Origin of the sequence: Micromonospora sp. NPDC047738 (assembly GCF_040642675.1) — a bacterium.
In the GTDB taxonomy this organism is placed as follows: Bacteria; Actinomycetota; Actinomycetes; order Mycobacteriales; family Micromonosporaceae; genus Micromonospora.
Genome location: NZ_JBEYSO010000001.1, coordinates 512,170 through 566,837, shown reverse-complemented (window position 1 = coordinate 566,837; position 54,668 = coordinate 512,170). Strand labels below are relative to the sequence as shown.

The 54,668-nt window shown below is 72.7% G+C and carries 56 protein-coding genes, 4 tRNA genes and 1 pseudogene (2 of these 61 only partly in view); 29 read left to right on the top strand and 32 right to left on the bottom strand.

Going from position 1 to position 54,668, the window contains the following annotated elements:
- On the bottom strand, positions 1-185 hold the beginning of the coding sequence (gene hutU / locus ABZ783_RS02640; RefSeq protein WP_357434005.1) for a urocanate hydratase. It extends 1,471 nt beyond the left edge of the window; 185 of the gene's 1,656 nt are visible here — the first part of the coding sequence; the start codon lies at positions 183-185; its stop codon lies beyond the left edge, outside the window.
- 12 nt (positions 186-197) lie between these two features.
- A complete protein-coding gene (locus ABZ783_RS02635) occupies positions 198-1,043 on the bottom strand; it encodes a MurR/RpiR family transcriptional regulator (protein ID WP_357434003.1) in 846 nt (281 codons plus the stop codon).
- A 254-nt stretch (positions 1,044-1,297) separates the two neighbouring features.
- On the opposite strand from ABZ783_RS02635, the gene ABZ783_RS02630 reads away from it, so the two are divergent.
- The 5 genes from ABZ783_RS02630 (at position 1,298) to ABZ783_RS02610 (ending at position 9,386) form a co-directional block, all read left to right on the top strand.
- Positions 1,298-3,169 carry a trypsin-like peptidase domain-containing protein gene (locus ABZ783_RS02630; RefSeq protein WP_357434001.1) on the top strand — a complete coding sequence of 624 codons (1,872 nt, stop codon included), beginning with the start codon at positions 1,298-1,300 and terminating at the stop codon, positions 3,167-3,169.
- Positions 3,166-4,995, top strand: coding sequence for a hypothetical protein (locus ABZ783_RS02625; RefSeq protein WP_357433999.1), 1,830 nt, complete (start codon positions 3,166-3,168; stop codon positions 4,993-4,995). Before ABZ783_RS02630 ends, ABZ783_RS02625 begins: the two co-directional genes overlap by 4 nt.
- Positions 4,996-5,232: 237 nt before the next feature.
- The gene (locus tag ABZ783_RS02620) at positions 5,233-6,150 is read left to right on the top strand and encodes a glycosyltransferase (RefSeq protein WP_357433997.1); all 918 of its coding nucleotides are present in this window, start codon (positions 5,233-5,235) and stop codon (positions 6,148-6,150) included.
- 501 nt (positions 6,151-6,651) lie between these two features.
- Positions 6,652-7,653: an endo-1,4-beta-xylanase gene (locus tag ABZ783_RS02615; RefSeq protein WP_357433995.1), complete on the top strand. Its 1,002-nt coding sequence runs from the start codon at positions 6,652-6,654 to the stop codon at positions 7,651-7,653.
- Positions 7,654-7,961: 308 nt separating this feature from the next.
- A complete protein-coding gene (locus ABZ783_RS02610) occupies positions 7,962-9,386 on the top strand; it encodes a sugar transferase (RefSeq protein WP_357433993.1) in 1,425 nt (474 codons plus the stop codon).
- A gap of 71 nt (positions 9,387-9,457) precedes the next feature.
- Here ABZ783_RS02610 and ABZ783_RS02605 read toward each other — a convergent pair whose 3' ends face one another.
- Complete coding sequence (locus tag ABZ783_RS02605) at positions 9,458-10,531, bottom strand: LCP family protein (protein ID WP_357433991.1); 1,074 nt, start codon at positions 10,529-10,531, stop codon at positions 9,458-9,460.
- A 126-nt stretch (positions 10,532-10,657) separates the two neighbouring features.
- On the opposite strand from ABZ783_RS02605, the gene ABZ783_RS02600 reads away from it, so the two are divergent.
- Positions 10,658-11,491 (top strand): class I SAM-dependent methyltransferase, encoded by an 834-nt coding sequence (locus ABZ783_RS02600; RefSeq protein WP_357433989.1) that lies wholly within the window; start codon positions 10,658-10,660, stop codon positions 11,489-11,491.
- A 98-nt stretch (positions 11,492-11,589) separates the two neighbouring features.
- Here the strand turns inward: ABZ783_RS02600 and ABZ783_RS02595 are convergent, their stop codons facing one another.
- From ABZ783_RS02595 to bcp, 4 genes are all read right to left on the bottom strand, one after another.
- Complete coding sequence (locus tag ABZ783_RS02595) at positions 11,590-12,120, bottom strand: GNAT family N-acetyltransferase (RefSeq protein ID WP_357433987.1); 531 nt, start codon at positions 12,118-12,120, stop codon at positions 11,590-11,592.
- A gap of 64 nt (positions 12,121-12,184) precedes the next feature.
- Positions 12,185-12,271: transfer RNA gene (locus ABZ783_RS02590), tRNA-Leu, on the bottom strand.
- Positions 12,257-13,093 carry a hypothetical protein gene (locus ABZ783_RS02585; protein ID WP_357433985.1) on the bottom strand — a complete coding sequence of 279 codons (837 nt, stop codon included), beginning with the start codon at positions 13,091-13,093 and terminating at the stop codon, positions 12,257-12,259. Before ABZ783_RS02585 ends, ABZ783_RS02590 begins: the two co-directional genes overlap by 15 nt.
- Positions 13,094-13,193: 100 nt before the next feature.
- Positions 13,194-13,664, bottom strand: a complete 471-nt coding sequence (bcp, locus tag ABZ783_RS02580) for a thioredoxin-dependent thiol peroxidase (RefSeq protein WP_357433983.1) — start codon at positions 13,662-13,664, stop codon at positions 13,194-13,196.
- Positions 13,665-13,823: 159 nt separating this feature from the next.
- Here bcp and ABZ783_RS02575 point away from each other — a divergent pair, with 159 nt between their 5' ends.
- The 4 genes from ABZ783_RS02575 to ABZ783_RS02560 are packed head-to-tail and all read left to right on the top strand — an operon-like array spanning position 13,824 to position 16,591.
- Complete coding sequence (locus ABZ783_RS02575) at positions 13,824-14,543, top strand: energy-coupling factor ABC transporter permease (protein WP_357433981.1); 720 nt, start codon at positions 13,824-13,826, stop codon at positions 14,541-14,543.
- Positions 14,540-15,037, top strand: a complete 498-nt coding sequence (locus ABZ783_RS02570) for a PDGLE domain-containing protein (protein WP_357433979.1) — start codon at positions 14,540-14,542, stop codon at positions 15,035-15,037. Before ABZ783_RS02575 ends, ABZ783_RS02570 begins: the two co-directional genes overlap by 4 nt.
- Before the next feature lie 13 nt (positions 15,038-15,050).
- Positions 15,051-15,821, top strand: a complete 771-nt coding sequence (gene cbiQ / locus ABZ783_RS02565) for a cobalt ECF transporter T component CbiQ (protein ID WP_357433977.1) — start codon at positions 15,051-15,053, stop codon at positions 15,819-15,821.
- The gene (locus ABZ783_RS02560; RefSeq protein ID WP_357433975.1) at positions 15,818-16,591 is read left to right on the top strand and encodes an ABC transporter ATP-binding protein; all 774 of its coding nucleotides are present in this window, start codon (positions 15,818-15,820) and stop codon (positions 16,589-16,591) included. Before cbiQ ends, ABZ783_RS02560 begins: the two co-directional genes overlap by 4 nt.
- Positions 16,592-16,597: 6 nt before the next feature.
- On the opposite strand, the gene ABZ783_RS02555 is transcribed toward ABZ783_RS02560, so the two are convergent.
- The 4 genes from ABZ783_RS02555 to ABZ783_RS02540 are packed head-to-tail and all read right to left on the bottom strand — an operon-like array spanning position 16,598 to position 19,554.
- Complete coding sequence (locus tag ABZ783_RS02555) at positions 16,598-17,704, bottom strand: hypothetical protein (protein ID WP_357433973.1); 1,107 nt, start codon at positions 17,702-17,704, stop codon at positions 16,598-16,600.
- Positions 17,701-18,417, bottom strand: coding sequence for a thioredoxin domain-containing protein (locus ABZ783_RS02550; RefSeq protein WP_357433971.1), 717 nt, complete (start codon positions 18,415-18,417; stop codon positions 17,701-17,703). Before ABZ783_RS02550 ends, ABZ783_RS02555 begins: the two co-directional genes overlap by 4 nt.
- Positions 18,410-18,934, bottom strand: coding sequence for a MauE/DoxX family redox-associated membrane protein (locus ABZ783_RS02545; protein WP_357433969.1), 525 nt, complete (start codon positions 18,932-18,934; stop codon positions 18,410-18,412). Before ABZ783_RS02545 ends, ABZ783_RS02550 begins: the two co-directional genes overlap by 8 nt.
- 32 nt (positions 18,935-18,966) lie before the next feature.
- Complete coding sequence (locus ABZ783_RS02540) at positions 18,967-19,554, bottom strand: sigma-70 family RNA polymerase sigma factor (protein ID WP_357433967.1); 588 nt, start codon at positions 19,552-19,554, stop codon at positions 18,967-18,969.
- Positions 19,555-19,677: 123 nt separating this feature from the next.
- Here ABZ783_RS02540 and ABZ783_RS02535 point away from each other — a divergent pair, with 123 nt between their 5' ends.
- From ABZ783_RS02535 to ABZ783_RS02520, 4 genes and pseudogenes are all read left to right on the top strand, one after another.
- On the top strand, positions 19,678-20,307 hold the full coding sequence (locus ABZ783_RS02535) for a zf-HC2 domain-containing protein (protein ID WP_357433965.1): 630 nt from the start codon (positions 19,678-19,680) through the stop codon (positions 20,305-20,307).
- 44 nt (positions 20,308-20,351) lie between these two features.
- Positions 20,352-22,067: a copper resistance protein CopC gene (locus tag ABZ783_RS02530; RefSeq protein ID WP_357433963.1), complete on the top strand. Its 1,716-nt coding sequence runs from the start codon at positions 20,352-20,354 to the stop codon at positions 22,065-22,067.
- Positions 22,068-22,082: 15 nt separating this feature from the next.
- Complete coding sequence (locus tag ABZ783_RS02525) at positions 22,083-22,820, top strand: YcnI family protein (RefSeq protein WP_357433962.1); 738 nt, start codon at positions 22,083-22,085, stop codon at positions 22,818-22,820.
- Between the two features lie 672 nt (positions 22,821-23,492).
- Positions 23,493-23,708 (top strand): annotated as a pseudogene (locus ABZ783_RS02520) (hypothetical protein); the annotation flags it as partial.
- A 498-nt stretch (positions 23,709-24,206) separates the two neighbouring features.
- Here ABZ783_RS02520 and ABZ783_RS02515 read toward each other — a convergent pair.
- Positions 24,207-25,466 (bottom strand): glycosyltransferase 87 family protein, encoded by a 1,260-nt coding sequence (locus ABZ783_RS02515; RefSeq protein WP_357433960.1) that lies wholly within the window; start codon positions 25,464-25,466, stop codon positions 24,207-24,209.
- 74 nt (positions 25,467-25,540) lie between these two features.
- Between ABZ783_RS02515 and orn the strand changes: the two genes are divergently transcribed.
- The gene (orn, locus tag ABZ783_RS02510; protein WP_357433958.1) at positions 25,541-26,131 is read left to right on the top strand and encodes an oligoribonuclease; all 591 of its coding nucleotides are present in this window, start codon (positions 25,541-25,543) and stop codon (positions 26,129-26,131) included.
- A 102-nt stretch (positions 26,132-26,233) separates the two neighbouring features.
- Positions 26,234-26,309: transfer RNA gene (locus tag ABZ783_RS02505), tRNA-His, on the top strand.
- A gap of 100 nt (positions 26,310-26,409) precedes the next feature.
- Here ABZ783_RS02505 and ABZ783_RS02500 read toward each other — a convergent pair.
- Positions 26,410-27,708, bottom strand: coding sequence for an Ig-like domain-containing protein (locus tag ABZ783_RS02500; RefSeq protein ID WP_357433956.1), 1,299 nt, complete (start codon positions 27,706-27,708; stop codon positions 26,410-26,412).
- Between the two features lie 219 nt (positions 27,709-27,927).
- Positions 27,928-29,193 (bottom strand): Ig-like domain-containing protein, encoded by a 1,266-nt coding sequence (locus ABZ783_RS02495; protein WP_357433954.1) that lies wholly within the window; start codon positions 29,191-29,193, stop codon positions 27,928-27,930.
- A 188-nt stretch (positions 29,194-29,381) separates the two neighbouring features.
- Between ABZ783_RS02495 and ABZ783_RS02490 the strand changes: the two genes are divergently transcribed.
- Positions 29,382-29,457: transfer RNA gene (locus ABZ783_RS02490), tRNA-Lys, on the top strand.
- Between the two features lie 74 nt (positions 29,458-29,531).
- Here ABZ783_RS02490 and ABZ783_RS02485 read toward each other — a convergent pair.
- Complete coding sequence (locus ABZ783_RS02485; protein WP_357433952.1) at positions 29,532-31,115, bottom strand: multicopper oxidase family protein; 1,584 nt, start codon at positions 31,113-31,115, stop codon at positions 29,532-29,534.
- Between the two features lie 181 nt (positions 31,116-31,296).
- Between ABZ783_RS02485 and ABZ783_RS02480 the strand changes: the two genes are divergently transcribed.
- The 3 genes from ABZ783_RS02480 to ABZ783_RS02470 all read left to right on the top strand — a co-directional run bounded on the left by ABZ783_RS02480 (position 31,297) and on the right by ABZ783_RS02470 (position 33,533).
- A tRNA-Lys gene (locus tag ABZ783_RS02480) sits at positions 31,297-31,372 on the top strand.
- Positions 31,373-31,641: 269 nt separating this feature from the next.
- Positions 31,642-32,703, top strand: a complete 1,062-nt coding sequence (locus ABZ783_RS02475) for a discoidin domain-containing protein (protein ID WP_357433950.1) — start codon at positions 31,642-31,644, stop codon at positions 32,701-32,703.
- 101 nt (positions 32,704-32,804) lie between these two features.
- Positions 32,805-33,533 carry a Clp protease N-terminal domain-containing protein gene (locus ABZ783_RS02470; RefSeq protein ID WP_357433948.1) on the top strand — a complete coding sequence of 243 codons (729 nt, stop codon included), beginning with the start codon at positions 32,805-32,807 and terminating at the stop codon, positions 33,531-33,533.
- Between the two features lie 163 nt (positions 33,534-33,696).
- On the opposite strand, the gene ABZ783_RS02465 is transcribed toward ABZ783_RS02470, so the two are convergent.
- The 4 genes from ABZ783_RS02465 to ABZ783_RS02450 form a co-directional block, all read right to left on the bottom strand.
- Positions 33,697-34,215 (bottom strand): hypothetical protein, encoded by a 519-nt coding sequence (locus ABZ783_RS02465; RefSeq protein WP_357433946.1) that lies wholly within the window; start codon positions 34,213-34,215, stop codon positions 33,697-33,699.
- Between the two features lie 122 nt (positions 34,216-34,337).
- On the bottom strand, positions 34,338-34,526 hold the full coding sequence (locus ABZ783_RS02460) for a DNA repair protein (protein ID WP_073832407.1): 189 nt from the start codon (positions 34,524-34,526) through the stop codon (positions 34,338-34,340).
- Positions 34,527-34,590: 64 nt separating this feature from the next.
- On the bottom strand, positions 34,591-35,619 hold the full coding sequence (locus tag ABZ783_RS02455) for a HAMP domain-containing sensor histidine kinase (RefSeq protein WP_357433944.1): 1,029 nt from the start codon (positions 35,617-35,619) through the stop codon (positions 34,591-34,593).
- Positions 35,612-36,307 carry a response regulator transcription factor gene (locus ABZ783_RS02450; protein ID WP_357433942.1) on the bottom strand — a complete coding sequence of 232 codons (696 nt, stop codon included), beginning with the start codon at positions 36,305-36,307 and terminating at the stop codon, positions 35,612-35,614. Before ABZ783_RS02450 ends, ABZ783_RS02455 begins: the two co-directional genes overlap by 8 nt.
- 130 nt (positions 36,308-36,437) lie before the next feature.
- Between ABZ783_RS02450 and ABZ783_RS02445 the strand changes: the two genes are divergently transcribed.
- Positions 36,438-37,103, top strand: coding sequence for a GNAT family N-acetyltransferase (locus tag ABZ783_RS02445; protein WP_357433940.1), 666 nt, complete (start codon positions 36,438-36,440; stop codon positions 37,101-37,103).
- A gap of 200 nt (positions 37,104-37,303) precedes the next feature.
- Here ABZ783_RS02445 and ABZ783_RS02440 read toward each other — a convergent pair whose 3' ends face one another.
- The 4 genes from ABZ783_RS02440 to ABZ783_RS02425 all read right to left on the bottom strand — a co-directional run bounded on the left by ABZ783_RS02440 (position 37,304) and on the right by ABZ783_RS02425 (position 40,909).
- Positions 37,304-38,011, bottom strand: a complete 708-nt coding sequence (locus ABZ783_RS02440) for a TetR family transcriptional regulator (protein WP_357433939.1) — start codon at positions 38,009-38,011, stop codon at positions 37,304-37,306.
- A complete protein-coding gene (locus tag ABZ783_RS02435) occupies positions 37,944-38,441 on the bottom strand; it encodes a DCC1-like thiol-disulfide oxidoreductase family protein (RefSeq protein ID WP_357433937.1) in 498 nt (165 codons plus the stop codon). Before ABZ783_RS02435 ends, ABZ783_RS02440 begins: the two co-directional genes overlap by 68 nt.
- Positions 38,438-38,941 carry a hypothetical protein gene (locus tag ABZ783_RS02430; protein ID WP_357433935.1) on the bottom strand — a complete coding sequence of 168 codons (504 nt, stop codon included), beginning with the start codon at positions 38,939-38,941 and terminating at the stop codon, positions 38,438-38,440. Before ABZ783_RS02430 ends, ABZ783_RS02435 begins: the two co-directional genes overlap by 4 nt.
- Positions 38,942-39,457: 516 nt before the next feature.
- Complete coding sequence (locus tag ABZ783_RS02425) at positions 39,458-40,909, bottom strand: glycoside hydrolase family 3 N-terminal domain-containing protein (protein WP_357433933.1); 1,452 nt, start codon at positions 40,907-40,909, stop codon at positions 39,458-39,460.
- 124 nt (positions 40,910-41,033) lie between these two features.
- On the opposite strand from ABZ783_RS02425, the gene ABZ783_RS02420 reads away from it, so the two are divergent.
- On the top strand, positions 41,034-42,209 hold the full coding sequence (locus ABZ783_RS02420) for an ROK family transcriptional regulator (RefSeq protein ID WP_357433931.1): 1,176 nt from the start codon (positions 41,034-41,036) through the stop codon (positions 42,207-42,209).
- Between the two features lie 114 nt (positions 42,210-42,323).
- Here the strand turns inward: ABZ783_RS02420 and ABZ783_RS02415 are convergent, their stop codons facing one another.
- Positions 42,324-43,334 carry an ABC transporter permease subunit gene (locus tag ABZ783_RS02415; RefSeq protein ID WP_357433929.1) on the bottom strand — a complete coding sequence of 337 codons (1,011 nt, stop codon included), beginning with the start codon at positions 43,332-43,334 and terminating at the stop codon, positions 42,324-42,326.
- Positions 43,331-44,350, bottom strand: coding sequence for an ATP-binding cassette domain-containing protein (locus tag ABZ783_RS02410; protein WP_357433927.1), 1,020 nt, complete (start codon positions 44,348-44,350; stop codon positions 43,331-43,333). Before ABZ783_RS02410 ends, ABZ783_RS02415 begins: the two co-directional genes overlap by 4 nt.
- Before the next feature lie 132 nt (positions 44,351-44,482).
- On the opposite strand from ABZ783_RS02410, the gene ABZ783_RS02405 reads away from it, so the two are divergent.
- Both ABZ783_RS02405 and ABZ783_RS02400 read left to right on the top strand, forming a co-directional pair.
- Positions 44,483-45,277 (top strand): ABC transporter ATP-binding protein, encoded by a 795-nt coding sequence (locus tag ABZ783_RS02405; protein WP_357433925.1) that lies wholly within the window; start codon positions 44,483-44,485, stop codon positions 45,275-45,277.
- 17 nt (positions 45,278-45,294) lie between these two features.
- Entirely contained in the window at positions 45,295-46,194 is a 900-nt protein-coding gene (locus ABZ783_RS02400) for a ribokinase (RefSeq protein ID WP_357433923.1), read from the top strand.
- 4 nt (positions 46,195-46,198) lie between these two features.
- On the opposite strand, the gene ftrA is transcribed toward ABZ783_RS02400, so the two are convergent.
- Entirely contained in the window at positions 46,199-47,167 is a 969-nt protein-coding gene (ftrA, locus tag ABZ783_RS02395; protein ID WP_357433921.1) for a transcriptional regulator FtrA, read from the bottom strand.
- A gap of 71 nt (positions 47,168-47,238) precedes the next feature.
- Between ftrA and ABZ783_RS02390 the strand changes: the two genes are divergently transcribed.
- Positions 47,239-47,691: a rhodanese-like domain-containing protein gene (locus ABZ783_RS02390; RefSeq protein WP_357433919.1), complete on the top strand. Its 453-nt coding sequence runs from the start codon at positions 47,239-47,241 to the stop codon at positions 47,689-47,691.
- Positions 47,692-47,729: 38 nt separating this feature from the next.
- Here the strand turns inward: ABZ783_RS02390 and ABZ783_RS02385 are convergent, their stop codons facing one another.
- Both ABZ783_RS02385 and ABZ783_RS02380 read right to left on the bottom strand, forming a co-directional pair.
- On the bottom strand, positions 47,730-48,476 hold the full coding sequence (locus ABZ783_RS02385) for a hypothetical protein (RefSeq protein ID WP_357433917.1): 747 nt from the start codon (positions 48,474-48,476) through the stop codon (positions 47,730-47,732).
- Between the two features lie 46 nt (positions 48,477-48,522).
- A complete protein-coding gene (locus ABZ783_RS02380; RefSeq protein WP_357433916.1) occupies positions 48,523-49,005 on the bottom strand; it encodes a DUF6232 family protein in 483 nt (160 codons plus the stop codon).
- A gap of 271 nt (positions 49,006-49,276) precedes the next feature.
- On the opposite strand from ABZ783_RS02380, the gene ABZ783_RS02375 reads away from it, so the two are divergent.
- Positions 49,277-49,714: a nuclear transport factor 2 family protein gene (locus ABZ783_RS02375; protein ID WP_357433913.1), complete on the top strand. Its 438-nt coding sequence runs from the start codon at positions 49,277-49,279 to the stop codon at positions 49,712-49,714.
- Here ABZ783_RS02375 and ABZ783_RS02370 read toward each other — a convergent pair.
- The gene (locus ABZ783_RS02370; protein WP_357433911.1) at positions 49,660-50,178 is read right to left on the bottom strand and encodes a DUF6232 family protein; all 519 of its coding nucleotides are present in this window, start codon (positions 50,176-50,178) and stop codon (positions 49,660-49,662) included. The two genes, ABZ783_RS02375 and ABZ783_RS02370, sit on opposite strands and share 55 nt — an antisense overlap.
- Positions 50,179-50,276: 98 nt before the next feature.
- On the opposite strand from ABZ783_RS02370, the gene ABZ783_RS02365 reads away from it, so the two are divergent.
- Together ABZ783_RS02365 and ABZ783_RS02360 are read left to right on the top strand one after the other, a co-directional pair.
- Positions 50,277-51,050 carry an enoyl-CoA hydratase-related protein gene (locus tag ABZ783_RS02365; protein ID WP_357433909.1) on the top strand — a complete coding sequence of 258 codons (774 nt, stop codon included), beginning with the start codon at positions 50,277-50,279 and terminating at the stop codon, positions 51,048-51,050.
- 113 nt (positions 51,051-51,163) lie between these two features.
- Positions 51,164-52,786: an acetolactate synthase gene (locus ABZ783_RS02360; protein ID WP_357433907.1), complete on the top strand. Its 1,623-nt coding sequence runs from the start codon at positions 51,164-51,166 to the stop codon at positions 52,784-52,786.
- Positions 52,787-52,865: 79 nt separating this feature from the next.
- Here the strand turns inward: ABZ783_RS02360 and ABZ783_RS02355 are convergent, their stop codons facing one another.
- Genes ABZ783_RS02355 through ABZ783_RS02345 form a run of 3 tightly spaced genes read right to left on the bottom strand, consistent with a single transcriptional unit; the run spans position 52,866 to position 53,984 of the window.
- Positions 52,866-53,273 (bottom strand): PLD nuclease N-terminal domain-containing protein, encoded by a 408-nt coding sequence (locus tag ABZ783_RS02355; RefSeq protein WP_357433905.1) that lies wholly within the window; start codon positions 53,271-53,273, stop codon positions 52,866-52,868.
- A gap of 28 nt (positions 53,274-53,301) precedes the next feature.
- The gene (locus ABZ783_RS02350) at positions 53,302-53,601 is read right to left on the bottom strand and encodes a DUF202 domain-containing protein (RefSeq protein ID WP_357433903.1); all 300 of its coding nucleotides are present in this window, start codon (positions 53,599-53,601) and stop codon (positions 53,302-53,304) included.
- Positions 53,598-53,984, bottom strand: coding sequence for a DUF202 domain-containing protein (locus ABZ783_RS02345; protein WP_357433901.1), 387 nt, complete (start codon positions 53,982-53,984; stop codon positions 53,598-53,600). Before ABZ783_RS02345 ends, ABZ783_RS02350 begins: the two co-directional genes overlap by 4 nt.
- A gap of 41 nt (positions 53,985-54,025) precedes the next feature.
- On the opposite strand from ABZ783_RS02345, the gene ABZ783_RS02340 reads away from it, so the two are divergent.
- On the top strand, positions 54,026-54,668 hold the 5' portion of the coding sequence (locus ABZ783_RS02340) for a GNAT family N-acetyltransferase (RefSeq protein WP_357433899.1). The gene runs 155 nt beyond the window's last position; only the first 643 of its 798 coding nucleotides appear in the window; it begins with the start codon at positions 54,026-54,028; the stop codon falls past the right edge of the window.

Here is a 54,668-nt window from a genome sequence, read left to right as displayed (position 1 = left end):
ACCAGGGCGTGGTACGACGGCCAGTCCCGCGCGGCCTTGCCGGTCCCGCCGTAGACCACCAGGTCCTCGGGGCGCTCGGCAACGTCCGGGTCGAGGTTGTTCATCAGCATCCGCAGCGCGGCCTCCTGCGGCCACCCCTTCGCGGTGCGTGCGGTGCCGCGGGCGGCGCGGACGGGCTGGTGCATTTCCTACTCCTCTCAGCCGAGGAACAACTGACGGCGGGCGGCGGACGACTCGAACGCCTCGAGTCGGGCCTGGGTCTCGGCCGGGGCGGCGTCGCAGATCGCCTGGAGCACCACCATGGCCAGGGTCATCGGCGCGGTGTGCAGGTCGAAGACCAGGTCGGTGCCGACGGCGGCGGGGAGCACCACCTCGGCGTGGTCGGTGGCCGGACTCACCGGGGAGTCGGTGATCGCCACGACGGTCAGCCCGGCGTCCCGGGCCTCGCGCAGCGCGTCCAGGGTCTCCCGGGGGTAGCGGGGCAGCACGAACGCGAGCAGCGCGGTCGCCCCGGCGGCGGCGGCCTGTTCGAGCCGGTCGGCGAGGAGGCTGCCACCGTCGTCGAGGACCCGCACGTCCGGGTGCACCTTCGCGGCGAAGTACGCGAAGTACGCGGCCAGCGGCGCGGCGGCACGCAGCCCGAGCACCGGCAGCGGCCGGCTGGCCGCGAGCAGCTTCCCCACTTCGGCGATCCGGCCGGCGTCGGCGAGCTGGGTGGCGAGCCGGTCGAGGTTGCCCAGCTCGGCGCGGACCGCCCGCTGGAGGGCGTTGCCGGCGTCGGCCGGGTCGGCGGCGCCGGTGGTCAGCTCCCGCAGCCGGCGGCGCAGCGCGGGGTAGCCGTCGTGCCCGAGCGCCATGGCGAACCGGGTCACCGACGGCTGGCTGACCCCGGCCAGCTCGGCGACCTCCGCCGCGGACAGGTACGCCGCCGCGCCCGCGTGCTGCACCAGGCAGTGCGCGATTCGGCGCTGGGTGGGGGTGAGCCGTACGCCGTGGAACAGGTCGAGCAGGCGGTCGGTGGGTGCCGCACCGCTTTCATTCATGGCGCGACTCTATGCATAAAAACTTTCAGAAGCAACGGCGGCCCCACCCTACGGCTGTCTCCGACCTGCCTGACCCGGGTGTCCATGGAGGACCGAAGCCTCCTTCCTGACCGCAGTGTCACGCTCCGGCCACTCTCCGGCGCAGTGTGGCAGTCGCGCCGCGTTGGCCTGCTGTCGAACGGGTGACCGGCGGACGGAATGGTCGGCGGCTTCTCTGTACTATCCGCACGGCGGGGTGAACAGAGGAGTGGGCAATGCAGTCGGTCGGGCCGTACAGGTTCACCGAGGCGCTGGGCGTCTGTCAGGTCGGCACGGCGTGGTGGGCCGTCGACGGGCAGGATCGGCTGGTGACGTTGGCCCTGCTCGAGGGCGCGGCGGCGACCGATCAGCCCTGGCGGGAGGCCTTCGCCAACGCGGCGAACGCCATGGCGCAGGCGCCGGGCGGTCAGCGGTACGTCAAAGCGGACCTCGCCGCGGCCCAGCCCTGGGTGGCGTACCCGGCCCAGGAGGGGATGGGTGCGCAGCGCCTGTTCCAGTCCCTCGGCATGGAGTTGCACTCCGCCGAGTCGCGATCCGACGTCCTGATCCCGGCCACCGGCACGGTCGCCACGCCCCCGCGGCCGGTGTCCGGCGCCCCGGTGTCCGGCGCTCCCGCCCCGGTCTCCGGCCCGCCGCAGCTGCCGTGGGCGATGCACGCCACCGTTCCGCAGCAGCCGCAGCCCGAACCGCAGGCCGTGCCGACTTCGCCCGCCCCGCCCGGACCGGCCCCCGCCCACCCGGCGCCGGCCGATCCGTTCGCCGTGTCGCCGCCCCGCATCCAGCCTTCGACCGCCGCGGCGGCTCGACGCGGCGCCGTTACCTGGCTCGCGGTCGCTGCCCTGCTGCTCGCGATGGTCGCGGCGGTCGGTGGGGTCGGGGTCGGGATCTCCGGTGGTGAGGACCGGACGGCCCCGGCGTTGGTCGAGAACTTTCCGGCCGAGTCCCCGGCCGAACCCGGATTGCGTCCGTGGGCGCAGTTCCCGCCGTCCAGCCCGCAGGAGCGGGCGCTCGCCGTCGCCGGGCCGTCGCTGGTCTTCATCGAGGCGATCTTCACCGGCCTCCTGCGCGATCGGGACACCAACGCGCCGCTGAGCGCCACTCCGCTGTTCGTCAACCGCCGCTGCACCGGTTTCGTGGTGAACGCGGACGGCCACGCCCTCACCAGCAGTTCGTGTGTGCAGCCTGGGGAGGAGACCGTGCGGCGAAGCGCGCTCGACGCCCTGGCGAGGACGATGGTCCGCGAGGGCAAGCTCGCCGCGGGGCAGATGGCCAGCTACATCACCACCAACCTGGAGAAGACTGTTTTCACCGGCACCGGGCCGGGCACCGCGGCCAGCGCCAGGATCTACGCCCAGCTGAACGAGGCCAAGGGAAACACCAAGGCTGAACCGGCCGTCCCCGTCCAAGTGGTCAAGGGACAGGCCGTCGACAGCGGCAACCTCGCGCTTGTCAAACTCGCCAAGGGCAGTCTGCCGACGGTGGAACTCGTGCCGACGGCGGCCGCGACGGAGAGCGGGACGCTGCTGGTGGTCGCCTTCGCCACCAGCGACACCGACCTCCGCGCTGCCACGTACCGTCCGCAGGCCAAGGTGGTGAAGGTCGCCGGCACCAGCCGGCGAGGCGCCCTGACGATGCAGCGGATGGGTGACGACCTCGGCGCCACCTCGCAGGGGGGTGTGGCAATCGACCCGTCCGGACGCGTCGTGGGCATGATCGACCAGGATCTGGCCAGCCCCGATCGGGCGAACCGGTTGGTGCTGCCGGCATCGGCGTTCGACGGGTTGCTGACCGAGGGCGGCGTGCGACCCGCCCTCGGAGAGCCGGACCGGCTCTACCGTACTGCTCTCGACGCCTACTTCACCGGCCGCTTCGGCGCTGCGGCTGACGACCTCGCCAGGGTCGTCCAACAGGCGCCGGACAACAGACTGGCCGACGGGTACCGGCAGAACGCTGCCATCCGGCAGCAGTTGGAGGGGGACCCGGCCGGCGTGCCGGCTTGGGCTCGGTGGCTGCTCGCCGGTGCCGGGACCGCGCTGCTGGTCGTGCTCGTGCTGCTCGTCGCGGCGCTGCTCCGGCGGCGTGCGTGAGCACCGCCACCTCGTCGACCGGCCGCCGTCGTCCCGTCGAGTCGCCGCGCCCGCTGTCGCACCTGCTCTCCACCGCGATCGTGCTGGTCGTCGGGATCCTGCTGGTGCACGTGCTCTTCGAGACATGGGCCGAGGTCCTGAGCGGGCCCACCGACGACGAGGCCCGCGCCCTCGACAGCGCGCCTCGATGGCCCGATCAGCTCCAGACCTTGCTCTACCTGGGGCTGGCCGCGCTCAGCGTGGTCAAGGTGGTGGTTGACCGGCTGTGGGACCGGTTCCGGACCGCCGCCGACCTGGCGCTGCTCGTGCTCGGCCTGGTCATGGTCCTCGCCGGGCTGGTCAACGACTCCTCGCCGAGCCTGATGAGCGAGGCACTCTTCGTCTACTTCCGGGGCGTTCTGGTCTTCTACGCCCTGCGGGCGGCCGACCTACGACCCGCCGTGGTCCGCAGACTGCTGCTGGTGGTGGCCGCAGTGGTCGGGTTGAACGTCTTGCTTGCGCTGGTGCAGACGGTGGTCGGCCCGCCGGCCTACCGCGCGTTGGGGTGGGTGGATCTCACCTCGGCCGACCAGAGCCGGGCCCACGGCCTGCAATCGCACCCGGACCACCTCGCGCATCTGCTCGGCCTCACCATGCTGGGCTTCATGGCCTGGGCAGCGGTGCAGCAGCGGGTCCGCCGCGCCTGGTGGGCGGTGGCCGCGATGATCGCCCTGGCCCTGTCGGCCACCCAGTCCGTGGCCTCGCTGCTCGGCGTCCTGGTGGCCGGGGTGCTGATCGCCGTCCTGGTGCGGGTCAGCGCCCGCCGGGTGCTCGCCGTCTGCCTCGTCGTAGTGCTCTGCACCGTGGTGCAGGTCGCGCTCCGGCCCGACGAGTGGGCGCGGCACCTGGGCAACCCCTTCACGGGCCACCAACAGCCGGCTGGCAGCGAAGAGCGGCCGACCACACCGACGTCACCCGATCCCGCGGTCTCCCCGGCACCCGCCTCCCGGCCGTCCGCGGCGTCCCCGCTCCCGTCGAAAACCGGCGCTCCCGCGGTCGCCGCCGGCACGCCGTCCTCGGCCTCATCGCCCACCACTGTGCGCGAGATCCAGGTGCGCCACCTTGAGCCGGCCGCCGACATCCTGCCCCGGCAGCCGCTGCTCGGCTTCGGTATCGGCCAGTTCGGCGGGGTCGTCGCCGAGAAGAACGATCCCGACTGGCACAAGAACCCGAAGTTCGGGCCGGACGGCTTCGACGGGTACGGCGCGCAGTCGGTCCAGATCGAATCGTTCTGGCTGCACCTGGTCATGGAGGCCGGCGCCTTCGGGCTGATCGCGTTCCTCGTCTGGCTCTTCTTCATCGTGCAGCCACTCGTGCACGCGACGCGAGGGGGCCGGCGGGGCTCGCGGCAGTCGCCGCCGGCGGCGGCCCTGCTGTGGGGCATCGGAGCGATGCTCTTCGCCGGGCTCGTGGCGTTCCGCTCGCCAGCCTTCGAGGATCCCATTTTCCCGGCCCTGCTGTGGACCGTTCTCGGCCTCGCGTGGTGGACGTGCCGCCGGTCGCGGGAGGAACAGGCCTCGCTCTACAACGCGCCCACCGCGATGTTGCCGGTCGTTCGCGACCCGTCGGATGTCCGAGAAATCGACACCCGGATCCTGGATACCGACGAAATCCTCGCGCTCGCCCGGCGGATCCGCGCCCAGCGGGGTGCCGACGGCGGCGCGCCGGACGTCGGGGACCTGGACACGGAGTTCCTCACCGCTGACGAGATCCTGGCTTTCGCCCGGCAGATCCGGCGCAGTGGCGGCGCCGCCCCCCGGGACGGCAGTGGCCAGACACGCACGTAGAACGGCCCTTTCGGATGGTATTCGGATCAGCCTTCCGCTGCTTAAACTCCGTGATGTCGCACGATTGCAGTTGGCTGGCCGGGCGGCACATCGGTGTGACCACCGATCACCGGGTTGGATCACGTCGAGACGACAAACGCACACGGGGGTGGCGGAGAGTATGAAGGCAGTAGACGAGGCGCTGTCCCGGGGCGCCAAGGGGGTGCTGGGCCCGGTCGCGGTGGGTGCCGAGCGTCCATGATGGCGTCCCCGCCCACTATCCCGACGGAGCCGCCCAACAAGATCCTGGAGCCTGCTCCGTCGTACGGGCCCCGACCTCCGGGCATTCCGGCGCCGATCGCCGCCGACGCCGCCAGCCCGGCAAATCCCGCTCCACCGAGCATCTCGGTCTGCATCGCGGTGCGCAACCGACCGGCTCTGCTGGTGAAGTCGGTGCGCAGCATCCTCGACAACGGGTTTGACGACTTCGAGGTGGTCATCGTCGACGACGGCTCCGCCGTGCCGGTCCAGGAAGGGCTGGCGGAGGCGGGCCTTCTCGCCGACGACCGCATCCGGCTGGTGCGGCAGCCCCCGTCGGGCATCAGCGCCGCCCGCAACACCGCGCTGAAGGTTGCCCGGGGTCGCTACATCACCGTCCTCGACTCCGACGACGAACTCGCGCCGGATGGTCTGCACCGGATTCACGAGTTCCTCAGCCGGACGGGTGCGCAGTGGATCTACACCGACTACGAGGAACTCGTCGGCACCGCGGGCCGGATCATCCGGTTGCCCGCCTACCCTTCCGCGCGGCGGATGCTCTGGTCCGTCCTGACCCGGCCCCGCCTGCCGTTCAAGCACTCCGGCATGTCGATCGACCGGGAACTGCTCGTTCGTCTCGGCGGGTACGACGAGAACACGCCCATCAAGGTGGACGTCGAGCTGGTGTTGCGGGCGCTGGCGAGTGACGTGCGGCTCGTACATCTCGCGTACCCGGTCGTGCGCTTCCACCGGCACGGCGACAACATCAGCCGCAAGCGGCTCGCCGGCCTCTCGGTGTGGCACCGGCTCATCACCACCTACACGCGGCCCCGGATACCGGGCCTGGCGCTGGCGGTGGTGGCGCTGCGGGGCGTGAGCGAAGTCGGCAAGGCACTGGTCACGTCGTTCGACCGCTGAGGCCGGCCCCGGTGCCCCGGGGTGCCGCCAGCCGGCAGCGCGTCCGGCGCGGCGGCGTATTCTCCGGGCGGCGCACCCTCTGGGGCGGTACGCCGTCGGCGACGCCAGACCGCCGGCCCGCCCGGGCCACGAACGGAGATGCGGGGGCCGTCCGCGATGGGAGAAGCGCCGACGCGGCAAGCCAGCGCGGACGCCGATCCGGGCCCGGCCCTAGGATGGGGTCGCCGACCGGATTAATCCGTCATGCCGTAGTCGCTGCATCACCTGAGGATGGTAATGGCCGAAAGCGCCCATGGCGGTGCCGTGCCCGCCACCGTGCCGAGCGAGACCGCCGGCCCGAAGGCGCGATCATCGGCGACTGCGGTGGCCGGGCCACCGTCACCCGCCGGCCGGGTCCGTCGGGCTCGCCGCTGGATGGCGTTGGCGGCGGTGGTGACGCTCCTGCTCGGTGTCGCGGTGTCCTGTGTCCGAGGCCGTTCCGCCGATACTGACGAGCCGCACGTGAATGCCCCCGCATGGCGAGCGCCCTCGGCCTCGGAGCCCACCCTGCGCGGCCTCGCACTGCCGAACGTCCGGATGGGCACGGCCGTTGACGACCGCCTGCTGGCCGAGGACGAGCGGTACCGCACCACGCTGGCCTCGCAGTTCAACGCGATCACACCCGAGAACGCCATGAAGTGGTCGGTGCTGGAGCCTGCGCGGGACCACTACGACTGGGGCGCCGCCGACCGTCTGGTCGAGTTCGCCGAGGCCAACGGACAGGCCGTGTACGGCCACACGCTGGTGTGGTACGGCAGCCTCCCGTCGTGGATTGACGAGTCGTGGTCGCCGTCCCAGGTGCGCGCGGTGCTGCGCAAGCACGTCACCACCGTGGCATCCCGATACCGGGGCCGGGTCTGGGCCTGGGACGTGGTGAACGAGGTACTGGCCGAGGACGGCTCGTTGCGCGACACCATCTGGCTGCGCAAACTCGGGCCCGGATACATCGCCGACGCGTTCCGCTGGGCGCGCGAGGCCGACCCGGACGCCCGACTGTTTATCAACGAGTACGGCACTGAGGGCCGGACCAAGAAGTCGGACGCCCTGTGGCGATTGGTCCGTGACCTACGCGCCCAGGGCGTGCCGATCCAGGGAGTGGGCTTCCAGAGCCACCTCCGGGCGGACCAGCCCCCGACCGACATCCTGGGCAACTTGCGCCGCTTCGCCGCCCTCGGCGTGGTGGTGGCTGTCACGGAGCTGGACGTCCGGCTGAAGCTGCCGGCGACTCCGGAGAAGCTGGTCAGCCAGGCGTCGCTGTACCAGCGTGTGCTGGCCGCCTGCCTCGCCGTGCCCACCTGCGAGTCGTTCACCGTCTGGGGCTTCACCGACGCCGGCAGCTGGATCCCGCACCGCTACCAGGGGTACGGCGCCGCCTGTGTGTTCGACATGGGCATGCGGCCGAAGCCGGCTCACGGGGCGCTGGTGGCGGAGCTGCGCGAGCGAGAGTCGGCCTCGCCGGGCTGACCCGCGGCGCTTGCCGGCCGCCAGGTGTCCGGATCGCAGTGATCCGCAGTCGCGCTCGCCCACCGAGTGGGCCGCTCCACCACACACAATCCACCGAACCGCCAATGGTCAGCGAAACTGGCCAGGCATAAGGTGCACGTCGCGATCTGCCGACGGGGGCTGACGTAGGAAGGAAGATCGTGTCCCTGGATACCCGATCGCCCGCACCGTCCGTGCCGTCGAATACGGCGGCGAACCACGGTGCCGGCGTGATAACACCGTCGAACGGCTTTGCCCGGTCGGCCTTTGGGCGCCCGGCCACCCCACGTGTGAGCTGGCACCGGCCGTACGTGCTCTGGCTGCTGCTGCTCGACCTGCTCGCCGCGCTGGCGGCCAGCCGGACCGCGATAGACCTGCTTGAAGAGGCCGACGCCGGCTTCCGGAACCCGGCGGCGCCCGGCGGGGTCGACGGGGTCTTCGTGTTGGTGGCCAACCTCGGTATCCCGGTGGGATGGGTCCTGCTGCTCGCCGCCTGCGGCGCGTACGACCGCCGTGCGCTCGGCATCGGCACCGAGGAACTCAAGCGGGTGGTGCGGGCCGACATCGCGATGGCCGCGACCGTGTCCCTGCTTGCGCTCGGCTTCAAGAAGGACCTGTCCCGGTTGACGGTGCTCCTGGTCGTGCTGGCAGCCTTGGGCTACACGCTGATCGGCCGCTTCGTGGCCCGCACCGTGCTGCATTTCCTGCGCCGACACGGATCGCACGCGTCGCAGAAGATCCTCCTCGTCGGGAAGCTCTCCGACGCGATGGCGCTCTACGACGTGGCGATCCGCAATCCCGCCGCTGGGCTGCACCCGATCGCCATCCATTTGCCGCACCACCCGCGCCCCGGGGAGACGGTGACCGCACCGGTGCCGGTCTACGTCGGCTGGGAACTGGTGCCGCTCGTGCAGGAAATCGGCGCAGACACCATCGCCGTCTGCGGTCCAGCCAGCCTGGAGTCGTACGAGCTGCGCAAGCTGGCCTGGCAGATCGAGGGCACCGGGCTGGACCTCGTGGTGGTGCCTCAGGTCACCGACGTCACCGGCCCGCGCATCCACGTGCGTCCGGTGGAGGGCCTGCCCCTGCTCAACGTGGAGGAGCCGACGCTGTCGGGCCTGTCGCTGGTGGCCAAGGCGACCCTCGACCGGTTCACCGCCCTGGTCGGCCTGATTCTGCTGAGCCCGGTGCTGCTCGGCATCGCGCTGGCCATCAAGCTGACCGACCCGGGGCCGGTGATGTTCCGCCAGACCCGCATCGGGCACAAGGGCAAGGCATTCAAGGTCTGGAAGTTCCGGACCATGTACACCGATGCGGAACAGCGGCTCGAGGCCCTGCAGGACCAGAACGAGAGCGACGGGCTGCTGTTCAAGATGAAGGACGACCCCCGGGTCACGCCGATCGGCCGCCACCTCCGCGCGCTGTCGCTGGACGAGCTACCCCAGCTCATCAACGTGCTGATGGGCCAGATGTCGCTGGTCGGTCCGCGGCCGCTGCCCACCGAGGATGACGACTACCAGGGCGATGTGCGTCGACGCCTGCTCGTGCGGCCCGGCATCACCGGGCTCTGGCAAATCTCCGGCCGGTCGGACCTGACCTGGGACGACGCGGTACGCCTGGACCTGCACTACGTGGACAACTGGTCACTGGCGTACGACCTCGGAATCCTGTGGCGGACCGTGAGCGTGGTCCTGGCTCGGCGCGGCGCCTACTGACGCCAAACGGGGCGGCAGGGTCACCCGACCCTGCCGCCCCGATCACGTCATCGTCCCGCCCACCGGGGCGGTCACTTCCGGGCGTACTGCTTGATCTCCTCCACCGCGTCCCGGCGCACCGCGTCGTAGCAGGCCTTCGCCCGGGCGGTGTCGGCGAGCACCACGCTCTCGGTGCCCTTCCGGCCGGTGCCCTTGGTCGGGCTGGTGAGGAACGACAGGTTGCTGCCCCGCACCCCGCGCATCTGCGTCCCCATGTCGAGCAACGACATGCCCTTGTCCACCGACACCGAACTCGACGTCGCCTTGACGAACGAGTTCAACTTGGCGGGGTTGGTGAGGATGCCACCGGAGGCGGCCTTGTCCAGGATGGCCTTGATGACCTGCTGCTGGTGGCGGATGCGGGCGAAGTCACCGTCCGCGAATTGCTTGCGCTGGCGGGAGTAGTCCAGCGCCGCCTCGCCGTCAAGCTGCTGCGGCCCGGCCTGGAAGGAGCGGTACGGCGGGTGGATCGACTTGAACGACTTCTCCACGTCGACGGTCACACCGCCGAGCGCGTCGATGATCTCCTTGAAGCCGGCGAAGTCGATGATCGCCACGTGGTCGATCCGGACCCCGGTGAACTTCTCCACCGTCTGCACCATCAGCGGCACACCGCCCCACGCGAAAGCGGCGTTGATCTTCGCCTCCCGACCGCCGTGCTGGCCATCCGCCGATCGCGGCACCGACACCCACGTGTCCCGCGGAATGGAGATCAGCTGGGCGCTCGACCGGTCGGCCGGAAGGTGCGCCACGATGATCGAGTCCGTACGCGACCCCTCGGTCTTCTCCGGGTCACGCGAGTCGCTGCCGAGAATCAGCAGGTTCTGGGCCCCCTGGGCGCCGGCCGCCGGCCGCTCCGCCTCGGGCACCCCGGTGAAGGCGTCGACCCGGTCGATGCCGGACTCCACCGACTTCAGGTAGATGCCACCGGCGATCAGGCCGCCACCACCCAAAAGCACCACCACCAGGAAGGTGATGAGCAGGACGCGCCGCCAGCGACGCCGGGGACGCTTCTGCGCGGCAGGCTCCACCTCGGACGGAACCTGGGTCGGGCCGGTTGGATCCACGTACGCCGGCTGATCGGCGTGCTGCTGGCCAGGAAACATGCGGGCGATGCTACTTACTCACGCTCTGCCGCGCGGACCCTCGTCCGACCGGCCACCTGCCGGCCACCCGGTTGGCGACAAAACTTTCCTCGCCAGTCGCCACCCCAACCTGATAAAACCGCACAGGTGGACGCAACGAAGCTCCGTCGGGCCATCGCCCGCACCCGGCTGGCCCCGGTCGCCGCCTTCCCGACCCGCCTGGCCAAGGTCGCCCGGCACGACGGCAAGGTGCTGCGCGCCTCCGCCCGCTGGCTGCTCACCTCTCGCGAGCATCACAACTACACGTACGACCTGACCAGCCTGAGCCAGCACCACCTCGCCTGGTTCGTCAGCGTCGTCTGCGACGTCCCCGTCGGGCAGGTGCGCGGCTGGTTCGCCGAACTCGAAGGCGACGACAAGTTGCGCGGGCACATCGAGACCGCCACCGCCACCGCGTCCCGGCGCGGCCTGGCCGACCGGCAGGTCCGCTACGCCCGCCGGATCGGCTGGTACGCCATCGTCCGCGCCCGCAAACCCGCCCACGTCGTCGAGACCGGCGTGGACAAGGGCCTCGGCAGCTGCGTCCTGGCCGCCGCCCTGCTGCGCAACACCGCCGAAGGGCACCCCGGCCGCCTCACCTCGCTCGACATCAACCCCGAGGCCGGCTACCTCGCTAAAACCACCCCGTGGGCCGACGTGGTCGACCTCGTCATCGGCGACTCCATCGCCTCCATCAACGCACTGGACCGGCCGGTCGACCTCTTCCTGCACGACAGCGACCACAGCCGGGGGCACGAGCAGCGCGAGTTCGCCGCGATCGAGCCGCAACTCGCCCCCGCGGCGATGCTGCTCACCGACAACGCCACGATCACCAACGTCCTCGCCCAGCACGCCGAACGCACCGGTCGCCGGTTCCTCGCATACCGGGAGACCCCGGCCCGGCACTGGTACCCCGGCGACGGGATCGGCGTCGCCTGGTGATGGTCGCGCCTTAACTCTCGGTCAGGCCGCTTGTCCGGGCCGCCAGAGCTCCGGCAGCATCGACCGCCCGGCTGCGGCTGCCGACATTGCCGGAATGGTCAGGCCGCTGCGGTGCCCAGGTCGAGCCACATCAAGACCTCGTCCCGCTCGTCGCCGGGGACGAGGCGCAGCGCGGCGGGGAGCCGGCCCACCTCCCGGTAGCCGAGCCGGCCGTAGAACGCGCCCAGGCCCAGGCCGTCCCGCACCGTCACGTGCAGCGCCGCCAGGCCCAACTCCCGGCCGATCCGCTCGGCCTCGCGCATCAGCGCCGCGCCGTACCCCCGGCCCTGGGTGTCGGGATGGACCATCACCCGCTTGAGCACCCGCCAGTGCGTCTTCAGGTGGAACCGGTTGTCGGAGATGATCAGGATGCCGACGAGACGGTCCCCCGCGTAGCCCACCAGCAGCCGGTCCGGCCCGTCGGCCAGACCCGCGAAGGTCTCCTCGGCGAGGGGCCGGACCTCGGCCGCCGTCACCGGGGCGACGAAGCCGACCGCGCCGCCGGCGTTGGTGACGTCCACCCAGAGCGCGACGATCTGCTCGCGCAGCTCGGGGGTGAGTTCGGGGTCGAGGACGAAGCGCAGGTTCACGCCCGCCATCCTGCGGGAATGGCGCGGCGTGAACCCACCTTCGTGACCTTCACGACACCGCTGCTGGTGCGGGAGAGGGGAGTCGAACCCCCACGTCCTTTCGGACACGGGCTCCTAAGGCCCGCGCGCCTGCCTGTTACGCCACTCCCGCCGACCCGATGAGTCTAGTGCGTCGCGCCGAGACGGTGTGCAGTCCCGCCCGCCGCAGAATGTTCGACACCGTTCCATGGCTGACCACCCAGGTGCCGGCCGACGACGACTTGATGAGGTCGGCCAGCCTCCGCGGGCCGAGATCGGGGTGTGCCAGCGCGTGGCGAACGACGACAGCTTCGAGTGCGAGATCCCGGGTTGCCCGGCGTGCGGGCGCGGCGGCGAGGCCGCCTCGGTCGGCGAGACGTTGTCGGAGCCGGGCGACGTGGTTGCGGTGACAGCCGATTCGCCGCGCGGCCTCGCTCGGACCGAGGATGCCGTCTGCCACTTGCCTGATCAGGTCTTCCACCTGGTCCAGCGGTAACTGCGGACGAACTGCCGGCGTGGGTGCGGCGGTGGGGGACGGGGCCTCTGGCGACGGACCGCCCTTGTTCCGGCCAGCGTAGGTGTCGGTCTGGCTGTGACAGTTCGGACAGAGAATCCGCAGGTTCGGTGGCCGGTTGTCCAGGAAGTCGCCGTTCATGTGGTCCACGTGCAGCGTCAGCGGCCGGCCCCGCCAGCGTGGGCCGACGCCGCAGCCCTCACACTCCTCGGGGACGCCGATGTCCCGCAGCGCCCACTTCAACCGGGTGCCCGGTGTGCGGCGGGAGCCGGCCGGCAGCCGTAGCAGCAACTGGGACGAGGTGGTGCGCCGTGCGCCGCGTTGCCCCTTGTTGTGCACCTGCCCTGTGAAGTGCGACGTGTCGATGCCGAAGCGCTTGAGCTGCCGGCTGATGTGCGCGTGCGACCCGCCGCTCATCCGTACACCGAGCAGCCGCAGCACCTCCGCGATGCTCCGGGCCTGTGCCGCCGCTGCCGCCAGCATCTCCGGGCTGTACTTGTACCGAGGCATGTGCGCACGGTAGCGGCGGCCTACAACAGGTTCAGTCCAGGCCGAGGTCCCGGCGGAGCTTGGCGACGTGCCCGGTGGCCTTGACGTTGTAGAGCGCCCGCTCGATCTTCCCGTCCTCGTCGATGACGAAGGTCGAGCGGATCACCCCGGTCACCGTCTTGCCGTACAACTGCTTCTCGCCGTACGCGCCGTACGCGGTCAGCACGGCCTTGTCGGTGTCGGCGACCAGCGGGAAGGTGATGGCGTCCCGGTCGCGGAACTTCGCCAGCTTCTCGGGCTTGTCCGGCGAGATGCCCACCACCTCGAAGCCGGCGGCCTGGAGCGAGGCGAGCGAGTCGCGGAAGTCGCACGCCTGCTTGGTGCAGCCGGGCGTCATGGCGGCGGGGTACGCGTACAGGATGACCTTGCGGCCACGCAGGTCGGCCAGGGAGAGGCTCCCGCCGCTGTCGGTGGGGAGGGTGAATTCGGGGGCGGGGTCGCCGGGGCTGAGGCGGTCGGTCATGGCGCAGACGATACCGCCGCATGGCCGGACCGGGACGGTGGCGACGCGCGGTGGCGTGATGGTCACCATGGCTTGTTGCAAGGGATTGGCAACAACAGGTCGTCGCAAATAAGCTGCCCGTGTCGGCGTGGATCGTCCCGCCGCGTCGGGGGAGGTCGAGTGGACACACTGGCGATGCACATCTCGAACGGGATCATCGACGGTCCCGTCGCCGCGATCTTCGCCGCGTTCGCGCTCGCCGTGCTCGCCTTCTGCGTGCTGCGCGGGCGCCGCGACCTCGACGACCGGCTGGCCCCCATGGCGGGCCTGGTGGCCGCGTTCATCTTCGCCGTGCAGATGCTCAACTTCCCGATCTTCACCGCCGGCGTCAGTGGCCACCTGCTCGGTGGCGCCCTCGCCGCGCTGCTGGTCGGGCCGTGGGTCGGGGCGCTCTGCGTGGCCGTGGTCCTTGTCGTGCAGGCGCTGGTCTTCGGCGACGGCGGGGTGGCCATGCTCGGCCTCAACATCACCAACATGGCGATCCTCGGCACCGCCGCCGCGTACCTGCTGATCGCGCTGCTGCTGCGGGTGCTGCCGCGCACCACGGCCGGTCTCGGCGTCACCGGCTTCGTCGCCGCGCTGGTCAGCGTGGTGGTCGCCAGCCAGGGCTTCGTCCTGCAGTACTGGCTGGGCGGCACCGCCGACCTGGGCGGCAACCTCGCCGGCCTGGCCGGCACGATGGCCGGCGTCCACCTGCTGATCGGCATCGGCGAGGGCCTGATCACCGCGACCACGGTGGTCACCGTCGCGAAGGTCCGTCCCGATCTGGTGTACGCGCTGCGCGCCCGTAAGCCGGCTGTGCCGGCTCCCGCCGTCCCGGCCGCCGGAGGTGTCCGATGAGCAAGCGTCCCTGGCCCTTCATCCTCGGCGGCCTGCTGGTCGCCCTGCTGCTCGCCGGCGTGGTGAGCAACTACGCCTCGTCGCACCCGGACGGGCTCGACTCGTCGCTGCTGAAGGGGTGCACGGTGAACGCCGAGGACGAGATCACCGGCGGGAGCTGCCCGGCCCAGCAGGCCAAGGACCACGAGTTGGCCGACAGCCCGTTGGCCGACTACGGCGTCCGGGGCGTCGGCAACGGGTTCCTCTCGACCGGCATCTCCGGCGTGATCGGCGTGCTGCTCACCTTCGCCCTGGGCGGCGGCCTGTTCTGGCTGGCCCGCCGCCGGGGCCCGGCCAACGGCGCCCTCACCGATCCGGCCAACGGTGCCCCGACCGGCCCGGCCAACGGCGCCCTCACCGATCCGGCCAACGGCATCCCGACCGATCCGGCCGGTGGCGCCCCGACCGGGTCGGCTGCACGGGACGCCGGCGCGCGCCCCGCCGGCACCCGCTGAGGGACCCGCCGTCATGGGTGCCGGGCACGTGCACGTGCTCTATCGCGAGTCCGCCTCACCGGTGCACCGCCTCGCGCCGGAGGTGAAGATCGCCGCGATGGTGCTCTTCACCGTCGCGGTGGTCGCCACGCCCCGGGAGGCGTACTGGGCTTTCGGCGCCTACGCCCTGCTGGTCGCCGCCGTGGCGGCGTTGGCACGGGTCGGGCCGCGCTGGCTGCTCAGCCGGGCGCTGATCGAGCTGCCGTTCGTGCTCTTCGCCTTCGCGCTGCCGTTCCTCGGCACCGGGGAGCGGGTCGAGGTGGCCGGGCTGAGCCTGTCCGTCGACGGGCTGCACGGCGCGTGGAACATCCTGGCCAAGGGCACGCTCGGCGTACTCGCGTCGCTGCTGCTGGCGGCGACCACGACGACGCGTGACCTGATCGTCGGCCTGGACCGGCTGCGCTGCCCGCAGATCCTCACCCAGATCGCCACGTTCATGCTGCGCTACCTGGACGTGCTGGTGGGCGAGGCCCGGCGGATGCGGGTGGCCCGGGTGTCCCGGGGCGACGATCCGCGGTTCCTCTGGCAGCTCCGCGGTTTCGCCGCCGGGGTGGGCGCGCTCTTCCTGCGCGCCTTCGAACGCGGCGAGCGGGTCTACCTGGCGATGGTCTCCCGTGGCTACACCGGGCGGATGCCGGCGGTGTGGCAGGGCGCGGGCGCGGCCACCGCCGGGCAGTGGGTGGCCGCCGCGACGGTGCCGTTGGCCGCGGCCACCATCGCCGCCGTCGCGGTCGTCCTGAGATGATCGGGCACGTGCAGACACCTCCCTCGCTGGACGTACGCGGCGTCCGGTACGCGTACCCAGACGGCCACGTCGCCCTGCACGGGGTGGATCTGACCGTGCCGCGCGGGGAGCGGGTGGCGCTGCTCGGGCCGAACGGCGCCGGCAAGACCACGCTGGTGCTGCATCTCAACGGCATCCTCACCGCGACGGAGGGGACGGTCAGCGTCGGCGGCCTGACGGTGGGCCGGGACCGGGACACCCTCGCCGAGATCCGCCGCCGGGTGGGCATCGTCTTCCAGGACCCGGACGATCAACTGTTCCTGCCCACCGTCGCCGAGGACGTCGCGTTCGGGCCGGCCAACCTGGGGCTGCGCGGGGCGGAGCTGGCAGCCCGGGTCGACGAGGCCCTGGCCGCCGTGGGGATGAGCGAGCACCGGGACCGGGCGCCGCACCACCTCTCGTTCGGGCAGCGCCGCCGGGTGGCGGTGGCCACCGTGCTCGCCATGCACCCGGAGATCCTGGTCCTCGACGAGCCGTCGTCCAACCTCGACCCGGCCGCCCGGCGGGAGCTGGCGGAGATCCTGCGTGCGCTGCCGGTGACCCTGCTGATGGTCACCCACGACCTGCCGTACGCGGCGGAACTCTGCGACCGTTCGGTGATCCTGGACGCCGGCCGGATCGTCGCCGACGCCCCCACGCCCGAGATCCTCACCGACGACGCCCTGCTGGCGGCCCACCGCCTCGAGCTTCCCTACGGCTTCGACCCCCGCACCGCCGCCCGCCCCGCCTGACCCACCTCACCGGGCCAGCGTTGCGGTGGGGCGTGGGTCGCCCGGTGTGTGCCGCGCGGCGCGGGAGGCGGCGTGCAGGCGCAGGACGCCGGCGGCGACCGCACCCGCCCCGGTGGCCAGGATCACCGTCACCAGCACCCGGGCCAGGCCCGCCGGCCACAGCACCGGCACCACCGAGCGGGACAGCACGGCCAGGTTCGCCACCCCGGCGAAGAGGGCCAGGCAGGCCCCGGCCAGGGCGAGCGCGAAGTCGGCGGCCTCCCGGCGAGCCAGCGCGTATCCGCCGGCGGCGAGCGCGCCGAGCCCGGTGAGCAGCGTCCACACCTGCCCGCTGACCAGCTCGAGCAGCACCCCACCGGCGCCGGCGGCCCCGGCGTCCAGCGCCCGGCCGACGGTGAGCGCCACCGTGGCCAGCCCGCCGGCGGCGAGCAGCGCGCCCGCCGCCCGCAACGAGCGCGTACCGGCCGTCGAGCCGGCGGGGACCAGCCCCGCCGCGCCGATCAGCAGGAAGCCGAGCGTGGCGGCCACCCACCACGGGTAGGCGTCCGGCGGCGGCACCCAGTCCAGCGTGCCGCGTACCTCGATGGGCTGGTCGCCGGTGCGCAGCGGCACCACCCAGGCGCGGACCTGCTGCTCCCGGGCCGGGTCGGCGGTGACCTGCGGCGGCGGCGCCGACTCCAGCCAGAGCGTGCGCTGGTCGTGCCAGCGGGCCGTCGGCCCGGCGGAGATCCGCTGCCAGGTCGGCGTCGCCGCCGGGTCGGCCTGCGGGGGGAGCTGGGTGTCGGCGGCGATGGTCCGGTTCAGGTAGGTGGCGGGGGAGCGGGTGTTCTCATATACCCCGCCCGGCCCGATCCGCAGGTACGGCTCGCCGGAGTAGCCGATCACCTCGACGTCCCGCCCGGTGTGGTTGGTCAGCTCGAGCCGGGCGCCCGCCTCGACCATCCGGGCGGTGAGTCCGGGCGGGGCGGGGCTGAGCTCGATCACCGCGGCCCGGTAGTTGGTGCCGTCGGGGGCGTCCGCCCCGTGCGCGGCGGCCGGGGCGGCGAGGGCGAGGAGTGCGGTGAGAGCGGCGGTGAGCACCACCGCCGCCCGGCGCAGCGGTCGGAGGCTCACTTGCCGGCCGCCGCCACCGCTGCCTTGATCCCCTCGGGGCTCTTGTCCGTGAGCTCCTTGCCGTTGACCTTGATGGTCGGGGTGCCGGTGACGCCCGACTTGCTGGCGTCGTCCGTGACGTGTGCGGTCCACGCCTTGAACGTGCCGTTGTTGACGCACGCGCCGAAGTCGTCCCGGTTCAGCCCGACGCCGGCGCCGATGTCGATCAGCTCGGCGTCGCTCAGCCCGGCGCTGCCCTCCGGCGGCTGCTTGGCGAAGAGCTCGTTGGTGAACTCCTTGAACCTCGAGCCCTTGGCGGCGCAGCCGGCGGCGGCCGAGGCGCGGGTGGAGTACTGGGTGGTGGAGAAGCGGTTCAGGAAGGCCACCGGGTGGAAGATCACCCGCACCTTGTGGTCCCTGACCAACTCGTCGATGGTCGCCCCGTTGACCTGCTGGAACTGCTTGCAGACCGGGCAGAGGTAGTCCTCGTACAGGTCGATGGTGACGGGGCCGTTCCCGTCGAGGATGCCGGTGCCGCCGGCGTTGGCGCCGGGCGGGGCGGTGAAGGTCTTCGACTGCTGGCTGGAGTAGACGGCCCAGCCGATCAGCCCGGCGATCACCAGCACCACCACCGCGGCGATCGACGTGATGATCGTGCGGGTGCGCCGCTTCTCCCGGGCGATCTGCGCGCGGACCACCTGGGCCGCCTTCTTCTGGCCCTTCCGACTACTCATCCTCGCCCTCCTCGGGTGCCGCGCCCGCCAGCCAGCCGTCCACCGAGAACGGAGTGCGGGGCCAGATCAGCAGGAATCCGGCCATGACCAGGAATCCCAGGTCCCGGAGGATCTCCGGGAGGTAGCTCGGGGCCTGCCCGGCGGCGAGTTGGCCGCCGCTGCCGAAGCACCCGCAGTCGATGGCCAGGCCGCGCGCCCAGGCCGAGGCGATGCCGGTGATGAAGACCACCAGCAGCGCCGTGGAGACGCCGGCGACCAGGCGGCTGGCCAGCCCGACGAGCAGGAGTACGCCGAGCGCCAGCTCCACGAAGGGCAGCGCGGCGCCGATCACGGTGGCCACCTCGTACGGCATGACCTGGTACGCGTTGACGGCGCGACCGGAGGCGGCCAGGTCGCCGACCTTGGTGGCGCCGGCGAACAACCAGACGGCGGCCAGCCCGAGCCGGACGGCGATGCCGAGCCAGGGTCGGACGGCGGGCCAGCGGATGGCCCGGGTGCTCGGTGCGGTCACGGTCATTGGTCGCCCCGGATCCGAGAAAAGTTCCGCCATCATCCGGCGAGGGCGTCGCCGACGGCGTCGATCAGCTCGCTGCGGGCCCGGGCGACGCGGGACCTGATGGTGCCCACCGGCACCCCCTCCACGGCGGCGGCCTCGGCGTAGGACAGGCCGAGCAGCTGGGTGAGCACGAACGCGCCGCGCCGTTCGGCGGGCAGCCGGCGGATCAGGTCGGTGGCGCCGAGCTGCCCGGCGGGGTCGGGGTACGGCCGCTCGGTGGCCGCGTGCGCGGCGAGCCGCTCGTCGAGCCGCCGCCGGCGGACCACGGTGCGCAGGTGGTCGGCGCAGGCCCGCCGGGCGATGCCGAGCAGCCAAGTACGCGCGGTGGACCGTCCCTCGAAGGCGGGCAGCGCCCGGAACGCCCGCAGGTACGTCTCCTGGGTCAGGTCGTCGGCACTGTCCGGGTCGACCAGGGCGGCGGCGAAGCGCCACACCTCGGCCTGGGTGGCCCGGACGAAGGCGGCCTGGGCCACCGGATCGCCGTCGCGGGCGGCCAGCGCCCAGTGCGTCGCCGGATCCGGCGCAGCGTCGAGCCCCGCCGCACGGTGGCCGGCGGAGCTGTCGCGCGGGGCGGGGATCACGACTGACGAGGTTACGCGGCGTACCGGGGTCGGGCAGGGTCCTTCGGCCCTTTCCGTGGTCCCGCCCACGTCGGGAACTTTTCCCCTCGGCTCTCCGACTACCCGCTCATGACGTGCGACGACGTGCGCGTGGCGCTCTCGGCCCGGCTGGACGGGGAGGACCCGCAGGCCCCGGCGGCGGCCCTGGAGGCGCACACCGGGTCCTGCCCGGGCTGCCGCTCCTGGCTGGCCCACGCCGAGCGGGTGACCCGGCTCACCCGGTTGCAGGCGGTGGACGTACCCGATCTGACCGCCCCGGTGCTGGCCGCCGTCGCCGCGGACCGGGCGGCGGCGCGGGCCGGTGCCGCGGCCGCCGGGCGGGCCCGGCGCCAGGTGCTCCGGGTGGCCGTGGCGGTGGCCGCGGCGGCGCAGTTCGCCATCGCGCTGCCGATCCTGCTGGCCGGGCTGGGCGTCGACGCGGACCCGCACACCAGCCGGGAGATGGCCTCCTTCGACGCGGCCCTCGCGGTCGGCTTCGCGCTCGCCGCCTGGCGGCCGGAGCGGGCCCGGGCGTTCCTGCCGGTGGCCCTGGTGCTGGCGGTCTGCCTGGCCGGCACCAGCCTGGTGGACATCGCCGCGTCGACCACCGCCGCCGTGCACGAGCTGGGCCACCTGGCCGCCGTGGTGCAGGCCGGCCTGCTCTGGGCGCTGGGCCGGGTCAGCGGCGAGCCGGACCGGCCCCGCTCCACCGCGCTCGCCGCCGGACGCGGATGATCAGGGGTCGCCGATCGCCGGTCGCGTCGGGAAGCATGTTGGTCATGACTGCTGCCGTACGCCGCCGGCCCGTGCCCGCCGCCGACCGCCGCCGGGCCGACCGACGGGCCGCCGCCGACCGCCACTGGGCCGCCCGGCTGGGGACCGTCGCCGGCCTGCTGGTCGTCCTGGTCGCCCTGCTGGTCGCCCCGGCCACCCCGGCCAGCGCCCACGCGGTGCTGGTGAGCACCAGCCCGACCGCCTCCGCCGTGGTGCCCGGCGCGCCGGCCGAGGTGGTGCTGACCTTCAGCGAGGGGGTCCGCAAGGTCCCGGGCAAGATCCGGGTGATCGCCCCCGACGGCTCCCGGGCCGACCGGGGCGAGCCGACGTTCAAGGACACGGTGGTGACCATCCCGGTCGACCCGTCCGGCGCGCGTGGCACCTACCTGGTCAGCTACCGGGTGATCTCCGCCGACAGCCACCCGGTCTCCGGCGCCTTCACCTACTCGGTGGGCGCCCCGTCGACGCCACCGACCGACACCGGTACGGACAGCCGCGCGAATCCGGTGGTGGAGAACGCGGTGAAGGTGGCGAAGTACGTCGGCTACCTGGGTCTGCTGCTGCTGGTCGGCCCGGCCCTGGTGCTGGCCCTGCTCTGGCCGCGCCGGCTGTCCCGACGCGGGCCGGCCCGGCTGGCCTGGTCGGGCCTGGGCCTGCTGGCCGTCGCGACCGTGGCCGAGCTGTGGTTGCAGGTGCCGTACACGGCCGGTGGTGGCCTGTTCGCCGTCACCGGGTCCGGTTTCGGCGACGTGCTGGGCAGCGCGTACGGCACCGCGCACCTGATCCGGCTCGGTCTGCTCGCCGCGGCGGCGTTCCTGCTGCGGCCGCTCTTTGCCGGGCCGGTCGGCCGGACCGACGGGATCATCCTGGCCATCCTCGGCGGGGCGGCGCTGTTCACCTGGCCGCTGGCCGGCCACCCGGCCGCCTCGCCGGTGCCGGCGGTCTCGGTCGTGGTGGACGCGGTGCACCTGGGCAGCATGGCCGTCTGGCTGGGCGGCCTGGTGATGCTCGCGGTCTTCCTGCTGCGCCGGGCCGACGAGCGGGAGCTGGACGCGATCCTGCCGATCTGGTCCCGCTGGGCGGCCCTGGCGGTCGCGGCGCTGCTGCTCGCCGGCACCGTGCAGGGGCTGATCGAGGTGGCCACCCCGCAGGCGCTTTTCGACACCACGTACGGGCAGTTGCTGCTCGCCAAGATCGCTCTGTTCGTGCTGGTGATCGGGGTGGCCGCGTACTCCCGGTCGCTGGTGCGGCGGCGCACCGCGGCGGGCCGGCCCGGTTCGATGCGCCGGGCGGTGGTGGCCGAGCTGGCGATCACCGCGGTGGTGCTCGGCGTCACGGCCAACCTGGTGCAGACCACGCCGGCCCGCACCGAGGCCGCCAACGTGGCCGGTACGCCCACCGGCTACTTCTCCACCACGCTGACCAGCCCGCTCTACTCGCTGCAGGTGGAGCTGGACCCGGCCCAGCGCGGCAACAACTCGATGCACCTGTACGCGTATACCACCGACAACCGACCGCAGCCGGTGCAGGAGTGGAAGGCCACCGCCGCGCTGCCGTCGGCTGGGATCGAGCCGATCGAGATCCCGCTGCTGCCGCTGACCGACAACCACGCCACCGGTGAGATCAACCTGCCGGCGGCGGGGCAGTGGGTGTTCCGATTCACCGTCCGCACGTCCGACATCGACCAGGCCACGGTGACCGCCACCGTGCCGATCAAGTAGGAGAGGCTTCCGCCCATGTTCCGTCTTCGGCGTCCCGCCACCGCGGCCGCGCTCGCCCTCGCCGCCGTCGCCACCGCCGTGCTCGGCCTCGCCGGGCCGGCCTCGGCGCACGTCACGGTCAACCCGAAGGAGGCGACCCAGGGTGGCTACGGCCGCTTCGCCTTCCGGGTGCCGAACGAGAGCGACACGGCCTCGACCACCAAGGTGGAGGTCTTCCTGCCGGAGGACGCACCGGTCGGCTCGGTCTCCACCATGCCGGTGCCGGGGTGGACGGTGCAGGCGGAGAAGCGCAAGGTCGACCCGCCGATCGACGTGCACGGCAGCCAGCTCACCGAGGCGGTGGCCAAGCTGACCTTCACCGCGGCGTCGGGCGGCGGGGTCAAGCCGGGCGAGTTCCAGGAGTTCCCGGTGTCGATGGGGCCGCTGCCGCAGGTCGACCAGATGGTGTTCAAGGTGATCCAGACCTACTCGGACGGCAATGTGTCCCGCTGGATCGAGGTACCGACGCCGGGCAAGGAGGAGCCGGAGCACCCGGCCCCGGTCCTCAAGCTGACCGCCGCGTCGCCGTCCGCCTCGCCGGCGGCGAACGTGGCCGCGAACGCCTCGCCGGCCGCGTCCGGCGGTGACGACGACTCCGACGGGAGCGCCGGCACGGCCCTCGGCGTGGCCGGTCTGGTCGCCGGCCTCGCCGGTCTGGTCCTCGGTGGGCTCGCCTTCCTGCGTACCCGTCGGGAGCCCACGCCGAAGTCCTGACCTGCGCAGGTGCCGCCGGCCCGTCGGATCTTCCGACGGGCCGGCGTGCTTTCTGCGGTCCTTGGGGTGCTTGCCGTGGATATCCGGCGATTGTGCGGTTCGCGTCGGTAAGGTCGGCCGGGTGGTTGGCTACCGAGGGAGAGGACCCGAATGCGGTTCGTGCGAACGATCGCCGGCATGCTGCTGTTGGCTGTGGGAATCCCGGCGCTCCTCGTGGGGGCCGGGCTCTGGACCGCGGCCCGGCACGCGAACCCGGACGGCGGCTTCGGCGCCCGCTTCGAGACGATCCGCACGCCAGGGCAGGCCGTCGTGGTCACCGACGTGGACGACCTGCTCCGCGCCGAGGCGCCCTTCGCCCGAACTGCACAGGCCCGTCTACGGCTGATCGCGCGGACCGACGACGGGCCGGCCTTCCTCGGCCTGGCCCCGGCCGACCAGGTGGCCCGCTGGCTGGCGGCCGCCCCGCACGCCACCGTCAGCCGGGTCGCGCTGGCCCGCGGCCCGCTGCCGGTCCGCCTGGAGCCCGCCGGCCCGGCCACCGCCGGCACCGCCGCCACCGTCCCCGCCGAGCAGGGCTTCTGGGTACGCGAGGGGATCGGCGCGCTGGAGTGGAGCCCCGCCGAGCTGGCCGGCCGGTCGCTGAGCCTGGTGGTGATGCGGCCGGACGCGCGGGCCGACCTCGCCCTGGACCTGCGTGCCGAGCTGCGCGCCGGCTGGTTCCCCGGGATGGCGTGGGCGCTGCTCGCCGGTGGGGTGCTGCTGGTGGTGCTCGCCGTGCTGCTCCTGCTGCGCCCGGTCCGCCCGCGCGAGGTGGTCTTCGTCGTCGAGCCTGACCAGGTCCCGGTGCTCGCCGGACGGCTCGGGGTCAGCTCGCTCAGCGGGCTGGGTACGCCCGACGGGGTGGGGGAGCGGCCGGCCTGGCCGGAGCGGCAGCTGGTCGCCGTCGGCTCGGCGCCCACCGCGCGGTCCCGGGCCGCGATCGGCCCGGTGCCGAGCGGGCGCCCGGAGAACCTGGCGGACCTGCCCGCCGATCCGGCGTGGTCCTGGCCCCCGGCCGCCATGCCGGCGACCCCCCGTCCGGTGGAGGTCCCGCCACGGGCGGCGTCGCCGCTGGACGCCGGGCCGGACGCGCCGGAGCCCGCCGACGGATAGCGCCGGCTTCCTGCGGCGTGGTGTCGCCACCCCCTCGGGCCGGCTGCCTGGGGCGTGGTTTCGGGAAACCTGCCCTGTGTCAGGCCGACAACGGCGGGTGGCCCTCCGCGCTGCCGACGCGGAGGGCCACCGTCACCGGGGGAATCGGTGCTACCTGGGAGAAACTTGAGGTAGTTGTGACCAGATTAGCGCCGAACGCCGCTGGTCGCGATGTCTGTCCATTTGGTGCAAGTTTCAGCTTGCCCCGGTGCGGTCCCGTCCACCCGGCCGCCGGGTTGGCAGCGCCGCCAGCAGCACCAGGCTGAGCAGCACGTACGCGTTGCGCGCGACGAACTCGCCGAAGCTGTCGGTACGCGCCGGCGCAACCCCCCAGTCCAGGAAGGTGACCACCCCGTAGATGATCACGAAGGCGCCGCCGATCGCGACGCTGAGCTGCCAGCGGCGCCGCCGGGCACCCGCCACCGTGCCCCGGTCGGTGTCCAGCGCCGAGTCGACCAGCACCACCACCGCCGGGATGAACCAGTACAGGTGGTGCGTCCAGGTGATCGGGCTGACCAGGCCGCCGACCAGGCCGGTCAGGGTGACCCCGACCAACGCGTCCCCGGCCCGGGCGGCGCGGGCGGCCCGCCACAGCCCGTACCCGGCGACCACGACGACCAGCAGCAGCCAGGGCAGCTGAGCCGGCTTCTCCGGGGCGGTGATCCGGCTGAGCAGGCCGAACAGCGACTGGTTCCCGGTGTAGTCGGTGCGACCCACCCGGTCGGTCGCCCACAGCTCGTGGGTCCAGAACCGCCACGAGTCGCTCGGCGCCACCGCCGCGGCCAGCAGGGTGGCCAGCGCCGCGGTCGCCGAGGCGACCACCGCCGCTCGCCAGCGCCGGGTGGCCAGCAGGTAGAGCACGAAGATGCCGGGAAAGAGCTTGAGCGCCGCCGCCAACCCCACGCCCACCCCGGCCCAGGACCGCCCCCCGGGTACGGCGAAGAGCAGGTCGGCCAGGATCAGCACCACCAGCAGCATGTTGATCTGCCCGAAGGTGAGTGTCTCCCGGGTGCTCTCCACCGCGAACACCAGCAGCACGGCCACCGTGAGGGTGAACAGCCGGGGCAGGTCGTGCCGCTTGATGACCGGGACCACCAGCCAGCGGGTCGTCACCACCACGCCCAGCACGGTCAGCACCGTGAAGATGGTCACGGTGGCGCCGAGCGGTAACAGCGCGAACGGCCGCAGCAGCAGCGCGGCGAACGGGGGGTAGGTGAAGTAGAGCGCCCCCTGCACCCGGTCCGGCTGGACGTAGTCGTAGAGCGGGTGGCCGGCCGCCCACCAGTCCATCGCCCGCATGTAGATCTTCAGGTCGAAGAAGTCGTGGACCGTGCCGGGCAGGTAGAGCGCCGGCAGCACCGCCGCGAGCGCCACCACCGTGACGAGCCGACGGGCCGTACGGCCGCCCGGATCGTCCTCGGTGACGGCGGGTGGTGCGACAGGTTCGGCTGGCACGGGGCAAACCCTACTGGTCCATCTCTGCCATGGTGCCGAGGCGCGGGCGGATCGGTGGCGCGTAGTCTGATCCGGTGGCTGATCTTCTCGTCTGGATCGACTGTGAGATGACCGGGTTGGACCTCGGCCGGGACGCGCTGATCGAGGTCGCCGCGCTCGTCACCGACCCCGACCTGAACGTGCTCGGGGAGGGCGTGGACGTGGTCATCCACGCCGACGACGCGGCGCTGGACGGGATGCCGGAGATCGTCCAGACCATGCACGCCAAGTCCGGGCTCACCGAGGCCGCCCGCCGCTCCACGGTCACCCTCGCCGAGGCCGAGGACATGGTGCTCGACTACATCACCACGTACGTCAAGGACTCCGGCAGCGCGCCGCTGTGCGGCAACTCGATCGCCACCGACCGCGGGTTCATCGCCCGGGACATGCCCCGCCTCGACGCGCACCTGCACTACCGGATGATCGACGTCTCCTCGATCAAGGAGCTCTGCCGGCGCTGGTACCCACGGGTGTACTTCGGCCAGCCGCAGAAGGGGCTGGCCCACCGGGCCCTGGCGGACATCCGGGAGAGCATCCGGGAGCTGGAGTACTACCGGCGGACCATCTTCGTCCCGCTGCCCGGCCCGGACGTGGAGAGCGCCAAGGCGATCGCCGCCCAGCTCTGAGCCTTCGCCCGGCGGCCGGCCGGAACCCGGTGGACGGGGACGGCAGGGGTGTGGCTATTATTAGTCCGCGCCCCGCCCGGGTCGACCGGCGCGGAGAGCATGGTGGCTGTAGCTCAGTTGGCAGAGCACCGGGTTGTGGTCCCGGTTGTCGTGGGTTCAATTCCCATCAGTCACCCCAGCAACTGAGGCCCCCTCTTCCGGGAGGGGGCCTCAGCCGTTTCAGGGCCGAGAAGCGCCGGAGCCCCCTCCGTCGGGAAGGGGCTCCGGGTACGCGTTGGTCAGGCGTTCGGCGTGGCGCTCGGGTCCGCGCTCGGGCTGGTGTCGTCACCGGGCTGCGCCGGCGGCTCGTACGGCAGAGCGCTGCCCTTGACGTACTCGTCCCAGCTCATGTTCCAGTCGGTCCAGCCGTTGCCGTTCTGGAGCTTGCGCTCGGTGCCCTTCACCGTAATCGGATCGCCGATCCGGGTGTTGGCGAAGAGCCAGGCGCCCTCCTTCATCGAGACGTTCACGCAGCCGTGCGAGACGTTGACCCGGCCCTGCACCCCCTCCGACCAGGGCGCGGCGTGGATGAACTCGCCGCCCCAGGTGAGCCGCTGGGCGAAGTCGATGTCGGTGCGGTAGCCCTCCTCCGGGCCCAGCTCCTCGCGGGTGTCGAAGACCGTCTTGCGGAGCTTCTCGATCACCACCATGGTGCCGCTGGACGACGGGGTGGTCTTCTTGCCGAGACTCACCGGGATCGTCCGGATCACCTTGCCGTCCTTGGTGACCGTCATCCGCTTGGTGCGGTTCTCGACGGTCATGACGAACGACGGGCCGATCTTGATGTCGACGGTCAGGTCGGCTCGGCCGTACCAGCCGTCGCCGAGCGGGAGCCCGCCCGCCTGCACCCGGTACGACACCGTGCTGTTGGCCCGCCAGAACGTCTTCGGCCGGTAGCGCACCTCGGTGGGGCTCGCCCAGTGCCAGATGCCCTCCTGGGCCGGCTTCGCGGTGACCGTCATCCGGCGTTGCACGTCGTCCCGGTAGTCCTGCGGGATGGCCCGGCTGAACCTGACGATCAGCGGCATGCCCACGCCGACCACCTGGTTGTCGGCGAGGAAACTGCTGACCCGGACCTGCTTGCCCGGCTTGGCCATGGTGGTGAAGGTGCTGGTCGCCGTCGCCGGCTTGCCGTCGTCGCCGGTCGCGGTCACCGTCGCGGTGTACGTCTCGCCGTACTTCAGGGCACCGGCGGGGAGCCAGCTCTTCCCGTCCTCCGCGAGCGCGCCCTCGACGACCGTGCCGGCGGAGTCCTTGAGCTCGACGGCGGTCTCCTTCGCCTCCTTCGTGGTGAAGGTGATGGCGGTCGAGGCGGGCACGTCCTTGGCGTCGGCCACGGGCTCGCTGATGGTGGCGGCCGCCTTCGGGCCCTCCTCCCCGCCATGCCAGCTCGACGGCTTGTCGCCGCCGCCACCGCCGCCGGTGCAGGCGGAGGTCAGCGCCATCGCGGCGGCGAGCACCGCGGCAGCGAACATCCGGCGCCCCGTGCCGCGCCGGGCGGTGCCGCGCCGGATCAACTCATCCTGGCTAGCTCGCATGGTTCCCCCACAGTCGTCATCCCCGGTCCCATCGTCCTCTACAGACGCGCGGGTACCCATACCCGTTGCCGGAAGTGAACCGAAACACGCCGGGCGCGACGTAACGATTCGGGTATGTTACGGCGCTTCATGAACCGGGCTCGTCTCTGCCTCGGTCCGGCGCGGCCTGACGGCCGCCGGCGGTGGCCCGGCGGGTGCCACCGCGCCGCCGCCGATCATTCAGAAGGCCGGTCCCGCACCCCCGTCGGGCACCGGCAGCGCGCTGCCCGCGACGAACTGCGACCAGTTCATGCTCCACGCCGTCCAGCCGTTGCCCGGCGCCAGCTTCCGCTCGGTGCCCCGGACGGTGATCGGGTCGCCGACCAGGGTCTGGCCGAACAGCCACCGTCCGCTCGCCATCGAGACGTTCACGCAGCCGTGCGACACGTTCCGACGCCCCTGCACGCCCTCGGACCAGGGCGCGGCGTGGATGTACTCGCCGCCCCAGGTGATCCGCTGAGCGAAGTCGATCTTCGTGACGTACCGGTTCTGCGGGTCCGGGTCGTCCCGGGTGTCGAAGACCGTCGACTCCTTCTTCTCCATCACCACCATGGTGCCGCTGGAGGAGGGGGTGCTCTTCTTGCCGAGGCTCACCGGCAGGGTGCGGACCAGGGCGCCGTTCTCGTACACGCTCATCTTCTTGGTCGCGTTGTCGACCTTCATCTCGAAGGCGCGCCCGATCTTCGCGGTCGCGCTCCGGTCGACGTTGCCGTAGCGGCCGTTGCTCAGCGGGATCCCGGCCAGCGCCAGCCGTACGGTGATCGTGGTGCCCGGCTTCCAGTACTCCGGCGCCCGGTAGTACGCCTGCGTGCCGTTGTCGACCCAGTGCCACGCGCCCGGCTGCGGCGGATCGGTCTGCACGAACATCCGCTTCTGCACCGCGGCCCGGTCCTTCTTCGGGATGCCCGGCGAGAACTCGGCGACCACCGGCATCGCCACGCCGTACGTCTTGCCGGTGAACAGGTAGAGCCCGGAGCCGATCATCGACTTCGGCTTGGCCATCGTGGTGAAGGTGCTGGTGCCCTGGTGGGTCTGGCCGTCGGTGCCGGTGCCGGTGACCGTGGCGGTGTACCGGGTGGCGTACTTCAGCGGGGCGGAGGGCACCCAGGAAGAGCCGTCGCGCCGCAGCCGGCCCGCCACGGTGGTGCCGTTCGCCGCGGTGAGCACCACCTCCGACACCTTCCCGCCGCCGGGAACGGTCGCGCTGATCTCGGTGCTGACCGGGCGCTTGTCCGACCCGTCGGTCGGGTTCACCTTCAACGGTGCCGCAGCTGTGCCCGCCGGTTCGCTGGTCGGGCTGCCCGCTATGGCGCCCGGTACGACCTGCTGCTGCCCGTCAGCCCCGGCTGCCGGCTTCTTCTCGTCGCCCCCGCAGCCGGTCAGTGCCAGCGACGCCGTGAGAACCAGAGCGCCCAGCATCGCCCCGGCCCGCCCGAACCTGCCCATCCCCACCTCTGTTCTCGCGTGCCTGGCGCACATCGTGCCGTATCGCTGCCATGGCGTTGGGCCCCTTGCGCCTGCGGGCGGGAGATTTTGTACGGTTCTGCCCGTTAAGCTCGGCCGAAGGGGGGAGCCCGGGATCGGATTGGAACCCGGGTCGGGGGCCGTGCTAATGTTCTCCCCGTTGCCAGCGAGCGCCGCTAGCTCAACTGGCAGAGCAGCGGACTCTTAATCCGCGGGTTCGGGGTTCGAGTCCCTGGCGGCGCACCAGCAAACATCTGGGCATTCATCCTCAACGGATGGGTGCCCAGACGTCATTTCTGGGGACGTGAAGGTTTCGGCCGTCACAACTGCGGGGCGGGCAGGTCACGGCAGGGGGCGGCCTTGACCGGGTCATCGCCCCCGCCGGGAGGCCCCACCCGGAACTGGGCCATCATGTCGTGATCCTCGTGCACCAGGTTGTGGCAGTGGATCATGTACTTGCCCTGGTGCGGCCCGAACCTTGCGATGACCCGTACCGTCTCGTTCTCGCCCACGTACACGGTGTCCTTGGGACCGAGCTCGTAGTCGAACGGCGGCTTGCCGTTGCGATCCAGGATCTTGAAGTCGATCAGATGGACGTGCACCGGGTGGAACCAGCCGCCCGAGGTGTTGACGAACTCCCAGATCTCGGTGTCGTTCAGGCCCGGGTCCGCCCACACGTACTCGTACCCGGAGTCCGCCGCGTCGTGCCAGGTCTTGCCGTTGATCGCCCACTGGCCGTCGGCCCGCACGAACTCGAACCGGCGGGTCCTCAGGTTCGGCGTCTCGACCAGGTCCATCGCCGGCGGCTTCGGGTTGAGCAGGTCCGGGATCGCGTTGCCGCGCAGATCGGTCGCATCGCCGACCACGTCGAAGGCCATCACGTTCCGGGTGCCGTCGTAGTCGACGGCGTTCTGCACCCCGAGGTTCTCCAGGACGATCCGCTCACCAGTGCGGTACGTGGCGAAGTCGATGACGACCTCGTACCGCTCGGCCATGCTCTGCCGGAACGTCGTGGTCCGCTGAGGGAACTGCATCAGGCCGCCGTCCGTGCCGATGATCCAGAACGGGTCACCGGTGCTGAGCCGGAAGGTGTACCCGCGGGACAGCGAGGCGTTCAAGAAACGGAAGCGGTACTTGCGGCGCTCCACCTTCATCACGGGCCAGGGCCTGCCGTTGACCAGGATCACGTCGCCGTAGAGCCCGGAGTGGCCGTGGTCGTCGTAGATCATGTTGCCGCGCTCGTCGAACATCGCGTCCTGGATGATCAGCGGCACGTCGTAGTCGCCGTGCGGGATCGGCAGGCCCTGCTCCAACTCGTCGGTCATGATGTACATCGCCGCGAGGCCCATGTAGGCGTTCTCCGCGGTGTGGTGGAGGCCGTGGTCGTGATACCACAGCGTCCGAGCATCCTGGTGGTTCGGGTAGTGGTAGTCCTTCCACTGGCCCGGCCCGGTGACGTCGTTGGCATATCCGTCGTACTGCGGCAACGAGCCCGAGCCGTGCAGGTGGGTCGACGTCATCACCTGGTAGCCGAGCGTCGGGTGCCGGCCGGGCAGGTTGTTGATCTGGCGGACCACCGCGGGCCGCCCGCGCCGCACCTTTATCGTCGGGCCGGCCGGGACCCCGTTGTAGGCCCAGAGGTCGCTCTTGTACCCGGGCAGGACCTCCGCCTGGGTGGCCTGCTGCTTGATCTCGTAGAAGTCGTAGCCGTCGTCGGTGGCCCGCCAGACCGGCCTCGCCACCGGCGGCGACGCGAACGGAACGGTGAAGGGCGCGGGCAGCCTGCTCCCCGCGATGCGGCTCACGCCGTTGGCCGCCGTGGCGCCGCGTTCGAACGGTAACGTCGCCGCGGCGGTCCCCAGGACGCCGAGCTTGAGCATGTCCCGGCGGCTCAGCATGGCCATGACATCGTCCTTCCCCAGCCTCGGTCGCCTGACCCGCATGCGCCGGCCGGGACCAGCATAGGAACGCCGCAAGGTCGGTTTCCTGGCTTTGCACCCACGGGTGATCCGCCCGTAGCGGGTGCGGGTACTCCCGCCGGTTCCGGTCGGGGGCCGTGTTACCGTTTCTCCCCGTTGCCAGCGAGCGCCGCTAGCTCAACTGGCAGAGCAGCGGACTCTTAATCCGCGGGTTCGGGGTTCGAGTCCCTGGCGGCGCACCAGCAGTAACACAGTCAGGCCCGGACCACGTGGACCGGGCCTGACCGCTTTCCGCTGAGCATCCATCGCGGGGTGAGAGCGGTGGAAACGCATTTCACTATACGATTCCGTCATGCGAGCCTCCGGTCCCATTCTTCGCCGCCGGCTGGTCGCTTCTTTCACCCTGGTTGCCCTGCTCGTCGCGGGTTGTACGGCCAGCAAGGTTCCTGACGACGCCGAGGTGACTGTTTCCGGGCGGCTGACTCGGGCCGACGGTGCACCGGCGGCCGGGGTGAGCGTCGTGCTCTACAAGGAACCGGACGCCGCAGAGGTCGTCGGCGGCATCTTGGCCACGGTCACGAGTCTTGGGCTGCTGTGTCTGGCTCGCGCCGTGGACGTATGCAAGGGCGTCCGCAAGGCGAAGACCGACAGTGCCGGCACATACACGTTCCGGCTCACCGGTCGGGATACCCAGGGCACGTTCAATACCGCGTCGACCATGGGGCTCAGCGCCCAACTTCCTGGCGATACGGCGAGCGGGCCGGCGCTGCATGCCCGATTCAAGATCCAGCGCACCCAGCTCGACGTACCGACGCTTGCCTTCTGGGAGCCGGCGGACCTGGCCGTACGGCCAGACCCCAGAGAGGTCAGCGTGAAGTGGTCCGGCCGTCCAGCCCTGACGGATCGAGCATCCCCGCGGTACAAGGCCACCGCAGTCGCCGACAACGAAGCCAACGACGTGGTGTGGGAGGCCGAGGACGTGCGGCCGGGCGAGGCGTTGGACGCGCGGGCCGTCGGGGATCTGCGGGGCTACCTCTACCTCACTGCCACCGCCCAGGTCAGGGACAACGGCACGACCTTCACCACGCTCCAGGACAGTCAACGCGTCGGGTTGGTCGGGGCTCTCGGGCCACCCCGGTCACGTGACCAGGAGTGCGCGGTCGCCGACCAGCGGGGCCAGCCGAAACCCCTCGTACCGTGTTCCCTGACCGACGGCGCGTACGGACCGTCCTATCGGCACCAGGGGTGCCAGCCAATGAACGGCTCCGAGGTCCCGTCAACCCCTCAGCCGACCAGCCCGGCAAAAGCCTGCCAAGCCAACACCTTCCTGCAGATCGACCTCGGTGCCCGCCGTCCGGTCGCGGCGGTTTTCGCGCATGGCCTGTCCGCTTCCAGCCCGGTCGTGATCGAAACGAGCGACGACGGAAGCGCCTGGTCGCAACGGGCCGAGGCCAGCTGGTCGCGTTTCCTCAAGGTCGCCCTGCCGGCCGGAGTCAACGCCAGATACGTCCGGCTGTCCCAGCAGCGCGGTTATGAGATAGCCGAGCTGAACGAACTTGCGGTGTGGTCGTAACCGCCGTTGACCCGACCGGCTGAAAAGCCGGGGGGCCCGCTGCGCTCCCACCCCGTCAACCAGTGGTTGACGCTGGGCGGGCGTCAACTTATGGTTGACGCATGACGGAGCCCTTGAAGATGACCCATCCCGTACGCCTCGACGACCTGATCGAAGGCATCAAAAAGGCGCACGCCGACGCGCTGGACCAGCTCGCCGACGCCGTGCTGGTGGCCGACCACCTGGGCGACATCGCCGACCACCTGATCGGCCACTTCGTCGACCAGGCCCGGCGCTCGGGCGCCTCCTGGACGGAGATCGGCCGCAGCATGGGGGTCAGCAAGCAGGCCGCCCAGAAGCGGTCCGCGGCGAAGGCCGAGACGGCCGCTGCGCTCGACCCGAACGCCGGGTTCGGCCGCTTCACCACGCGGGCGCGCAACGTGGTGCTGGCCTCGCAGGAGGAGGCGCGTACCGCCGGCAACGCCGAGATCGGTCCGGAACATCTCGCCCTCGGCCTGCTCGCCGAGCCGGACGGGCTCGCCGCCCGGCTGATCGAGGCGCAGGGCGTACCCCAGGAGCGGCTGCGGGAGGTGCTCACCGCGGCTCTGCCGGCCAAGGCCGACCAGCTCCCGGATCTGATTCCCTACGACGCGCGCGGCAAGAAGGTCCTGGAGCTCACCTTCCGGGAGGCGCTGCGGCTCGGCCACAACTACATCGGTACCGAGCACCTCCTGCTCGCTCTCATCGAGGAGGAGGGCGGCGACGGGGTGCTGACCGGCCTGGGGCTGGAGAAAACCACCATGGAGGCAGCGGTCAGCGGCGCCCTCGCCGAGATCGCGCGGCGGCGCTGATCCGCCCGCGGGGGATCCGGCTCCCCCGCCTGGGGGGAGCCCCGGACGATTCCCGGCCGGCAGAGTCGGAGCTGGCACGACGGTGCCCATGGCGGGCACCGACGGCACGGGTACCGCCGGCCGGGTACGCGGCTCGGGGCGCGTACCCGGCGTGGCGGGGCTGTCAGTCGGCGATGGGGAAGCCGTACCGCTCGGCGTGCTCCGGGTCGGCCGGGTCGATCTGGCGGATGCCGGCGTCGGCGAGTCGCTTGTTGACCTCGTCGAGGCGCTCGCGCACCAGCCGGGCCTCTTCCTCGGTGACCCGGCCGCGATGCGGCTTCCCGGCGTGCTCGATGGTGCCGTAGTCGACCTTCTCCGCGCTCCGCCGTGCCTTCGGCGGCTTGACCCGCTCGGCGGTACGCAGGAGCTGCGCCATCGGCACGTCGGTCGCCATCGCGTCGAACTCGCTGGCGGTCAGCACCACCCGGCGCGGCTCGCCGCCGCCGTGCTTGTCGTGGATCTCGACCACCGCCACGTCGAGCGCCGCGTCGTCGATGCTCTCCACCTCGACGGGAGTGGCGTCCAGTTGCACGGGCCCGGCGACCAGGTCAGGGTGCTCCAGCACGACGACCTTGACCACCTCGTCGTCGGCGCGCAGCACCGTGCCACTGAAGTCGGAGACGTGGATCGTCTTCTTGCCCATGCGCGGAGCTTCTCCTGTCGTAGACCGGGATTCGGACCACAAGACGCTACCGCACACATGTGCGAAGATCCCGGGTGGAGCGCCCGGGTGTGTCGCCGCCGCCCCGTCCGGCGGGCCGGACGTCAGCGGCTGTTGAGGCCGTGCCGGGTCGAGGTGCCGGCCGGCAGCGCGTTCAGCTCCGCCCAGGAGAGCTGGCCGGCGCTCCGGGCCTCCCGGTGGGCCGGCTGCGCCGGAAACCCTTCGGCCGGCCCGGCAGCCGGCCAGCTGCGCTCAATTTCCTGCTGGTACCGGTCATTCGGCTGATTCGGCATGACCCTTACCGTCCCAAAGAAATTTGTCCATGTATGGAAATGGATATGACGCAGCGTCGATGCGTCAGGTTCCCGTCGCCGGTAACCGGACGACGAATCGGCAGCCGCCGGCGACGTTCTGTACGTCTACCCGCCCGCCGTGCGCGTCAATCAGACCGTGGACGATGGCCAGCCCCAGCCCGCCCGATCCCTCGACGCCGCCGTTGCCGGCGCTCGGGGTCCGCGCCGGCTCACCCCGGAACGCCACGTCGAACAGGCGGGGCAGGTCCCCCTCGGGGATGCCACCGCAGGTGTCCGTCACGGCCAGCCACGCGATGTCGGAGTCGCGGCCGGCATCCACCCGTACGGTGCCGTCCTCCGGGGTGTAGCGGACCGCGTTGAGCAGCAGGTTGCCCACCACCCGAGCCAGCTCCGGCTCGCTCGCGGCCACCGTCGGCCAGCCCGACTCGGCGGCCACCAGCCGGATCCGCCGGGCGGCGGCCAGCGGCGCGGTGCTGGCCAGGGCGTCCGAGACCACGTCGCCGAGCGGCACCGCGGACAGCGACAGCCGCAGCGCGCCCGCGTTGATCCGGGAGAGCTCGAACAGGTCGTCCACCAGCCGGGTCATCCGGTCGGTCTCCAACCGGATCCGGCGGTGGTATTCGGCCACCGTCCCCGGGTCGTGGACCACCGCGTCCTCCAGCGCCTCGGCCATCGCCCGCAGGCCGGCGAGCGGGGTACGCAGGTCGTGCGAGACCCAGGCGACCAGGTCCCGGCGGCCCTTTTCGATCCGCCGCTCCCGCTCCCGCGCCTGGTCCGCCCAGACCGCGGCGGCGGCCAGCCGGCGGCCGAAGAGCCAGCCGACCGCGAGGCTCACCACCGCGGCGGCCGAGACGGTGATCAGCACCACCTCCAGGTCGTGCGGGGAGAGGAACATCGCCTCGGCGACCACCGCCACCCCGGCCACCACCGCGCTCACCGTGACGGTCAGCAGCACGACGATGTGTCCGATGATCGACCGCCCACGCAACAGCCGCAGGGCGATCGCGCCGACCAGCCCGACGCCGAGCGCCGCGACCAGCGCCACCCCGAAGATCAGCGCCAGGTCACGCATCGCCCGGCTCATAGCGGTAGCCGATGCCCCAGACGGTGACGATCCGGCGCGGGTTCGCCGGGTCCGCCTCGATCTTCTCCCGCAGTCGTCGCACGTGGACCGTCACGGTGGACTGGTCGCCGAAGCTCCAGCCCCACACCCGCTCCAGCAGTTCGGCCCTTCGGAACGCCCGCGCCGGGTGCCGCATCAGGTGCGCCAGCAGGTCGAACTCGCGCAGCGTCAGGGTCAGCTCCCGGCCGTGCAGCCGGGCCACCCGGGGCCCGGTCTCCACCGCCAGGCCGTCGTCGGTCAGCACCTCGGCGGGTACGCCGGGCGGCTCGCCGCCGACCCGGCGCAGCACGGAGCGGACCCGCAGCACCAGTTCCCGGGGGGAGAACGGCTTGCTCAGGTAGTCGTCCGCGCCCAGTTGCAGGCCGAGGATCCGGTCGGCCTCGTCGCCGCGCGCGGTCAACATGACGATGGGTAAGCTGTCCGGCCGCTCGCGCAGCCGTCGGCACACCTCCAGCCCGTCCAGCACCGGCAGCATCAGGTCGAGCACCACCAGCTGGGGCGGGTGCCGGGCCACGGCGGCGAGCGCGGCGGCCCCGTCCCCGACGTGGCTCACCTCGTAGCCCGCGTGCTCCAGGTAGCGGCAGACCACGTCGGCGACCGTCCGGTCGTCGTCGACCACCAGTACCCGCTGCGCCACCGCGTACCTCCCGTCGTGGGGGTCAGCGTATCGACGGACCGGTTAGTGGATCTATTGCGAGTTACTTACGGCCGGGGCGGGCGTACCGTGATCACGACAAGCGTGGCGGCCAGGCGAGGAGGTGTGCCGCGTGCTGGACCGGCGGTTGTTCCTGCACCTGGCGACCTGGCTGGGGCAGTGGCCGGCCGGGCCCGGGCTGCACGTGGTCCGCTCGCACCGCCGGGCCCGGCCGGCCTGGGACGGCCGGCTGCGGCCCGCCCTCGCTGTCGCGTCGCCCGACTGCGCGATCCTCTCGGTGCCACCCGACCGGGTGCCCGCGGTCCGGGCCCTCGGGTCCGCGCGGCCGCTCGACGAGCTGCTGCCCGCCCTGCCGGCGGCGGTCGGGCTGCCGGAGTTCACCACCCACGCCGGCAGGTTCCGGTGGAGCACCGCCCCGGCACCGCTGCCCGACGCCGGCGAGTGGATCCCGCCGACCGCGCCCGGTCTGCCGCCCTGGCTGCGGCTCTTCGACGGGGAGGTGCTGGTGGTACGCGACGCCGACGGGCGGTACCTGGCCGGCGCGGGGATCAAGCGGCACGACACGTACGGGCACGAGCTGGCCGTCGGCACGGTGCCGGGCGCCCGGGGACGAGGGCTGGCCCGGCGGCTGGTCGCGCAGGCGGCCCGGCGGGTGCTCGACGAGGGAGCGGTGCCCACCTATCTGCACAACTTCGACAACCACGCCTCAGCCCGGGTGGCCGAGGCGGCCGGCTTCCCGGACCGGGGCTGGACCTCGTACGGCGTCTTCCCCCGCTGACCACCGGTGGGCGCGGATACGGGTGGGCGCGGACCGTGAATCCCGGGCCGGATCCACGGTCCGCAGCCTCTCCTCCCAGGCCCCGTCACGGGTAACGCTAAGTGTTGGCCTGCTGCCGTAGCAAGGGGTGATCGGCGGTTGGGTGCTGTCCGGTAATGGACTTGACCTGCGGTTTAGTCGGAGCTGGCGGCCTTCGCTGGTCAGTGACGCAGCGTGTGGATGAGGGTGAGCACCTGGCGGGTCACGGGGCGCAGCACCCGGAGCCGGGACAGCCCCACCAGCCGATCGACCAGCGGCACCGCACCGTCGATCAACTGCCGCGTCTTCACCTGCCCCGGCGAGCGGTCGTGCACCCAGTAGAGCACCACGCCCATGTACGCCAGCCAGAGCAGCTCCGGCAGCGCCGGCCGCAGTTCGGCGTCCACCCGGGCGGTGGAGCCCTCCAGCACCTCGCGGAAGAGCGCGATCGACGCCTCCCGTGGCTCGGACGACTCCGACGAGAACGGGCTGAGCGGCGAGGTCGGCTCCGCCGCCGTCTTGAAGAAGGTGGCCGCGAACGAGTGGTACGGCGTCAGCACGTCCACCCCGGCGTGCAGCACCCCGGCCAGCCGGGCGGCGAACTCCCGCTCCCGGGCCAGCGTCGGCGCGGCCGCCGCCCGGTGCTCGTGCTGGGTGCCCGCGTAGAACTCCTGGATCAGGTGTTCCTTCGAGCCGAAGTAGTAGTAGGCGTTGCCCACCGCCACGCCAGCCTCCTGGGCGATCGCCCGCATGGTGGTGCGGGCATAGCCCCGCTCGCGGAACAGCCGCATCGCGGTGTCCAGGATCAGCTGCCGGGTCTGCTCACCCCGGGCCGTCGCCCCGGTGGTCGGGCCATCCGCACCGGTCGTCGACGCAGTCTGCTCGGTCATCGTGGTCACCGTATCCCGGGTCCGGCCAGGGCTGGCGGACCAGTTCGCGTACCGAGGAGGCGGTCGCCACCACCCGCCGCGCCAGCGGCAGCAGGTCGCGGCGGGCCAGCCGGTCCGCGGTCCGGCGGTGGTCGGCCAGCGCCCAGAGGCAGGCGAACCAGGCACCGTCGCCCGCGTACACCGCGCCGGTGTCGGCCACCACGGTCAGGTCCCGCAGGGTCGCGTCGTGGTCCAGCCCGGGGAAGCGCCGCCGGGCCTCCGCCGAGCCGGCCGGCACGAACTCCAGGGGTACGAGCTGAGCGCGCGACGCGAGCCACTGCCGGGCGGCCCGGCACAGCGGGCAGTGCGCGTCGTAGAGGACGGTGAACCAGCGGATCCCACCGGCCCCGTGCCCGGTGGGATCCGCCGGTCCGCCTGGTACGAGCGTCATCGCACCGGTGGCGTCGGGCCGGCCGGTGGCGTGGGCCCGCTGGATGGTGTCGGGCCGGCCTGGGGCGCCAAGCCCGCGGGGTTGACCGGCCGGGCGCCGGGCTGCGCGGGCAGGTAGCCCACCGGGGCGAGCGGTGGGTGGGCGGCGGCCGCCTGCTGGCGGAGCCGACCGCGCCGGTACCGGCCGAGCGCGAACACGTTGAAGAAGTGCAGCGCGCCGAGGACCAGCAGCACCCACCCCACCTTCATGGACAGTTCCTCCAGCGCCTGGCTGGTGGTGCCCACCGCGTCGGCCTCCTTCATCGCCACCGTCACGTAGCCGAGGTTGAGCAGGTAGAAGCCGACCACCAGCAGGCTGTTGACCGCGTCCGCCAGCCGCTTGTCGGCGAAGACGTCCTCCAGGAAGACCAACCCGTTGCGGGACAGCGCCCGGGCCACCCAGACGGTCAGACCAATGCTGACCGCGAGGTAGGCCAGGTACATCCAGACCTTCACGTCCATCTCGTCGCCCTTCTTGAACGCGTTCAAATCGAGGTCGCGCTCAGCGTACGACAGGATTTGAACGTGTTCAAGAGAGGGGCGGCGTCGACGCGAGACCGCGCGGCCGAACCACCGGCCGCGCCGGGGAGGCGGCGGTCGGGAAGGCGCAACCGATCCCGTCGAAGGGCCCCGCCGCGACGCTGCGAAGGGGAGCCGGCGGTCGGCGAAGTCGGAAAGCATGCCGTCGGAGCTGCCTGCCCGGCGCTACGAACTTGATGACGTGAACGGATCGGTCCGGCGGAGGTGGTCCTCGTCGGGCCCTTTCGAGCTGATGGCGTGAACGACTCGGCCCGGGCGACCGGGCTGAATCGTTTGCGCCATCAGCTCTGTAGGGCCGCACAGTCACCAGTCCGTCGCCCACGAACGCTCACCGGGCGGGCGCCCGTGTGGGCAGCGCCCGGCGGGGGCGTCCGACACAACGACGCCGAGCGGAGGGCCCGGCCCGCGCTCGGCGGGCGATCGCCGCGGTGGGGCGGCTCAGCCGGTCAGGCCGAGCACCTCCGCCGCGGCCCGGCCGTTGGCGTGGCTGGCGCCGTACGTGGTGACGAAGGCGCGGGCGCCGGCGGGCCGCCAGGCACCCGGCCAGCCCATCTCCACCACGGTCACCGGGTGCGCGGCAGCCAGCGCCTCGACCAGTTCCCGCGCCCCGGGCAGCCGGTGCAGGTGGCGGCCGACCAGCACGATGGGTCGGTCCCCGGCCCGCCGGCGCAGCTCGTCCGGGTCGGTCTCGCCCGCGACGGCGCGGACCTCCTCGGCCCGGGCCAGGTGCGGCCCGAGCCCCCACGGCACCCGGCCCTCGGCGATGGTCGAGGCGGCGTGCACCTGCACCACCAGCGGCGCGGTCAGGCCGGTGACGTCGCCCTCGACGCGTACCGCGCGCAGGGCGGCGGCGTAGCCGAGGCCGTCCGGGCCGCTGGTCGGCGTGCCGGCCGTCCCGGTCCAGGCGGCCAGTTCGGCGGCACGGCCCGCCGCCTCCTCGACCCGGGCCCGGTCCAGCCGACCGTCGCCGAGCGCGCCGACGATCTCCTCGACCACCAACTCCACCAGGTCGGCGTCCACCTTGGCGCCGATGCAGAGCAGGTCCGCGCCGGCGGCCAGCGCGCGTACGGCGGCCGGACCGACCCCGCCCGCGGCCAGCGCGGCCCCCTTCATCTCCAGCGCGTCGGTGATCACGGCGCCGGTGAAGCCGTACTCGCCGCGCAGCAGGTCGACCAGGACGGCCCGGCTGAACGTGGCCGGACCGTCGTCGGTCAGCGCCGGCACCCGGATGTGCGCGGTCATGACGGCGCGTACCCCGGCGTCGACCACCGCGGCGAAGGGCGGCAGGTCCCGCGCGCGCAGCACCGCCGGGGGCACGTCGACGGTGGGCAGTTCGTAGTGCGAGTCGGCGACGGTCGCGCCGTGGCCGGGGAAGTGCTTGGCGCAGGCGGCGACGCCGGCGGACTGGAGGCCGGCCACTGCGGCGGCCGAGTGGGCGGCCACCCGGAGTGGGTCGGCCCCGAAGGAGCGGGTGCCGATCACCGGGTTCTCGTCGGCGGTGTTCACATCGACCGTCGGCGCCAGGTCGAGGGTGATGCCGAGCGCGGCCAGTTCGGCGCCGATCGCCGCGTACACCTGGCGGGTCAGCGTCACGTCGTCGACCGCGCCGAGCGCCGCGTTGCCCGGGTACGGGCTGCCGGTGGCGTGGGCCAGCCGGGTGACGTCGCCGCCCTCCTCGTCGATCGCGATGATCGCGTCCGGGCGGCCGGCGCGCAGCTCGGCGGTGGTCGCCGCCACCTGGGCCGGGTCGTGGATGTTGGTGCCGAACAGGGTGTGCCCGGCGAGCCCTTCGGCGAGCAGGTCCACCGCCCAGTCGGGCGGGACCGGGCCGGGGTACGCGGCCAGCAACGTGCCCAGCGCCAGCCGACGGAGTCCTGGATCCAGGCCCACGAGTTTCCCCTTTCCCTGCCGGGTCGTCCGACGACTCCGGATCGGAGCGGCCGATACGCTAGCGGACACCCCTCGGCAGGACTTTTTGTGGTTAGCAAACTTTACTGAAAATAGAGGACCTGGCATGAGTGCGACCCGGCTGCCCGGCACCCCCCGCCTGTTGCGGGCGCTCAACGACCGCGCGGCGCTGGAACTGCTCCTCGAACGCGGGCCGCTCACCCGGGCCCGGCTCGGCGAGCTGACCGGGCTCTCCAAGGTGACCGCGTCCCAGCTCGTCGAGCGGCTGGAAGAGCGCGGCCTGGTCACCCGGGTCGGCGAGCAGGCCGGCGGGCGGGGCCCGAACGCCCAGCTCTACGCGGTCCGGCCCGGCAGCGCGTACGTGGTCGGCGTGGACGTCGACGCCGAGCGGGTGGTGGCGGCCTGCGCCGACATCACCGGGGCGGTGATCGGCCGGGTCGAGCAGTCGACGAAGGACACCGACGACCCGGTGGGCGTGGTGCACAACGCGGTGGTCGAGGCGGCGAGCAGCGCCGGCGCGGAGCTGTCGAGCGTACGGCGGATCGTGCTCGGCACCCCCGGCCTGGTGGACCCGGGCACCGGCGACATCACCTTCGCGTTCAACCTGCCGCGCTGGCACCGCGGCCTGCTCGCCGCGCTCCGCGAGGACCTGCACACCCCGGTGGTCTTCGAGAACGACGTCAACCTGGCCGCCGTCGCCGAGGCCCAGTCCGGCGCGGCGCAGGGCGTCTCGGACTTCGTCCTGGTCTGGGTGGGCGCCGGCGTCGGCCTGGCGATCGTGCTCGGTGGCCGGCTGCACCACGGCAGCAGCGGCGCGGCCGGCGAGATCGGCTACCTGCCGGTGCCCGGCGTACCCATTCCGCGGGACGTCTCGAAGCGGGCCAAGCCGGCGTTCCAGCAGCTCGCGGGCGCCGACGCGGTCCGTGCGGTGGCCGCCGAGCAGGGCTTCGCCGCGGAGAGTGCGGCCGACGCGGTGCGTGCCGCCATCGCCGCCGGCACGGCCGGCGGGCCGATGCTGGACGAGTTGGCCCGGCGGCTGGCCCTCGGGGTGGCCAGCACCTGCGTGGTGCTCGACCCGCCGTTGGTGGTGCTCGCCGGCGACGTGGGGCAGGCGGGCGGGGCGGCGCTGGCCGAGCGGGTGCAGCACGAGGTGGCGGCGATCACCCTGGTCCGGCCGCGGGTGGTCACCACCGGGCTCACCGAGGAGCCGATCCTGCGCGGGGCGCTGCGCACCGCGCTCGACGCGGTGCGCGACGAGGTGTTCGGCTCGACGGTCGGTTGACCGTCCGCCCGTCGTCGCCCACGCCGCCATGTGAAGGAATTCTTCACGAGCTGGCGATCGTCTGCAAGGAGTTGCCGGTGCGGCCCCCGTCGCCGCGGGCCGCACCGGCCCGGCTCAGATCAGGTCACGGCGGCGGAACGCGGCGAACGCGGCCCCGACCAGCACCACGGCCAACCCGAGCAGCACCGCCAGCCCGGGCCGCCAGGTCAGGGTGTACAGGCCCTCGCAGAAGCCGGAGATGTCGCCGTGGCAGGCGCTGCGGTCCCAGAACTCGACCTCACCGCTGAGCCAGGCGCCCAGGTAGCTGGAGAGCATCCACTGGTCCGGACGGGCCGCGTCGAGGATCTGCAGCACCAGCCGCGCCCCTAGCTCCCACACCACCAGGTACGCGGCCACCGTGCCGAGCGCCGCGGCGGTGTGCCGGCCCAGCGTCGCGATGGCGAAGCCGACCGCCGCGGCGATCAGCACCAGCGCCATCCCCCGCCCGTGCTGGGCGCCCAGCGACGCCCAGAACGACCCGTCCATCGGGCCGGGGTAACCGACCGTCTGGCCGATCAGCCAGAACACCGTCAGATACGCCGCCGACGCCACTGCGGAGAACACCAGCAGCCCGGCGAGCAGCGTGCCGAGCTTGGCGCCGAGTACCGCCCACCGGCGGGGTCGCCACAGCAGCAGGTTGACCACGCCGCCCGAGTTCAGATCGGCGCCGATGTAGGAGGCCCCGACCAGGAAGCCGAACAGCACCAGGAACGCGATCAGGAAGTAGAGCAGCGGCTTGGCCTCGGTGGCGAAGACGAACACTCCACTGAGGTAGTCCGAGGTGGTCGGCAACCGCTCCATCCGCCCCGGGTCCACCTCGGCGCAGTCCTTGGGCACGTAGTCGTGCTCCTGCGGCTCCACGGTCCCGGCCTTGATGGCGAGGCAGCGATCGTGCGCCGCCTCCAGCTGCGCGATCTGCTCCGCGGCCTGCGCCCGGGCCCGGCTCAACTCCTCGGCGGAGGGCTGGTGTGAGCCGGCCAGCGTGGTCCCCGCGGTCACCGCGAAGGCGACCAGCAGCAGCACCACCATCAGTTGCACGAAGCGGCGGGCGGTCAGCCGCTCCAACTCGGCACGGACCAGGTTCACGCGTCCACCTCCTGGCTCTCGCGCGCGTCGAGGTCGATCACCACGTCGTCCGATCCGGCCGGTGGGCGTAGTGACCCGTCCACCTGCCGGGGCACCGTGGGGTGCGGGGTCGTGCCGGTCAGCTCCAGGAAGACGCTCTCCAGGTCCGGGCGGAGCGGGATCAGCTCCCGCACCCAGAGACCCTGCTCGCCCAGCGTGCGGCTGATCAGCTCCGGGTCGTCGACCCCGGCGACCAACAGGTGCTCGGGATGGGCGGTGACCGACATGCCGGCCTGGGCCAGCAACTCCACGGCGCGCTCCGGCTCGGCCACCCGGACCTGCCACTCGTGCTGGTCGAAGCCGTCCAGCACCTCCTCCACCCGCCCGTACGCCACCCGCCGGCCCCGGCTGATGATCGTCACGTGGTCGCAGATCAGCTGGATCTCGGCCAGGATGTGGCTGGACAGCAGCACGGTCACCCCGGACGCCGCGAGGGTGCGCATCAGGTCCCGCATCTCCCGGATACCGGCCGGGTCCAGCCCGTTGGCCGGCTCGTCGAGGATCAGCAGCTCCGGGCTCTTGAGCAGCGCCGACGCGACGGCCAGCCGCTGTTTCATGCCCAGCGAGTAGCCCTTGACCCGCTCCTCGCTCCGATCCCGCAGGCCGACCTGCTCCAGCACCTCGTCCACCCGGCCGGTGGGCACGCCCCCGGCCACCGCGAGCAGCCGCAGCGTACGGCGGGCGGTGAAGTTGCCGAAGAACTGCGGACTCTCGACGATCGCGCCGACCCGCCCGGCCACCTCCGGCAGCCGCTGCGGGGAACTGGCCCCGAGCACGCTCATCCGGCCGGCGTCGGCCCGCACCAGCCCGAGCAGGGCGCGCAGCGTGGTGGTCTTGCCCGAGCCGTTCGGCCCGAGGAAACCGTGGATCTGCCCCGACTCGACCAGCAGGTCGAAACCGTCGGCGGCGACCCGGCGCCCCTGGCGCAGGGTGTGGAACGTCTTGCGGAGACCGGCGATCTCGATGACCGCGCTCATCCCTGCGGCTCCTGGCAGGCGTCGGGCATGAACCATCCTCCGGGTGTGGTGACCAACGACACGGTGCCCCACCCTATGGCGGTGACCCCGCCCGTGGGGGGCAGCGCACGGGCTGCGTGGTTGGATGGACCGGTGACTCATGACCTGGATGTGGTGGTCAGCCTCGACGGGGTCGGCGTCAAACGCTCCGGCACCGCGCTGCTGCACGACCTCGACTGGCGGGTCGAGCTGGACGAACGCTGGGTGGTGCTCGGCGGGAACGGCGCCGGCAAGACCACCCTGCTCAACCTGGCCGCCGGCCGGCTGCACCCGACCACCGGCACCGCGCACGTCCTCGGCGAGCGGATCGGCCGCACCGACGTCAACGAGCTGCGGACCCGCATCGGCCTCTCCACCGCCACGCTGGCCGAGCGGATTCCCGGCGACGAACGGGTCGCCGACGTCGTGGTCACCGCGGCCTGGTCGGTGGTGGGCCGCTGGCGGGAGAACTACGACCGCACCGACGAGCTGCGCGCCCAGTCGCTGCTGCGCCAGCTCGGCGTCGGCCACCTCGGCGAGCGGGCGTACGGCACGCTGTCGGAGGGGGAGCGCAAGCGGGTGCAGATCGCCCGCGCCCTGATGACCGACCCGGAGCTGCTGCTCCTCGACGAGCCGGCCGCCGGGCTCGACCTGGGTGGGCGCGAGGACCTGGTCGCCCGGCTCGCCGAGCTGGCGTACGACCCGGACGCCCCGGCGCTGGTGCTGGTGACCCACCACGTCGAGGAGATCCCCCCCGGCTTCACCCACGCCCTGCTGCTGCGCGAGGGCGGCGTGGTGGCCCAGGGTCTGCTCGCCGACACGCTCACCGCCGACAACCTGTCGAAGACCTTCGGCCTGCCGCTGGTCGTGCAGCGCACCGGCGACCGGTGGACCGCCCGGGCCGCGTGACTGGAGGAGGGGCCACCGTGCCGCAGACCCGGGTCGCCGTGGTGGGCAGCGCCAACATGGACCTGGTCGGCACCGCCGCCGCGCTGCCCCGCCCCGGCGAGACCGTGCTCGGCAGCGACTTCGTGATGCTGCCCGGCGGCAAAGGCGCCAACCAGGCCATCGCCGCCGTGCGCGCCGGCGCCTCCTGCCTCTTTCTCGGCGCCATCGGCTCGGACGCCTTCGGGGTCACCCTCAAGGCCCGCATCACCGCGGCCGGCGTCGACACCAGCCAGCTCCGGGTGGTGTACGGGGCCTCGGGCGTCGCCCTGGTCATGGTGGGTGGTGCGGGGGAGAACGCCATCCTGGTCACGCCCGGCGCCAACGGTGCGTTCACCGGCCTCACCCAGGGCGAGCTGGACGCCGTACGCGCAGCGGACGTGCTGGTCGCGCAGCTGGAGGTGCCGGTCGAGACGGTGACCGAGGCGGCCGTTGCGGCCCGGGCGGCGGGCACCCGGGTGGTGCTCAACGCGGCGCCGGCCCGACCGGTGCCGGCGGAGCTGCTCGCCGCGGTGGACCTGCTGGTGGTCAACGAGACCGAGGCGCACGCCCTCACCGGACGGCGCCGGGACGAGCCGGACGCACTGCTCGACCTGGTGCCCCGGGCGGTGCTGACCCTCGGCGCCGACGGCGCCTGGTACGGCGACCGGGACGGCACGTCCGTGCACGTCCCGGCCGTGAAGGTCGACGTGGTCGACGAGACCGCCGCCGGGGACGCCTTCACCGCCGCGCTCGCCGTCGGCTGGGGCGAGAGCCGGGACCTCGTCGACGCGGTGCACTGGGCGGCGGCGGCCGGCGCGGCCTGCGCACGCCGGCTCGGCGCGTCGGTGGCGATGCCCCGTCGGGTGGAGATCGACGAGCTGTACACCCCGCCGGCCTGACCGGCTACGCCACGCCGGCCCGGAACGCCCGCCGGTACGCCGACGGCGACGTGCGCATCGCCCGCCCGAAGTGGTGCCGGTAGGTGACCGGACTGTCGAAGCCCACCGCCGCGGCGATCTCCGCCACCGGTGCATCGGTCGTCTCCAGCAGGGCGAGGCTGGCCCGCACCCGCTGGTCGATCAGCCAGCGGATCGGGCTGGCGCCGGCGGCCCGGGCGAAGTGCCGTAGGTAGCTGCGGGTCGACATGTGCGCCTGCCGGGCCAGCGCCGCCACGGTCAGCGGCTCGGCCAGGTGGCGGACCGCCCAGGCCATGCTGGCGGCGATCCGGTCGTCGTCCGGGTCGACGCTCACCGGCGCCTCGATGAACTGGGCCTGCCCACCCTCCCGGTGCGGCGGGATCACCAGCCGACGGGCCACCGCGTTGGCGACCGCCGCCCCGAAGTCGCGGCGGACCACGTGCACGCAGAGGTCCAGCCCGGCGGCGCTGCCCGCGCTGGTGAGGATGTCGCCATCGTCCAGGTAGAGCACGTCCGGGTCGACGGTGACCGCCGGGTGACGGCGGGCCAGCAGGTCCGCGTACCGCCAGTGGGTGGTGGCCCGCCGGCCGTCGAGCAGACCCGCCCCGGCGAGGGCGAACGCGCCGGAGCAGATCGACATCAGCCGGGCGCCTCGCCGGTGCGCCCGACGCAACGCGGCCACCAGCTCCGGCGAAGGGTCGGCGGTGACGTCCGGCACCCCGGGCAGGATCACCGTGCCGGCCTCGGCGAGGGTCGCCAGGCCATGCGGCGTGTGCAGGGCGGCCCCGCCGACGACCGGCACCGGCCCGGGGCGTTCCGCGCAGACGGTGAGCCGGTACCAGTCGACCTCCAGTTCGGGGCGGGGCAGCCCGAACACCTCGGTCACGATGCCGGTCTCGAAGACCGACATCCCCGGGTACGCCAGCACCGCCACGGTACGGTCCACGGGAGCCATGGCGGGATCTTAGCGAAGGACGACGATCACGCCACTCCCGCCGCTGCCGGCCGGAGCCGCAGGATCGGGGCATGACGTTCTCCGTACCGCCGGCCGCCCCGGCGACCGCTGCCGCCCACTTCCTCGCCCGACTCAGCTTCGAGACCGACGTCAGCGACGTGCACGCCGCCCTGACGGCAGGCACGCCCGACCTGGTGGTGGTCGACTCGCGCGGGGCCGCGGCCTGGCGGCAGGGGCACCTGCCGGATGCGGTGCACCTGCCCACGGCCGAGATCGCCGCCCGCGCCGCCGAGGTGGTGCCGGCCGGGTCGACGGTGGTGACGTACTGCTGGGGGCCGGGCTGCAACGGGGCCACCCGGGCGGCGCTGGAGTTCGCCCGGCTCGGCTGGCGGGTGAAGGAGATGATCGGCGGCTTCGAGTACTGGGCACGGGAGGGCCTGCCGGTGGTAACCCCGGAGGGGACCGTCCGCCGCCGGGTGGACGAGCTGACCGCGCCCCGCGCCGCCGTGACCTGCGACTGCTGAGCCCCGGTGCGTTCGGCCGCAGCTCCCGGTCGGCCCGGTCAGTTGGCTGCGGCGTCCCGGTCGGTCGGGTCGTCGACCAGGCGCTCGCCGCGGCGGCGGAGCATGCCGAGGCCTGGGATGCCGGCGACGGCGAGCTTGAGGTCGCGGGTGACGGCGAGCAGGTCGTGCAGGTCGGGGCCGACCCGGTCCAAAGTGGCCAGGATCGGCAGCACGTCCGAGGTCAGGTGCTCCTTCAGCTTCGGCAGTTCGTCGACCAGCCGGATCGCGGCGGTCACCTCCTCCGGGGTGAGTTGCTCGACGAACCGGGCCGCCATCGGCGCGGCCCGCCGCAGCGCCGGCTCGTACGCCGCCAGCAGCTCAGTGGCGGTGCCGGACGCCGCTTCGGCCTCGGCCACCACCGCGCCCGCCGTCCGGGCCACCCGGTCGGCCTCGCCGACCACCACGCCGGCGGCGGCGGAGACCCGCTCGGCTTCGCCGACCACCGCGGCGGCGGCCGTGGCGACCTCGGTGGCCGTCTCGATGGCCCCGGTGGCGGCGGCGCTGATCACCCCGACCTCCCGGACCGCGGCCTCCGCGTCGGTGAGCACCCGGTCGGTGCGGTCGAGCGTGCCCTCGATCCGGTCGACCACCCCGTTGATCCGGCGCAGCAGCACCTCCACGTCGTCGAGCACCGCGAAGGCACGGGACGGCACGGCGGCGAACGCGGCGGCCGAGCCGAGCGCCTGGTCCAGGGCGGAACGGGTGAGCCCGACGACGGCGCCGGGGCGGGGGAGGGAAATCGCCATGCCCACCAGTGTGCGTTGCCCCGACCAGCATCGCCGGGTGGAGCGGTCAGCGGCGCTCCCCCTGCTGCTCGACGGCGCGCTGCACCGCCCGGTAGATCTGCCCGAACCGCAGCGCGTCCGGTGTCCGCAGCAGCATCACCTCCCGCCCGTGGTGCTGCACCCACAGCTCGTGCACCCGGTTGCCGCGGTCGTAGGAGCGGTCCAGCCAGCCGAGCGGCACCTCCAGAAAGGGGGTGAGCGCGAGCGCGGCGATCGCGCAGCCGGCCAGGACGACCAGGGCCAGCTGCCAGTTGCCCCGGTCCTGCGCGGCCCAGGCGAGGGACAGTACGCAGACCACGGCCACCAGCGGCGGCAGCGACAGGAGCAGGACCAGGACGCCGCGGCCGAGGACCCGGGACCGGACGGCCAGGGTGGTTGGTCCGCGCGCGTGCCAGACGTACGTGACGTCGGCGAGGATGACGACGTGCCCGCCCGCGTGGATGGCCTCGGAGGTGACCTGTACCGCGTCGTCCCGGTAATAGAAAGTCATCACTCAGCCTAACCACCCGGTTTCAAGTCCCGGTGCTGGCGAGAGCCGCGTCGGCGGGGCGGCGGCGGCCCGATGGCTGCGCACCCCCTTTGGAGCTGAATCGCTTGCGATGTCACGCCCGAGCGCGGCTGCGGGCCCGAATCGTCTGCGACATCAGCTCCAAAGGGGGGCGAACAGGAGTGCCTGCGGTCCGGGCTCGGGGTTCCGGCTCCAAACCCCGACCGGCCGCGGGGACAACGGAAACACGATCGGCCGGGTAGCGTCCGAGCGCATGACGGACCGGAACGACGCCGGCGCCCCGGCGGGCCTCAACGAGCAGGAGCGCAACGTCGAGGTGGTCCGTCGGTACCTGCGGACGTTCGTCACCAAGGACCTGGCCGAGTTGGCCGAGGTGGTCGCGGAGGACGTGGAGATCTACGGCTCGGGCACGGCGGTGCGCGGCCGGCACTACCCCGAGGCCGCCGTCTCCTCGCCCGGGTTGACCGTCATCAGCCAGGAGATCCTGGAGCTCTTCGCGGCGGAGGACCGGGTGGTCGTCTCGCTGGCGCAGACGTACCGGCGGGACGCCACGGGGGCGACGACCGTGCAGAGCGCCTGCAAGATGTACCGGCTGGCCGGCGGGCGGATCGTCCAGTTCTGGGGCGAGCAGGACACCTACGGCCTGCTGCGCGGCCTGGGGCTGCTGCCGGACGAGCCGATCGCCTTCTGACGGCGGGGCACCTGCCCGCTCTCCATGGCGCGCTGCACCGCCCGGTAGATCTGGCCGAAGCGAAGTGCGTCGCCGCTGCGCAGCAGCCGCACCGGCTGGCCCCGCCAGCGCGCCCACATCTCCAGCTCCCGGCTGCCCCGGTCGTAGGAGCGGTCGAGGTGTTCGAAGAGGACGTCGGCGAGCGGCCCGACCCCGAGGCCGACGAGCACGGAGGCGCCCACGATGGCGATCGTCACCACCGGCGCGGGCCGCAGCCAGATGGCCAGCGCGACCCCGAGCACGGCGGCCGCCACGGGGCCGGCGAGGGCCGCTCCGATGGCGCCCCGGCCGGCCAGTACCCGCCAGGAGCGGCTGCCTCGGCGGTGCCACACCACGCTGATCTCGGCGAGCGGGAACGCCCGGCCGTCGACGCGCACGGCGGTCGAGGTGACCTGCACGGACCTGTCGTCGTAATACGTGATCATGGCCTTACTCCCGGTGGCAGGGCAGCTACCAGACTACTTGCCCCAACGACCCGGGCCGTAAGGTTGGCACGCGACTTCGACGAGGAAGTGAGGGCAGCGTGGGCGAGCTCGTCAGGCTGGAAGTGAAGGACGGCATCGGCACCATCCGGCTGGAGCGGCCGCCGATGAACGCGCTCAACACCCAGGTGCAGGAGGAGTTGCGCGCCGCCGCGACCGAGGCCACCGCGGACGCCGAGGTCCGCGCCGTCATCGTGTACGGCGGGGAGAAGGTCTTCGCCGCCGGCGCGGACATCAAGGAGATGGCCGACATGTCCTACGTGGACATGGCCGCCCGCGCCGCCGACCTCTCCAGCGCGCTGGGCGCCATCGCCCGGATCCCGAAGCCGGTGGTCGCCGCGATCACCGGGTACGCCCTCGGCGGTGGCTGCGAGCTGGCCCTGGCCTGTGACTGGCGGGTGGTGGCCGAGGATGCGAAGCTCGGCCAGCCGGAGATCAAGCTCGGCATCATCCCGGGCGCCGGCGGCACCCAGCGGCTGGCCCGGCTGGTCGGCCCGGCGCGGGCCAAGGACCTGATCATGACGGGCCGGATGGTCGACGCGCAGGAGGCGCTGCGGATCGGCCTGGCCGACCGGGTGGTCCCGGCCGCCGAGGTCTACGACGCCGCCGTCGCCTACGTGAAGCCGTTCCTGACCGGCCCGGTGCAGGCCCTGCGGGCCGCCAAGCTGGCCGTCGACGGTGGCCTGGACATGGACCTCAACTCGGGCCTGGCCTGGGAGAGCCAGCTCTTCGCGGCGCTCTTCGCCACCGACGACCGGCGCGAGGGCATGGCCGCGTTCGTCGAGAAGCGCAAGCCTGACTTCACCGGCCGCTGAGCCGCCTGCCCCCGGGTCGGCGGCGCACCTCCGTCGCCGGCCCGAGGCCGGTTCACATTCCGCCTACCGGTCAGTAACGTGTGACTCCGGTCCTGGGACGAAGGGGAGTGGCGATGACGGAACGGGTCGAGGGGCACGGCGGGGAACTGGCGCTGGCGGCGCTGCGCGCGCACGGCGTACGGGAGATGTTCACCCTCTCCGGCGGGCACGTCTTCCCGCTCTACGACGCCGCGCACCGGACCGGATTCCCGATCTACGACGTCCGGCACGAGCAGTCCGCCGTCTTCGCCGCCGAGGCGGTGGCGAAGCTCCAGCGCCGCCCCGGCCTGGCCGTGCTCACCGCGGGCCCCGGCGTGACCAACGGTGTCTCCGGGCTGACCAGCGCCTTCTTCAACGCCTCGCCGGTGCTGGTGCTGGGCGGGCGGGCCCCGCAGTTCCGCTGGGGCTCCGGCAGCCTGCAGGAGATGGATCACCTGCCCCTGGTCGCCCCGGTGACCAAGCACGCCGAGACGGTGTTCAGCGCCGACGACATCCCGCGCGCGGTCACCGCCGCCCTCACCGCGGCGCTCACCCCGCACCGCGGCCCGGTGTTTCTCGACTTCCCCCTCGAAGCGGTCTTCTCGGTCGGCGAGGCCGACCTGCCGGCCGTCACCCCGGTCGCCCCGCTGGAGGCGGATCCGGACGAGGTCGCCAGGGCCGCCGGCCTGATCGCCGGCGCCGCCCGCCCGGTGATCATCGCCGGTTCCGACGTGTACGCGGGCGACGCCACCGAGGCCCTGCGCGCCGCCGCCGAGTCCCTCCAGGTGCCGGTCTTCACCAACGGCATGGGCCGGGGCGCGCTGCCGCCGGAGCACCCGCTGGCCTTCGCCAAGGCTCGCCGGGTCGCCCTCAAGGGCGCCGACGTGGTCGTGGTCGTCGGCACCCCGCTGGACTTCCGGCTGAGCTTCGGCGACTTCGGCGACGCCCCGGTCGTCCACATCGTGGACGCGCCCAGCCAGCGCGCCGGGCACGTCCAGCCGGCCGTCAGCCCCGCCGGCGACCTGCGGCTCATCCTCACCGCGCTCGCCGAGCACTCCGGCGACCGGGCCGACCACGCCGACTGGATCGCCCAGCTGCGCACCGCGGAGGACGCCGCGAAGGCCCGCGACGCCGAGGAGATGGCCGCCGAGACGGACCCGATCCGCCCGGCCCGGGTCTACGGCGAGCTGCGCCGGGTGCTCGCCGCCGACGCGATCACCATCGGCGACGGCGGCGACTTCGTGTCGTACGCCGGGAAGTATCTGGAGCCGGCGCAGCCCGGCACCTGGCTCGACCCCGGCCCGTACGGCTGCCTCGGCACCGGCATGGGCTACGCCATGGGAGCCCGGGTCAGCCACCCCGACCGACAGATCTGCGTGCTGATGGGCGACGGCGCCGCCGGCTTCTCGCTGATGGACGTGGAGTCCCTGGTCCGGCAGCGGCTCCCGGTGGTCATCGTGGTCGGCAACAACGGCATCTGGGGGCTGGAGAAGCACCCGATGCGAGCCATGTACGGCTACGACGTGGCCGCCGACCTCCAGCCCGGGCTGCGCTACGACAAGGTGGTCGAGGCACTCGGTGGCGCGGGCGAGACGGTGGAGAAGGCCGCCGACCTCGGCCCGGCCCTGACCCGCGCCTTCGACGCCGGCGTGCCGTACCTGGTCAACGTGCTGACCGACCCGTCCGACGCGTACCCCCGCTCGTCCAACCTGGCCTGACCCACGGCCGGCGACCGCCGTCGCCGGAGTGACCGGCGACGGCGGTCGGGTCGTCGGGTGAGCGGACTACCAGCGGGGCTCAGACCTCCGGCCGGTCCCGGTCGCCCTCCCGGCGGCGCAGCTCCTCCTCGCGCCGGCGCAGGTCGTCCTCCCAGCGCCGGAGGAGTTCCTGGTCGTCGCGGCGAGACCGCTCGGCCAGGGAGGACAGGAACGCCGGGTCGTCGTCCGGCGCCACCGGCCGGCGGCGGTCCTGTTCCGAGAAGCCGTTCCCCATCGGCCAGGCGGTGCGGGGCCGGCGACCGGCCTGCTCCCGCCCGGCGGCGAACCAGGCGACCGAACCGATCAGCGGGAAGAACAGGATGATGAGCACCCAGGCGATGCGGGGCAGCGCCCGGATCTCACCCTCCTCGGCGGAGAGACAGCTGATCAGTGCGCAGACGGCGAGCACGATCTGGGCCAGGAAGAGGAGCCCGTACAGGCGATACATGCCGGACATCATGGACCACTGACGCCGTTCAGCGCAGCCCGGCCACCACCAGCACGACGCCGAGCAGCGCGAGACCGGCAGCGGTCAGCGCGGTCAGCGGGAACGACCAGCGCGGCGGCCGCCATGCCCCGGTGCCGGTGGCCCGCCGCCAGCTCACCGCGAGCGCGCCCAGCCACGCCAGCACGGCGAGCCCGGCCAGCGCAGCGCCCGTGGCGCCGCCGGTGAGCGCCAGCCGGACCAGCAGCACGGTGACCCCGGTGAGGGTCAGCAGGGTACGCCGCCAGGCCAGCCGGGTCCGTTCCGGCTGGAGTCCGGGGTCGCCGGTCACCGGATCGCCCGGGCGAGGACCGCGACCACCAGCAGCAGCGCGCCGACGGCGACGGCGAGGGCCAGGATCGCCGGGAAGCGGGACGCGGGCAGTTCCTCGCCCAGCCGGATCGCCCGCTCGGTACGCGCCCAGTGGTCGACCGCGCGGACCGCGACTGTGCCGCCGAGCAGCAGCAGTGCGATGGCGATCGCCTCGCGCAGGTGGGCCAGGGGGAGCGGGGGCAGGAACTGCGCGGCGGCCAGCCCGCCGGCGATCAGCGCCAGGCCGGTACGCAGCCAGGCCAGGAAGGTCCGCTCGTTGGCCAGGGAGAAGCGGTAGTCGGGCGTGGTGCCGACCGATCGGAGCTCGCGCGGGTCGAACCAGCGCCTGATCGCCTCCCACATGTCGTCGATTATCCGCTTTACCCGGTGCCTAGCCTGGGGGGATGACTGATCTTGACGCGCGCAGCCTGCGCGATGCCTATGACGCACAGATCCGCCCGGAGATCCCGAACCCGCCGCGGGCCGGTGTGACCGTCGAGCGGGACGGCCCGCTGGTCCGCATCGTCGGCCTGGACCATCGCGGGTTCATCACGTACCGGACCCTCGACGGGTTGGCCGGCGCGGAGCTGGACGCGCTGATCGCCCGGCAGGTCGAGTTCTTCCGCGGCCGGGGCGAGGCGGTCGAGTGGAAGCTGAACGGCCACGACGAGCCGGCCGACCTGGGCGACCGGCTGAGCGCTGCCGGCTTCGTGCCGGAGGATCTGGAGACCGTCGTGGTCGGTCCGGTCGCGGCCCTGGCCGCCGCCGTCCCGGTTCTGCCCGAGGGGGTACGCCTGCGTGAGGTGACCGACCGGGAGGACCTGGAGCGGATCGCCGCGATGGAGGAGGCGGTCTGGAACGACGACCGGAGCCACCTGGTCACCGGGTTGGCGAAGGAGATCGAGGCCGACCCGCAGTCGATCACGGTGGTGGTGGCCGAGGCGGGCGGCGTGGTGGTCAGCGCCGGCTGGGTGCGCTATCTGCCCGACACCAGCTTCGCCACGCTCTGGGGCGGCTCGACCCTGCCCGAGTGGCGGGGCAAGGGCA

Coding starts and splice junctions, on each gene's coding strand:
- ABZ783_RS02605 (WP_357433991.1), bottom strand. CDS start 10,531: ATGTTTCCTGGCCAGCAGCACGCCGATCAGCCGGCGTACGTGGATCCA.
- ABZ783_RS02530 (WP_357433963.1), top strand. CDS start 20,352: ATGACTGCTGCCGTACGCCGCCGGCCCGTGCCCGCCGCCGACCGCCGC.
- ABZ783_RS02355 (WP_357433905.1), bottom strand. CDS start 53,273: ATGTATCGCCTGTACGGGCTCCTCTTCCTGGCCCAGATCGTGCTCGCC.
- ABZ783_RS02470 (WP_357433948.1), top strand. CDS start 32,805: ATGACGGAGCCCTTGAAGATGACCCATCCCGTACGCCTCGACGACCTG.
- ABZ783_RS02390 (WP_357433919.1), top strand. CDS start 47,239: ATGACGTTCTCCGTACCGCCGGCCGCCCCGGCGACCGCTGCCGCCCAC.
- cbiQ (WP_357433977.1), top strand. CDS start 15,051: ATGGGTGCCGGGCACGTGCACGTGCTCTATCGCGAGTCCGCCTCACCG.
- ABZ783_RS02485 (WP_357433952.1), bottom strand. CDS start 31,115: ATGGCCATGCTGAGCCGCCGGGACATGCTCAAGCTCGGCGTCCTGGGG.
- ABZ783_RS02570 (WP_357433979.1), top strand. CDS start 14,540: ATGAGCAAGCGTCCCTGGCCCTTCATCCTCGGCGGCCTGCTGGTCGCC.
- ABZ783_RS02525 (WP_357433962.1), top strand. CDS start 22,083: ATGTTCCGTCTTCGGCGTCCCGCCACCGCGGCCGCGCTCGCCCTCGCC.
- ABZ783_RS02420 (WP_357433931.1), top strand. CDS start 41,034: ATGAGTGCGACCCGGCTGCCCGGCACCCCCCGCCTGTTGCGGGCGCTC.
- ftrA (WP_357433921.1), bottom strand. CDS start 47,167: ATGGCTCCCGTGGACCGTACCGTGGCGGTGCTGGCGTACCCGGGGATG.
- ABZ783_RS02375 (WP_357433913.1), top strand. CDS start 49,277: ATGACGGACCGGAACGACGCCGGCGCCCCGGCGGGCCTCAACGAGCAG.
- ABZ783_RS02460 (WP_073832407.1), bottom strand. CDS start 34,526: ATGCCGAATCAGCCGAATGACCGGTACCAGCAGGAAATTGAGCGCAGC.
- ABZ783_RS02440 (WP_357433939.1), bottom strand. CDS start 38,011: ATGACCGAGCAGACTGCGTCGACGACCGGTGCGGATGGCCCGACCACC.
- ABZ783_RS02385 (WP_357433917.1), bottom strand. CDS start 48,476: ATGGCGATTTCCCTCCCCCGCCCCGGCGCCGTCGTCGGGCTCACCCGT.
- ABZ783_RS02380 (WP_357433916.1), bottom strand. CDS start 49,005: ATGACTTTCTATTACCGGGACGACGCGGTACAGGTCACCTCCGAGGCC.
- ABZ783_RS02410 (WP_357433927.1), bottom strand. CDS start 44,350: ATGAGCGCGGTCATCGAGATCGCCGGTCTCCGCAAGACGTTCCACACC.
- bcp (WP_357433983.1), bottom strand. CDS start 13,664: ATGACCGACCGCCTCAGCCCCGGCGACCCCGCCCCCGAATTCACCCTC.
- ABZ783_RS02495 (WP_357433954.1), bottom strand. CDS start 29,193: ATGGGCAGGTTCGGGCGGGCCGGGGCGATGCTGGGCGCTCTGGTTCTC.
- ABZ783_RS02435 (WP_357433937.1), bottom strand. CDS start 38,441: ATGACGCTCGTACCAGGCGGACCGGCGGATCCCACCGGGCACGGGGCC.
- ABZ783_RS02630 (WP_357434001.1), top strand. CDS start 1,298: ATGCAGTCGGTCGGGCCGTACAGGTTCACCGAGGCGCTGGGCGTCTGT.
- ABZ783_RS02550 (WP_357433971.1), bottom strand. CDS start 18,417: ATGAGTAGTCGGAAGGGCCAGAAGAAGGCGGCCCAGGTGGTCCGCGCG.
- ABZ783_RS02635 (WP_357434003.1), bottom strand. CDS start 1,043: ATGAATGAAAGCGGTGCGGCACCCACCGACCGCCTGCTCGACCTGTTC.
- ABZ783_RS02430 (WP_357433935.1), bottom strand. CDS start 38,941: ATGGACGTGAAGGTCTGGATGTACCTGGCCTACCTCGCGGTCAGCATT.
- ABZ783_RS02500 (WP_357433956.1), bottom strand. CDS start 27,708: ATGCGAGCTAGCCAGGATGAGTTGATCCGGCGCGGCACCGCCCGGCGC.
- ABZ783_RS02620 (WP_357433997.1), top strand. CDS start 5,233: ATGATGGCGTCCCCGCCCACTATCCCGACGGAGCCGCCCAACAAGATC.
- ABZ783_RS02370 (WP_357433911.1), bottom strand. CDS start 50,178: ATGATCACGTATTACGACGACAGGTCCGTGCAGGTCACCTCGACCGCC.
- ABZ783_RS02545 (WP_357433969.1), bottom strand. CDS start 18,934: ATGACCGTGACCGCACCGAGCACCCGGGCCATCCGCTGGCCCGCCGTC.
- ABZ783_RS02345 (WP_357433901.1), bottom strand. CDS start 53,984: ATGTGGGAGGCGATCAGGCGCTGGTTCGACCCGCGCGAGCTCCGATCG.
- ABZ783_RS02465 (WP_357433946.1), bottom strand. CDS start 34,215: ATGGGCAAGAAGACGATCCACGTCTCCGACTTCAGTGGCACGGTGCTG.
- ABZ783_RS02360 (WP_357433907.1), top strand. CDS start 51,164: ATGACGGAACGGGTCGAGGGGCACGGCGGGGAACTGGCGCTGGCGGCG.
- ABZ783_RS02560 (WP_357433975.1), top strand. CDS start 15,818: ATGATCGGGCACGTGCAGACACCTCCCTCGCTGGACGTACGCGGCGTC.
- ABZ783_RS02455 (WP_357433944.1), bottom strand. CDS start 35,619: ATGCGTGACCTGGCGCTGATCTTCGGGGTGGCGCTGGTCGCGGCGCTC.